Genomic DNA, 56,187 nt, shown 5'->3' with positions numbered 1-56,187 from the left:
GTCGTTGCCCATGAGCGGCTTAAACGACAGCGACGCATTGACCATCGTGTAGCCGTCGGTCGGGGTCTCGAAGCCGGTCACACGGTCCTGATCGAATACATGCTCCACCTCGGCGCGGGCGGAGAAGCGCTCGCCTTGCGCCTCGACCCCGCCCAGCAGGCGGAGCGGCGGAATGCGGGGCGCGGGGCCGCTGCCCTTGATCGTCGCCCGGACATAGTCGGCAAGGCCATCGGCGGCGATCTTCGTCGTGCCGATCGTCGCCAGCGTGACCGAAGCCTCCGCCTCGAACCCATAATAGCGCGCGTCCGCCTGCGCATAGGCATAGCAGGGGAATTCGAGTTCCTCGCCGCCATTCACCGCCTGGCAGACGCTGTCGTCCGCAACGCTTTCGTAGATATAGCCGCTGAACCAGTTGTGATAGGCCGCGAGGCTGAGGCTGTAGCCCGCGCCCGATCCACGCAGCGTGCCTTCCACGCCCCAACTCTTTTCCTTGCCGAAATCGGGATTGCCCAGCTCGAACGCCTGCGTGCCGGCATGATTGCCGCGCGCGAACAATTCCTCGGCCGACGGCGCGCGCTCGCTGCGCGAGAGGTTGAGGCCGATGCGCCAGTCGGGCAGGATCGCCTGGCTGATGCCCAGCGAGCCGGAGACAGCGTCAAAGCTGCGGTTGCGGCCGTCGAAGAAGAGGGCGTCGTCGGCGTCGGCGCTCAGCCTGCTATGCTCGTAGCGCGCCCCGCCCTCGATCCGGGTCGCGCCCAGGTCCAGCGATTGCAGGGTGAAGACGCCGAACTGCTCGGTCTGGTTGCGGGGCAGGAATTTCTCTTCGCCCACCACTTCGAACCGGCGGGTGAAATATTGCACCCCCGACGCCCCGTCCCATCCGCCGCGCTTGGCCTGCACGAACTCCAGCCGGCTTTCCATCGATTGATTGTCGAAGGTCGTGCCGACCTCGCCCGACGGCTCGATCTCCTCATGCTGATAGTCGGCATAACCAGCGCGGAAGCGGATGCTGTCGAGGAAACCGCCATTGACCGCCACCTCGCTGCGCAGGTCCACGCGGGTCTGCTTCATCGCCAGCGTCACATCCTCGTGGCTATGGCCCTCCTCTTCCTCATGACCCTCATGATCCTCATGCTCTTCCGCCACCTCGTATCGCGACGGCACGCCGTAGCGGCTGTCGGTATGGGCGACCGAAACCCCGAGATTACCGCCCGTCCCGATATAGGCGAAGCCGCCTGCGACTTCCCAACTCCGCGCCGCGCTGTTGGGCAGCTTGCCGCGCAGGCTGGCAAGGTCGCGTATCTCCGCCTCGTCGCTCGCCGCCGCCTGCGCGCGCAGCGCCGGGGTGAGGATATAGCTGCCGGTGTCGAGATTGCCGGTCTTGCTGTAGCTGCCGTCGAGATGGACGACGAAATTGTTGGTCAGCGGCACCTCGATCTCGCCCGATCCGCTGCGCTCATTGGCGGCGCTGCCATAAGTGCCGAGCGCGTCGATATGCACCGGCTCGTCGGGCACGCGGCGCGGTATGCGGCTGTCGATCACATTGACCACGCCGCCGATTGCTGACGACCCATAGAGCAGCGCCGAAGGTCCGCGCAAAATCTCGATCCGGTCGGCGGTCAACGGATTGATCGCGACGGCATGATCGACCGAGGTGTTCGACACGTCGAAGCTGCCGATGCCGTCGGTCAGGATGCGCACCCGCTCGCCCTGAAAGCCGCGCAGGATCGGGCGCGAGGCGTTGGGGCCGAAGGAGGTGGCGGAGACGCCCGGCTGCCGCGCCAGCGTCTCGCCGATGCTGGGGCGCAGCTCGCGCGTCAGCTGATCGCCGGACACCACCGTGGTGCCTGACAGGATATCGCCCTGCCGCCGGGGGATGAGGGCGGTGACGACGATGTCGGCGCGCTGGTCATGATAGGCGCTCTGGTCGGCAGCGGCATCGGGCGCCTGGGCGAGAGCGGGCAAAGCGAGGCAGAGCGGCAGGGCGCAGCCGGCGCGGAGCATCATGAGGCGAGACATGGAGGATCAACCCTTTGTGGTTCTGGTCTGGATGAGACCCTGTATCCCGCATGTTACATCATATCAACATCGATTCGCCGCATTTTCGCTGCGGCGCATCAAGGACGTTGCTGTTAGAGGAACAGGAAGTCGGCGAGCGCCTCGACGGCTGCTTTCTCCTTGGCGCGCGGGCCGACCGCCTGCCTCACCTCGATTCCCGGCAGCGGCATATCGAGCGCCAGACGCGCGATGCCGGGCATTCGCCCCAGGTCGCGCGCCAGCGGGCCGAAAGCGGGGAAGCACCCCACGCCCTCGCGCAGCGCCGCGACGATCGCCGCCATGTCGTCGCTTTCCAGCAGCAGCGGCCCCAGCGCCGCCCGCCCGCGCGTCAACGCGGCATCGGTCACCTGCCGCAACCCGCCGCCCGGCTCCAGCGCCAGCGCCGGCGTGATCGCCAGCGTATCGCGGCTCACCGTCTCCGCTCGGCTGAGCGGATGGGCGCTGCCGGCATAGAGGCTCAGCGGTTCCGACCAGCCATAGCGGGAGGGGAGGTCGTCCGGCTCTTCCAGCGCATAGAAATAGACGATGTCGGCCCGCCCCGCCGCCAGCGCGTTCGCAGCGTCTCGCGCTGTGTGGACATGCAGGTCGAGCGTGATCGCAATGTCCTCGTTCGCCGCCTCGAACGCCGCGAGCGCATCCTGCAAATGGCCGAACACCGGCGCCGGCGCGGCGAGCACCAGCGCCGCGCGCGGCAGCTCGGCCGGGCGGAGAGGGGCTGCAGGCGCCGCGTCAACGCTTTCCAGCGCGGGTGAATCCTCCCCCAGCAACGTCATCGCCTGCGCCGTCTTGCGCCCCGCCGCCGTCAACCGCGCCGCGCCCGCCGGATCGTCGAACAGACGATAGCCCAGGCGCATTTCCAGTGCTGCGATCTCGGCCAGCACCTGATCGACCCCGACCCCCAGATCGTCCGCGCACCGCGCCGCGCTGCCCGCCGCCATCATCTGCGCGAAAAGGTCCAACTGGCGCAGGGATGGGCTGTCCATGGGGCATGTGATAGAGGAAAGCAGCGGACGGCGTAAGCGCGTTTCTGCGCCGGGCGCGCGAAGCCGGGTTGACGAACCCTGCCCGGAAATGGCAGGGCGCTGCTCTGCCGAGCGGGTATAGCTCAATGGTAGAGCACTAGCCTTCCAAGCTTGTGATGCGGGTTCGATCCCCGCTACCCGCTCCAGCTTTTTCCTTCCTGACTCCGCCGTTTTTACCGCCATTCGCCAGCCTCGGCGGGGTGATTGCGCGGTGACGATGCGGCCAGCGCGTCCCCACGTCGCCTCACGCAGAGGGTCAGTGCTTGCCGGGCTTGCTCGACGTGCCGGGCGCGGTCGGGTTGACGAGCTGTGCGCCGGTGGGGAGGGCGGTGCCGCCCATGTCGATCTTTTGCGCGGCTGCGTGGGCGGCGCGGACGGGATCGTCGCGTTCCTTGATCGCCGCCTGGGTTTCGGCGTCGAGGTCGTCGTCACCACCTCCGCCGCCGCGGGTCCAGCCCAGGATGATCGACATGCGGCGGTTGCGCGGGTCGTAGGCATCGGCCTTGATGAAGGGCTCGCGGTCGGCGACGCCCTCGATCCGGGCGAAGCGTGCATTGGGGATGCCGGTTTCGGCCAAAGCCTTGCGCGTCGATTCGGCGCGGGCGGAGGAGAGCATCCAGTTGTTCATCGTCCGCCCCGCCGCATAGGGCAGGCCGTCGGTATGGCCGCGCACGATCAGCGGGTTGGGCATGGTCTGGAGCGCCTGCGACACTTCGGCGATCAGCGCGCGCGCCTGCGGCACGAGCTGGTCGGTGCCCGACTGGAACATGGCGAAATCGGCTTCGTCGATGAGGTCGATGCGCAGCCCCTCGCGGGTTTCGGTGAAGCGCACATTCTTGCGCAGCTTCGCCAGCCCCTTCTTGGTCATACGGTCTTCCAGGCCCTTCTTGATCGCCTCGAACCTTTGCCGGTCGACGGCGCGCATCGCCTTGCCGCCCTGCTCCTTCGTGCCGGTGGCGTCGCGCGGAATGGTGATGGAGAGGTTGCCCTGACCGCCGGTGGTGGGATAATTTTCCTTGCCCGTCAGGCTGTCGCCGCCCAGCAGGCCGGTCGATCCGGCCGAGGCCATCTTCAGTTCCACCAGCGTGGGCGTGAAATAGTCGGCAAGCGCCTTGCGTTGCTTCTCGGTGGTCGCGCCCAGCAGCCACATCAGCAGGAAGAAGGCCATCATCGCCGTCACGAAGTCGGCATAGGCGACCTTCCACGCGCCGCCATGATGGCCGCCATGCCCGTCGACGATGATCTTCTTGACGATGATCGGCCTTGGTTCGGGCTCGTTCGCGCCGCGCTTCTTCTCGGCCATGGCTTATTTGTTCCGCATGCCGTCGAACACCTCGGCGAAGCCGGGCTGGTTGGCATGGATCAGGCTGGAGCGAGCGGCCTCGATTACCAAGGGCTGCGGGTGGCCGTGGAGCGAGGCGATGATGATCTGCTTTACCACATGATAGATGGCGCCGTCCTGCTCGATCACCGCGCGGCAGCGATTGGCGAAGGGGTTGACCATGCCATAGGCGAGCAGCACGCCAAGGAAGGTGCCGACCAGCGCCGAGCCGATCATCGCGCCCAGCACCGACGGCGGCTGGTCGATCGAGCCCATGGTCTTGACCACGCCCAGCACCGCCGCGACGATGCCGAGCGCGGGGAGGGCGTCCGCCAGCCCTTGCAGATTGTCGGCGGGCTTCAGAGCTTCGTGATGATGGGTCTTGAGGCTGTTGTCCATCACCTCCTCGACCGCGTGCGGATCGAGCGTGCCGGAGGACACGACGACGAGGCGCAACGTGTCGCTGATGAGATGGATCAGCGTCTTGTCCTTCATCAGCTTGGGATATTCGGCGAAGATGGGGGAGGTGCCCGGATCCTCGATATGCGGCTCCAGCGCGACCGGCCCTTCGACGCGCAACGTCTTCATGAGCTTGCTGACGAGGAAGATGCAGTCGAGGAAATCCTGCTTCTTGTAGGCCGGCCCCTTGAACACTTTGGCAAGGCCGCCGCCCAGGGCTTTGAGGTCTGCGCCCGAATTGCCGATGATGAGCGCGCCGACGGCCGCGCCGCCGATGATGAGCATTTCGTGGGGGAGGGCGTGCAGCACGGGGCCGATGTCGCCGCCGGTGAAGACGAAGCCGCCGAACACCATGCCGAGCAGGACGACCAGGCCGATGATTGGAAACATGCTTATCCCCGAAAATTATGGCCCGAAGGCGCCCCGCATCGTCAACATCGCAGACTATGCCTGTCAGATGGTTAATACGGACCGAGGGGCGCCCGCTTTAGGGCTGCCCGCCCGATTTGCGATCAGCTGATGAGGTCGAACAAGGTCTTCTGGTTGATCCGCGCAAAGGCCGACTGTGCCGCGTCGAGTTGCAGCAGGTTGGATTGCAAGCGCGAGATAACCTCCTGAAGATCGGTGGATTCAAGGTCCGCTCGGCGTTCGGTCAAATCCGTGTCGATTTCGGTCAGCCGATTGCCGATCGTTTCCAGCCGGTCGCCGCGCACACCCTGCCTGGCCTGCTCGACGACGATGTGAGACTGCCCCGCTTTCACCGCATCCACCGAGGCGGCGATGGCGCTGTCGTCCTTCGCCTCGACCGCCGCGATAGTCTGCGCCATGATGGCGTCGAGCGACATCGGCGTGCCATTGACGTCGATGCCCTCCGACACCTCCTGCCGCGTACCCACGACCGCGAGGTTGAGGCCACGGCTGACGGGGACCAGGGTGCTTTGCTGGTCGTCGAACACCGGCGTGCCTTGATAATCCTTCTGGTTCAGCAACTCGTTGATGGTCGTGCGGATCGTCGTCATTTCCTCGACGATCGCGGCGCGGCTGGTGTCGTTGAGCGATCCGTTGCGGGCCGAGGTCGCCAGTTCCTGCGCGCGGGTCAGGAGATTGTCGATTTCCGACAGATTTGCTTCCGCATTGCCGGCGCGGGCGGTGCCGTAGCTGACATTCGCCGCCCATGCCGCCTGCTGCGCCTGGGCGCGGCCGACTTCGGACACCTGCACCCAGGCGAGCACATCGTCCGACGCCCGGTTGAGGGTCACGCCGGTCGAGATCGCCGTCTGACCCTTCATAATGTCCTGCGACAATTTCTGCTGCCGGCGCATTTCGGCGAGCATGATCTTGTGGGTGATGCCTACCATAAGTCAGCCCTTTGCCGGTCACATGATGTTGAGGATCGAATCGATGGTTTCCTTGGCGATCTGAAGCACCTTGGCGCAGCCCGAATAGGCTTGCTGGATGCGGAGCAGATCGGCGGCCTCCATGTCGAGATCGACGCCGCTTACCGCCTCGCGCGCGGCGACCGCCTGGTCGTGGCGGCCGGTGGCGGTGTCATATTCGGCCTTGGTCGAGGCGAGCAGCGAGCCATGGTTGGTGACGAGCGTCGTCCAATTCTGTTCGACGCTGCCATTGCCGCGCAGGACGGACGTGACCTTGAGCAGATTGCCGTTGGCTACGCCGTCGGGCGACTTGACCGCCAGCAGCGTGGGATCGGTGACGAGCGCGGCCATCGTTGCGGCGGTGGTGCCGGACAGGAGATCGCCGCCCGCCGCCCCGCCATCGGTGATGCCCTGCCGATGCCAGGCGTTGACGTCGGTCACGAACTGCGCGGCGAGGGTGTCGAGGTCCACCCGCTGCTTGGCGACAACGTCGGCGGATGCGAACAGCCCGCCAAGCGCGCCGCTGGCGGGGGCGGTCAGCGCGGTCCCATCCGAGGTGGCGAGCGCGAGCGTGCCGTCCGCATTGGCGGTCATGGACAGGGTGGTCGCGTTGTTGCCGCTGACCAGGGTCTGGCCGCTGAAGCTGATCTCGGCGCTGTCATGCGCGCCGAAATTGACGGTGACGTTCAGATTTTCGGACAAATCCTGCAACGCAGCGTCGCGGCTGTCGAGCAGTTGGGCGTAGGCGGAAGTGCCGGGCTGCGCCCGCAGCAGGCTGTTGTTGATGTCGGCGAGCGAGGTCAGCGCGCGGTTGATCGTATCGACCGAGGATTGCGCTTCGGTCGCGATGCCCTTCGACACGTTCTGGAGGTCGGTCGAGGTCTGGTTGAACGCTTGAGCGACGCGGCTGATGCTGTCGAGCGTCGTGACGCGCAGCGAGGTGTTGGTCGGGCTGGCGGCCAGCTTCTCCATATTCTGGTACATGCCCGCCATCAGCTGGCCGATGCCGGTGCCGGTGTCATTCAGCGCATTTTCGGAGTCGGTCAGCCAGCGCAACCGCGCCGCCGCGCTGCCGAGCGCCGTGCCGGTGGCGCGCATCGTCGCGTCGAGATAGGGATCGGTCTCGCGCCCCACGCCGGCGACTTGCGTGCCGCCGAAATTGGCGCGCGACACATAGGTCGCCATGGTCGCGGTCGATGCGCCCGATTCGATCGTGCGGACCGATCGGCGCGCATAGCCTGCCGTCGCGGCGTTCGCGATATTCTCCGAGATGGCGGCCATCGCGGTGCGATAAGCCTTCGTCCCCGAAGCGCCTATGATGAAGAGGTCGCTCATGCGCCTTGCGCCGGATGCGGGCCGTCAGGCGCGGCGGGGGGCGGATCGTCCTTCACCCGGTCGCCAAACTGCCGGATCAGAAGCTCGGCGATGCCCATCGCGCCCTTGCCCGCCATCGCGTCGGCGGTGCGAGCGTCGGCCATGTCCTGAAACTGCTGGGTGGCGCTGGAGTCGGTGATGCCCTCGGCGAGGCTGGCCGAGCGCATCGCGCCGATCATCTGGCGCAGGAACACCGCCTCGAACTGCTGCGCGACTTTCTGAAGCTGCGCCTTTTGCGAGGGGGCAGCCGGGGCGGCGAGGTTTGTCGTTATCTGCATCACAGCACCACCAGTTCGGCCTTCATCGCGCCCGCCTGTTTCAAGGCTTCGAGGATCGCGACCATGTCCGCCGGGGAAGCCCCGATCGCGTTGACCGCTTTCACAATATCGGCCAGCGACGCCCCGCCTTTAAAATTAACCATAGGTTTTTTCTCTTCGTCGACGCTGATGCCGCTCGATTGCTCCAGCGCGGTCTGGCCCTGGCTGAAGGGCGCGGGCTGGACGACGCGGGGGCTTTCGTTGACGCTGACGGTCAGCTTGCCATGGGCGACGGCGGCGGGATGGATGCGCACCGCGCCGTTGATGACGACGGTGCCGGTGCGGGCGTTGACGATGACCTTGGCGGGCGCATCGGCGGGCGAGACCTCGATATTCTCGATCATGCCCATCATCATGATGCGCTCTTCGGCGCCCGGTTGGGCGTCGATCGCGACCGATACGGCGTCGACAGCGCGGGCGCGCCGGTCGCCGAAGGTGCGGTTGATGCCGTCCGCGACCCTGAGCGCGGTGGTAAGGTCGGCTTCGGCAAGGTTGAAGGTCAGCGTCGGCGCGGTGTCGAAGCCGGTGGCGACCGCGCGTTCGACCGTCGCGCCGCCGGGGATGCGCCCGGCCGAGGGGATGTTGACTGACACCTGGCTGCCGTCCGCGCCGGAAACCCCGAGGCCGCCCACCGCGAGGTTGCCCTGCGCCATCGCGTAAATCTCGTTGTCCGCGCCGCGCAACGGGGTCATGATGAGGGTGCCGCCGCGCAGCGACTTGGCCTTGCCCAGCGCAGAGACGGTGACGTCGAGCCGCTGGCCGGGCTTGGAGAAGGCGGGGAGGTCCGCCGTCACCAGCACGGCGGCGGCGTTCTTGAGCGCGGGGTTGACCCCTTGCGGTAACGTGAGACCGAAGCGCGAGACGACGCCCTTCATGCCTTCGGTCGCATATTGGATGCTGTCGTCGCCGGTGCCGGCAAGGCCCACGACGATGCCGTAGCCGGTGAGCTGGTTGGGACGCACGCCCTGGAACGTGCCGAGATCCTTGACGCGTTCGGCATGGGCGGGGGTGGCGAGGGTGAAGAGGGCGGCGAGGATGCCCAACGCCCATCCTCCCCTGCAAGGGGAGGGGGACCGCCGCCGTAGGCGGTGGTGGAGGGGTGTCCCGCTAGCGAGAGGGGGATACCCCTCCGTCTGGCCTGCGGCCAGCCACCTCCCCTTAAAGGGGAGGATGAAGTTGAGGCGGGCGAGGAGGGTCAAGCGGGTCTCCATCAGAAGGGGCTGATCGCGGAGAAGAAGCGCTGGAGCCAGCCTTGGCGGCTGGCGTTGGCGATCTCGCCCTTGCCCTTGTAGATGATCTTGGCGTCGGCGACGCGGGTCGAGGCGATGCGGTTGTCGGGCGCGATATCGGCCTGGCGGACCAGGCCGCTCAGCTGGATGAATTCGTCGCCGCGATTGAGGGTGAGCGCCTTTTCCCCCTTCACCAGCATCGTGCCGTTGGCATAGACCGCCGCGATTGTCACCGTGATTTCCCCGGACAGGGCGTTGGACTGGCTGGCGCCGCCCTTGCCCGTGAAGCTGTTGGTGCCGCCCATGGCGACATCGCTCGCCGAGAAGAGCTTGGACAGGATGCCGGTGCTGGGCGGGGTCAGGCCGATCGAACCATTGCGCGCGGTGTCGGCGCTGGTGGTCTTGGTCGCCTGGGTGCGTTCGACCAGCACGATGGTGATGATATCGCCTACGCTGGTGGCGCGCGCGCCGCTGGTGAGCGGCGTGTAGCCCATCGACGCCTGGAAGATCGAGCCGTTCGCCGGTGGCGCGGCGGGCTGCGCGATGACGGTGGGCGCATAATAGTCGCGCTCGATGTCGCGCTTCTTGCGGCCCGCGTCGGCGGGCGAAGCGACCAGCGCGATCAAGGACGCGGCGACGAGGAGGAAGGAGAGACGCATCGTCAGCCTCAGATATTCTGGTTGACGTACTGGAGCATCTCGTCGGTCGCCTTTATCATCTTGCTGTTGACCTCATAGGCGCGCTGGGTCTCGATCATGTCGACCAGCTCTTCCACGATGTTGACGTTCGAGGTTTCGAGATAGCCAGAGCGGATGACGCCGCGTCCTTCCAGACCCGCGACGCCGACCTGCGGCGTGCCGCTGGCGGCGGTTTCGACCAGCAGGTTGCCGCCGATCGACTGGAGGCCCGATGGGTTCATGAAGCTCGCCAGCTCGATCTGGCCGAGCTGGCTGGGTTCCGCCTCGCCCTGAAGCGTCGCGGAAACAGTGCCGTCATTGCCGATCGCGACCGAGGTCGCGCCCTGCGGCACGGTGATCTGCGGGATGAGGGGCAGGCCGTCCGCGGTGACGACGGTGCCTTCGGCGGTCACGCTGAAATTGCCGGCGCGGGTGTAGGCGATCGAGCCGTCGGGCTTTTGCACCTGAAAATAGCCCGAGCCCTCGATCGCCATGTCGAGCACGTTGCTCGTCTGGTTGAGCGTGCCCTGGGTGTTGATCTTGCTGGTGCCCTGAAGCGCGACGCCCGAGCCGAGGTTCAGGCCGTTGGCGAACTTGTTTTCGCTATCGCTGTTGGCGCCCGCCTGGATTATCTGCTGATAGGCCAGCGTCTCGAAATCGGCGCGGTCCTTCTTGAACCCGGTGGTGTTCACGTTCGCCAGATTGTTGGCGATGACGCGCATCTTGGTGTTCTGCGCGTCGAGGCCGGTGCGGGCGACATGAAGGGCGGCGTTGCTCATCTCTCACTTCTCCGTGCGGCGCGGGCGCGCCTCATGCGTCATTCAAAGCAACTATCGTGCCAAATTAACCATCCAGCCGCATCAGCGACGCGCCGCTGTCGTCAAGCTGTTTGGCGGTGTCGATCATCTTGACCTGGGTTTCCCACGCCCGGCTCGCCTCGATCATGGCGATCAGCGCCTGGGTCGCGTTGACGTTCGATCCTTCGATCGACCCCGAGGTGACGGTCGCCAGCGGATCGCCGGGCAGCGCGCCGCCATTGGCTTCCCGGAACAGGCCGTCATTGCCCTTCATGATGCTGGAGCCGGTGGCGTTGACGAGCTTAAGCTTATCGACCTGCTGCGGGTTGGCGGGGTCGCCGCCCTGCGGCACGCCCCAGATGCTGCCGTCCTGCGCGATGGAGACGCTGTCCATCTGCGGCAGGACGATCGGGCCACCTTCGCCCAGCACGGCAAGGCCGTCGCCGGTGGTGAGGAGGCCGCTGTCGCTGACCTTGAGGTCGCCGCGGCGGGTATAGGCCTCGCTGCCGTCCGCCGCCTGCACCGCAAGCAGCGCGTCGCCGTTCATCGCGACGTCGAGCGGGTTGCCGGTTTCGGTTACCGCGCCCTGCGTCATGTCGGCGGCGATCACCTGCTCCGACGCCTGGGCGCGGGTGTCGAAAGTGTCGCCCTTGATCCAGCGCGTCTCGGCATTGGCGATTTCGGCGCGGAAGCCGACGGTGTTGGCGTTGGCGAGATTGTTCGCGATCGACGCCTGCCGCGCCATCGCGCCGCGCATTGCCGTAAGTGCCGTATTGACGAGCCGGTCCATGGGCTGACCCTTCTACCTTCCCGAAATCAGGTGCGCAGGTTGACGATGGTGGTGGTCAGCGTGTTGGCCGCCTCGATCGCCTTGCTGTTCGCCTGGAAATTGCGCTGGGCGGCGATGAGCGCGACCAGTTCGTCGGTGATGTCGACGTTGGAGCGTTCGAGCGTGCCCGAATTGACCGCGCCGAAGAGGCCCTGGTTGCCGGTGCCCAGGATCGGATTGCCGCTGGCGACGGTGGCCGACCAGTGGGCGTCGCCCTCCTGCCGCAGCCCTTCCTGGCTGTTGAAGGCGGCCATGGCGGCCTGGCCTAGATAGACGGTGCTGCCATCGGCATAGACGGCCGAGATCATGCCTTCCTTCGACACGCCGACGCTGGTGAGCTGTGCGCCGTCGGCCTGGCCCTTGTAGGTGGTCGGGATCTGAAGATCGGTAAGGTCGGCCGGGGTGGCGTTGGCGGGCGCGGTCGAAGTGCCGGTATCTGGATCGACCGCGAAAATCTGGATGCGCGATCCGGTGGTGTCGACCACATAGCGGTCGTCGTCCACGGCGAAAGCGCCGTTGCGGGTGTAGCTGACCGTGCCGTCCTCATTCTTGACGGTGAAGAAGCCTTCGCCGGTGATGGCGAGGTCCAGCGTCTTGTCGGTGGTCTCGATCGTGCCTTGCGTGAACTGCTGCGCCACGCCCTGCACGCGCACGCCCTGGCCGGCGATCTGGTTGGTGCTCTGCATCGGGGCGGCCGCGAAGATGTCGCCGAACTGCGCCTTGCTCTTCTTGAAGGCGGTCGAGTTCACGTTGGCGACATTGTTCGAGATGGTGGCGAGATCGGTCTGCGCGCCCTTGAGGCCGGACAGGGAGATATAGAAGGACATGGCGTTGCTCCGTGGGTGAGAGGGAGTAGGATTACATCAGGCTGATCGCGTCGGACGGGCTGTAGCTGCCGAGCGCGGTGATGAGTTTGGAGGAGGAGCCGTCCGCGGGTGACTGGACGGCGGCGATGGTGGCCCAGGTCGCGACCTTGGTTGGGGTCGCGCCGTTGACTTTGACCTGGAGGGCGGAGGTGGTGACGGTCTTGCCCGTGTCGTCCTTCCCGTCCCAGTAGAAGGTGACGTCGCCGGCCTGCTGCGATCCCATGTCGATGGTCTTGAGCGTCTTGCCGTCGCCGTCGATCAGGTCGATCGACGCGCCGTCGACGGCGGCGGGCAGGGTGACCTGACCCGCGTAGGTGCCGGCGGCGTCCGGCACCGCGACGTTGCTTTCGACCAACATCGACTTGCCGATCCAGCTCGCTGCATCGCCGAGGCGCGTGCCCGACATCTCGTTGGCGAGATTCTTGAGCGTCGCGTTCATTTCGGCGATGCCGCTCGAATTGGTGATGGTCGCCATCTGCGCCACCATGTCGCTGTTCTTGACCGGCTCGAACGGATCCTGAAACTGCATCTGCGCGGTCAGCAGGGTAAGGAAGCTCGACTGGTCGAGCGTGTTGTTGCCGATGCCGACGCTCTTGTTGGCATTATAGACCGAGAGGCCCGCGCCGTCGGTGGCGGTCGTGGTCGTCATTTGCCGATCCTTATGGTTTCCAGCATCAGGGATTTGGCGGTGTTGAGCACCTGGACATTGTTCTGGTACATGCGGGCGGTCTCCACCATGTCGACCAGTTCGGCATTCTCATCGACCGCCGCTTCCCATACGTCGCCGTTCGCATCGGCGAGCGGATGGTTGGGGTCGTGCCGCTTGGTCGGCTGCGCGCTGGTGGCGACGACATTCTTGACCTTGACCGTGGCGACGCCGGGCGTGTCGGTGACGCTTTCGAACACCGGCTTGATCGCGCGATAGGCTTCGCCCGCGCTGCCGGTGACGTTGCCGGCGTTGGCCATGTTGGAGGCGGTGGCGTTGAGGCGCACCAGCTGCGCGCTCATGGCGCGGCCGGCGATGTCGAACAGGTTCATCGGCGGGTTGCCCATGGTCATTCTCCCTTGAGCGCGCGGTTGATGGTGTTGATGCGGCCTTCGAGGAAAGAGAGGGTCGTGCGGTACTTGACCGCATTTTCCGCGAAGAGGGTCTGTTCGGTGCTGAGTTCGACGGTGTTGCCGTCGAGGCTGGGCTGGAGCGGGACGCGATAGCCCATGGCGTCATCGGCCGCCTTCGACAGGTCGGTGCCGTTGCGGGCGGTCGCTTCCTTGAGCGCCGCTTCGAAATCGATGTCGCGCGCCTTGTAGCCCGGCGTCGAGGCGTTCGCGATGTTGGAGGCGAGCAGGGACAGCCGCTGCGACCGGAGCGCCAGCGCCGTGCCATGGATCCCGAACAGATTGTCTTCGACCGACATGCTCAAAATTCGCTCTAAAGTTTCGCTTATCCCCGCCGTTCTGAAGCCTGATGGCGTCCCGTGCGGGTGATCCAGCCTGTAAGCAGCAAGAGCCGTGCCAATTTGCGTGGGTGACGCAGGGGCAAGGTGGAAATCGGCGGAAAAGCGGGCGCTCCGCAGGGGAGGCGGCAAGGGCGGCAAATTTCTGCCGGCCGGCGGCAGGGCGTTGCCGGGCGGCGAGGGATTGATGGGGACAGGCGCAACATGACCGCGATTTTCAGCCATTTGTTCGATCCGCTGACGTTGGCGCTGATGATCGGCGGGGTGGCGCTGGTCGCGCTGTTCCAGAATGGCCTCAACGCCTTCGGTCGCGCCTTTGCCGCACTGGGGCCGCTGCTGACCGCCGATCCGTCGCGCGACCGCGACGCGGCGCGCGCGGCGATGCTGAAGATCGATCAGGTGGCGCAGCTGCGCGGCCTGTCCTGCACCGACCGGGTCAAGACGGCGAGTCCCTTCCTGACCGAAGCGGCGCGCAAGCTCGCCAATTGCGAGCGATCCGACCAGTTCGAGCTGTGGGCGGCGCAGACGCTGGCCGACCGGGCGCAGCGCCATGGCGCGGTCCACAAGCTCTGGCTGTCGGTCGCCGACGCAGCGCCGGCGCTGGGCATGGCGGGGACGATCATCGGCCTTGTCGGTATGTTCGCGGCGATGGACGATCCCGGCGCACTCGGCCCCGCAATGGCGCTGGCGCTGCTTACCACTTTCTATGGCGTGGTCATCGCGAACATGATTGCTGCGCCCATTGCCGCACGGCTTGCCGACCTGTCGGAGCGTGAACTCGCCTGGCAACGGGAGACGGCGAACCGGATGCTGACGATCGCGCGGCGCGAAAATGCGCCGCTGCGCCGGGCGAGCATCCGCGAAGTCGCATGACCACGGCCGCATCCGCTTCCGCCGCGCGGCGCAATCGCTGGGCGGTGAGCTTCGCCGACCTGCTGCTGTTGCTGCTCGGCTTTTTCGTGCTGTTGCAGGCCAGCGGCGGGCGGCGCGATGCGCTGCTCTCGCAGGTGAGCCAGCAGTTCGGCGGGCGACCGATGGCGCAGGGGGTCGAACTGCGCGCCGCCGACTTGTTCGTTCCGGGCGAGGCAATGTTGACCGCCGCGGGTGGCGCGCGGCTGGCGGAGGTCGCGCGGCGGTTCGACAGAGCCGCCGGCATCGAATTGCGGAGCGATGGCACCGATCGGGCGCAGCATCGCTTCGACGAATGGGACTTGGCGGCAGCGCGGCTGGGCGCGGTCGCGCGCGCGCTGCGGGCGGGCGGCATTGCGCAGGACCGGCTGACGATCCGGGGGCTGGATCAGGCCGAAGCAAAGGCGGGGCAGGGGCAGATGATCCATATCGCGCCCGCGCGGGGCAAGGCGCATTAACCGCGATTGGCACGGCTCTTGCTGAATAATCTCGGCAAAGACGTTCTTCCTGTCAGGAGACCTGCCGTGTTCCGCACCCCCTCGATCCTCCTTGCCGCCGCCGCGACGATCGCCGCCACGCCGGGACAGGCGCAGCAGAAGTTCGAGAATCTCGACCGGATCGATAGCCTGGTGGCGATGACCGTTGGGGCCAACCTCGGCGAACCGGGCGGCCCTGCCGCGCCGGTCGATCGCCGCCTGCGCTTGGCCGCCTGTCCCGCGACACCCACGGTCGAAGGACCAGTGTTCGGCGCGGCGATGGTGAAGTGCGACGCGCTGGGCTGGCGGATTCGCGTGCCGCTGGTCGCGGGCGCTGCGGCTGCCGCATCCGGGTCGGTGCCGGGCGCCAGCCGCTTCGTCAGGGCCGCTCCGACCGCGCCCAGGCAAACCGCCGTGCGGAAGGGCGACCCGGTCCAGCTGACCGCCGGCAATGCCGTCTTCAGCGTCTCCCGCATGATGATCGCCGACGAAGATGGCGCGGTTGGGCAGACCATCCGCGTGCGCGAGGACAAGAAAAGCACGCCGATTTTCGCGCAGGTCGTGGAAATGGGGGTTGTGCAGATTCCCGGATTTAAGGATTTTTGAACTTGTCCGTTATAAGCGGTAGGGACGAGTGAAGGATTTACCCCAATGATCAACTCCGTGGGCCAGAGCATCAGCAGCGCGATCGGCGGAACCAGCCTGCGCGAAAGCGGCAAGGCGCGCGCATCCGCGACCGGCGGCTCGGTGAGCATGTCGAGCGCGAGCGGCGCGTCGGCCAGCCCGGCCGCCCGCATGGCGGCCGAAGGCGCGCCGGTTGATCTCGACCGCATCGCCGCGATCAAGTCCGCCATCGCTTCGGGCAATTATCCCGTGGACGCGGACGCGATTGCCGAGCGCATGATTGCGCTCGACCTGCCCGACGGCAGGTAGAAACAAAAAAAGGAGAGGGTGTCATGCCGCTGGGTCTCGCTGCGCTGGACGAACTGTTCGATGCGTTCGAGGATCTGCGCGATGTCCTCGACGGCCATGACGCGCTCGCCATCGAAGCCGCCAGCAACCGCGTGAGCCATGCCGCGTCGGCCGTGCGGGCGATCGGCGCATGGCGCGCCGATCCGCAGGTAGTCGAACGGCTGAGCGCGATGCTCCCGCTGCTGGAAAGCGCGCGCGTGCGCGTCAATCTGCTGGCCGATCATGCGGGCCAGCGCCTCTCCATCCTCGCCGCCCACGGATCGCGCGCCGCGCCGCTGACCTACGGGCGGTGAGTGCTCTTCATCCTCCCCTCGGAGGAAGATCGCAACGGTAAGCCACCCTGCTATTCCTCGTCATTCCCGCGAAAGCGGGAATCCATCTCCCAACCTAACGTCCGGCCGATAGGGCAGGAGATGGATCCCCGCTTTCGCGGGGATGACGATGTAGGTGGGGCGGGCGATCCACGCTTGCGATAAAATTGGCGCTAAACCTTCGCCCATTCCCGTCGTTCTTCGTGTTGCGCGCATTTTCCTGCGGCGGCGTTAACCAAATCTTGGCACAAGCCTTGCTCTAATGTCCGCGCTAGCAATCGGGGATTTTGGCTTTCGTGTCGCTTTTCGCAGACATATCGGCAACGGCGGGATCGGCCGGCAATCGCGTGACCAACGCGATCGCGATGGCGAGCCGGCGGACCGGCGTCGACTTCAGCTATCTGCTGGGGCAGGCGAAGATCGAATCGAGCCTCAATCCCACGGCGCGCGCGACGACATCCTCCGCGACGGGCCTCTATCAGTTCATCGACCAGAGCTGGCTCGCGGTCATCGACAAGCATGGCGGGGAATATGGCCTGGGCTGGGCGGCGGACGCGATCCAGCAGAGCGGCGGGCGCTATTATGTCGCCGATCCTGACCTGCGCCGCCAGATACTCGACCTGCGCAAGCACCCCGAGACCGCATCGGTGATGGCGGCCGCGCACGCCGCCGACAACAAGACCTATCTGGAAGGCCGCCTCGGTCGCGAGGCGGAGCCGGTCGATCTTTATCTAGCCCATTTCCTGGGTGTGGGCGGGGCGAGCAAGTTCCTCTCGTCGCATGATCGCGCGCCTAACGCGACGGCGGCTTCGCTGTTTCCAGCAGCGGCGCGCGCCAATCGCTCGATCTTCTACGACAAGCAGGGCAATGCGCGCAGCTTCGCCGAAATCCGCGACCGCTTCGCTGCCAAGCTGCAAAAGGGATCGGACAGCCTGGGCGGCCCGGTCCAATATGCCGACGCCTCGCTCCCTAATGGCGCGAAGACGGTGCAGCCCGCCGACTATGTTCGGATCGAGACGCAGCGGCTTGAGCAGCAGCCTGACGTGATGGTCAAGCCACAGCCCCAGACCGCCCGCCTCGCCTATCTCATGCTCGCCACCCTCGGAAGGTAACCGGCCGCAATGTCCCCTGCCCAAGTCAAAGCGAAGATCTGGATGAGCGCCGCCAAGGGCGCGGTGCTGCCGTTCGCGACGCTGATGGTCGTGCTGTTCATGATGGTTCCGGTGCCCGCGATCATGCTGGACATCGGCTTCATCACCAACATCATGATTTCGCTCGCGGTGCTGATGGTGGCATTGAACGCCGCCAAGCCGCTCGACTTCTCCAGCTTCCCGACGGTGTTGCTGTTCGCGACGCTGCTGCGCTTGGCGCTCAACGTCGCATCGACCCGCGTCGTGCTGGTGCAGGGGCATGAAGGCGCGGACGCGGCGGGGCAGGTGATCGAGGCGTTCGGCCATTTCCTGATCGGAGGCGACTATGTCGTGGGCATTTTCGTCTTTGCGATCTTGATGATTATCAACCTGGTCGTCATCACCAAGGGCGCGGGCCGCGTGTCCGAAGTGTCCGCGCGTTTCACCCTGGACGCCTTGCCCGGCAAGCAGATGGCGATCGACGCGGACCTGAACGCCGGGCTGCTGACCCCGGAAGAAGCGAAGATCCGTCGGCAGGAAGTCGCGACCGAAGCGGATTTCTACGGCTCCATGGACGGCGCGAGCAAGTTCGTGAAGGGCGATGCGGTCGCCGGTATCCTGATCCTGGTCATCAACATCGTCGGCGGCATCATCCTGGGCGTGGTCAGTCATGGACTGGCGATCGGCGAGGCGGCGCAGACCTATATCATCCTGGCGATCGGCGACGCGCTGGTCGCGCAGATTCCCGCGCTGCTGCTGTCGATCGCCGCCGCCTCCATCGTCACCCGCGTCAAGAGCGAGCAGGATTTGTCGGCGCAAGTCGCGGGCCAGTTCGGCACTGGCCGGGCCTGGGTTCCTGTCGCCGCCATTCTCGGCTTCCTCGGCGTGCTGCCGGGCATGCCGCACATGATTATCCTGCCGGCCGCCGCTGTCGCCGGCGGCATCGCCTGGCAATTGCGCAAGGCGAGCCAGAAAAAGGCGGCCGAGCCTGCGCCGATGCCGCCCGCGCCCAATGCCGCGCTGATCGAATGGGATGATGTGTCGGACGGCGCGATCCTGGGGCTGGAGATCGGCTATGGCCTCATCTCCCTGGTGGACGAGCGCAAGGGCGCGCCGCTGATGGCGCGCATCACCGGCATCCGCCGCCAGCTCTCCAAGGAATTGGGCTTCGTCGTGCCGATGGTGCGGGTGAAGGACAATCTGGCGCTCGAACCCAACCAGTATCGCATCACCATCGCCGGCGTCGTCGTGGGCGAGGACGAAATCTGGCCCGACGACCTGCTCGCGCTCGACAGCGGCGCGCTGGAGGGCACGGTGCAGGGCCGCATCGCCAAGGACCCGACCTTCGGTCTCGACGCCGTCTGGATCACCCAAGCGAAGCGCAGCGAGGCGGTCGTCGCCGGCTATACGGTGGTCGATCCGCCGACGGTGGTTGCGACTCATCTCAACCAGCTGATCGCCATGAACGCGGCCGAGATGTTCGGCCTCGACGAAGCGCGCAAGCTGCTCGACAATCTCAAGGACGCCGCGCCGCAGCTGGTCGACGGCCTCACCCCGGGCCTGCTCAGCCTGACGCAGATCAGCGCGCTCTGCCGCGCGCTCCTGTCCGAAGGCATCGCGCTCAAGGATTTCCGCCGCATCTGCGAGGCGATGGTCGACGCAGCCCGCCCCGACATGACGCACGAGCAACTGGTCGAGGCCGTGCGCCAGCGGATCGGCGCGCTCATCATCCAGGGTCTGGTGCCGGTGAAGATGCCGCTCCCGGTCATCACGCTCGACGGCGATCTGGAGGCGATGCTGGCGCAGGCGATGCGCGTTGCGGGCGACGCCAGGCATCCCATCGAGCCTAGCCTTGCCAACCGCATCGTTGAATCGGTCATTCATGCCGCCCGGCCGCTGCTCGGGCAGGCGCGCAATTTCGCGATCGTCACCTCGCCGGCGGCACGGCGCGCGCTCGCCCGGCTGTTCAAGCCGCACCTGCCGGAAACGCCGGTGCTGTCCTTTCTGGAAATTCCCGACGGTAAGGGAGTGGAAGTAGTTGCCGTGGTAGGCAACGAGCCGCGCCCGACGCCGAGGCACGATCCGTTGCCGCAGCGCGAGCGAGTAGCCTGAGGAGAGGCTGAGCCATGTATATGAACAAGATCGCGGCTGGCGCTCACACCTATGCCCGTCCCGGCGAGCAGAGCCCGGAGCGGCTGGCACGCCAATATATGCCGCTGGTCCGCAAGATCGCCTGGCATGTCCATGGCCGCGTCTCGACCGCGATCGAGGTGGAGGATCTGCTCCAGATCGGCATGGTCGCGCTTGTGGAGGCGGCGAACAGCTTCGAGGATCGCGGTCTGGGCTTCGCAGCCTACGCGCAGTTGCGCGTGCGCGGTGCGATGATCGACCATCTGCGGCGGCAGGCGACTCTGTGCCGGTCGGCTATGGGCAAGCGCAAGGAACTGACGGCGGTGCGCAACCGGCTGGAACAGCAGCTGGGGCGCCTGCCGACCGAAGCGGAGATGTCGCAAGAGATGGGGCTAGAGCCCGCCGCTTACCGTGAAATCGCCGACAGCGTCGAGATGGTCCAGCACAGCAGCATGGACGAGGTCTATTCCGACCAGTCGATGTGGTTCGCCGATGTCGAGGACCGCGCCGACGCGGTGCTGGAACGCGAATCGCTCAAGAAGGCGCTCGCCGCCTGCATCCGCGAACTGCCCGAGCGCGAGGCGCTGGTTCTGCAACTCTATTTCGTCGAGGAACTGAACCTCGAGGAAATCGGCCGGACGCTGGACATCGGCGCGGCGCGCGTGTGCCAGATCAAGAAGGCGGCGCTCGACAAGCTGCGCGGCAAGCTGGCCGATTGGGACGATTGAGCCGCCCGGCAACTGCTAGGGTTTGAAGGGAAGAATGCTTTCCAGCGTCGCCAATGGCGGTGCGCCGGGGACGGTGACGCCGTGGCGCATCAGAAAGACGTGGCGGACGATTTCCGCCTGCTGCTCGATGCCGTAGCGGTCGAGCATCCAGCCCGGTTTGATGCTGTAGCTGTAGCGGCAGAAGGGATGCCGGCGCAGCACCAGGTTGATCCCCCGCTGATGCTGCCAGACATGCACCAGTTCATGGATCAGATGCCCCTGCCAGCCGACCGTCCGGCTGGCGAAGCAATCGCAATAGGAATCGCCCTTTGGATGAAAGTGGATCGCGCCGCGCGGAGCCATGGTCACATGGCGCGGCTGGAACGGCCACCACGCGCGCCGGTGCAGGCGCACCTGGTCCAGGTCGATCGCGTCGCCGAACATGCTGCGGGCAAGCTGGCGCTCGGCTGGCGTGAGCGAACGGCTTTCGGTCGGGCGATCCATCGGCTTGATATGGGCGCGGGACGGCGCTTCGGCCAGTCCCTATCCGCCCGCCCTCACACCAGCCGCGTCAGCCAGTAGAAGAGCGCGCCGACCGTGGCCGACGCCGGGAGGGTGATGACCCAGGCGAGCACAACATTCTGCGCCACGCCCCAACGCACGGCGGACGCGCGCCGCGCCGTGCCCGCGCCGATGATGCTGCCGGTGATGGTATGGGTCGTCGACACCGGGATGCCCATCAACGACGCGCCGAAGATCATGATCGATCCGCCGGCCGAGGCGCTGAAGCCCTGATGCTGCGACAATTTGGTGATGCGCGATCCCATCGTCTCGATGATCTTCCACCCGCCCGACAGGGTGCCGAGGCCGATCGCGGCATAGCAGCTGAACGCCACCCAATGCGGCACCTCGAACGCGCCGTTCAGATAGCCGGTGGAATAGAGCAGCACGGTGATGATCCCCATCGTCTTCTGCGCGTCGTTGAGGCCGTGGCTGAGCGAATAGGCGGCGGACGAGATGAGATGGAGGATGCGGAACGCGCCTTCGGCCGACCGCGACGTGGCGTTGCGGAATATCCAACTGGTGCCCAGCATGATGAGCATCGCCAGGATCATGCCCAGCGTCGGGGAGAGAACGATCGCGATCAGCGTCTTGTTGAGCCCCGACCATTGGACCCCGTTGAATCCGGCATGGGCGGTGCCCGCGCCAATGAGGCCGCCGACCAGCGCGTGGCTGCTGGAGGAGGGGATGCCCTTGATCCAGGTCACGACATTCCAGAACATCGCACCCACCAGCGCCCCGAAGATCACCGCCGGCGTCACTACGTCCCGGTCGATCAGCCCTTGGCCGATCGTTTCCGCGACCTTGTGCAGGCTGGGGAAGGCGATGCTGAGGAAATAGGCGGCGAAGTTGAAGACGGCGGCGAACAGCACCGCCTGCACCGGCGCGAGCAGCCGGGTGGCGACGACGGTCGCGATGGCGTTCGCCGCATCATGCAGGCCGTTCAGAAAGTCGAATGCCAGCGCGACGGCGATCAGGCCGATCAGCAGGGGCAGGGCAAGATCGTGCATCAGGCGTGGTCGATCACGATGCCGTCAATCTCGTTCGCCACATCCTCCAGCGCGTCGACGATGCGTTCGAGATGCTTGTATATTTCCCGCGCGACGATGAACTGGAGCGTATTGTCCGCGCCGTCGCGCTGGAATGCGCGCTTGACCCCGGCGTCGTGGATCTCGTCGGCATGGCCCTCCATGCGGATCAGCCGCTCGGTCAGCTCATGCAGCCGCCCGCCGTTGCGCGCCACGTCACGCAGCAGCGGCATGGCGGTGGCGGTCAGGCGCGCCGCATCGACGATGATCGCCGCCATGTCGCGCATTTCCTGGTCGAACTCGCGCACCTCATAGAGGCTGACCGCCGTCGCCGTCGCCCGCATTTCATCGACCGCATTGTCCATAGCGCTGATGAGGCTGGTGATCGCGCCCCGGTCGAACGGCGTCAGGAAGGTCTTGCGGACGGTCTTGAGCACGTCGCGCGTCACATCGTCGGCGTCATTCTCCCGCTCGGTGACTTCGCGGATATGGTCGGCGGCAGCCGGCCCGCCCTGGAGCAGCCGCGCCAGCGCGTCGGCGGCCGCGACGATGCTGAGCGCATGGGCCTCAAACAGGTCGAAGAAGTTGCCGGTGCGGGGCAGCAGCCGTTGGAACCAGGCGAACATGGCACTTATCCTCGATTTTCGCGCGACGGTCTGAAGCATTCCCGTGCGGCGCGCGGCGGCATTGAATTCGGCATGATCGAACGATCGGATGAGTTCGCGCAGGTCGGGTTCGTCCACCGCTTCGGCGGCCTCGGTCAGCGAGAACCAGCGCCGCTCGCGCTCATTCTGTTCCTTCCAAGCGCCATGTTCCTGCGTCACCGCGAGCGGAAACACATCCACATCCACCATCAGCGACGCGCCGTTGCTGCGCCGCTTGCGGTAGCGATAGGAGCCGATCGGCGTCGGGCATATCGCGCCCTCCACCCCGGCCTCCTCCATCGCCTCACGGGCGGCCGCGCTGTGCGGCGGCAGGCCGACCGGGATATTGCCCTTGGGGACGACCCAGCGGCCGGTGCCGCGCGACGTGACCAGCATCACCATGACCGGCGCGTCGATCGCCGACCCTTCGGTGCGATAGGGAATGGCGGCTATCTGGCGCATCGCGTGGCTCCGCGGTCAATCGTCGGCATGCGGCGCGACCAGGTCGCTGAAGTTAAGCGTGAGCTGGATCGTCAGCGCATGGTCCATCTGGGCCGAAGAGCCGCCGCGCGCCAAGCGATATTGGTTGAGATAGCCCATATCCGCGCTGATCGCCCGGCCGAGCGGGACAGTCACCCCGATGATGTTGCGCATCCGCTCATAGCCGCTGCGCTGGCCCCAGTGCGTGCTGTTGGGCAGGAAGAAGCTCTCATGGCTGGCGAACAGGCCGAACCCCTTGCGCTCGCCGATCGGCAGATTGTAGCGCAGCAGCGGACGGATGCGGATGCCGACGCCCGACTGTTGCGTATGGAAGCGCTCATCGACCCGGAAGCGGGTGAAGACGCGGCCGAAGGTCGCGACGATCTGCTGGCGAATCCGATCCTCGTCGTCGGCGGTGTTGCGGTTGTGGAAGCCGACGCGCCGATAGCCGAAACCCAGTTCCACATTGTCCGCCACGCGATAACCGAGCACCGCGCCAAATTCGGTCTGGAACAATCCGCCCGGTCGATCGCCGAAGCGCGCGATCTGCTCCAGCGTGATCCGCGCCTTCTTCGTCAGCTTCACATTGGTGTTGAGTTGCAGCCAAAGCTGCTCGTCCTGCTGCTGCGCCAAAGCCGGCTGGGCGGCGCACAAGCCTACCGCCGCCGGGAACAGCCCGAACGGATGGCGGAGTCGGGGGAGGAGGGAGCGGCGCATGGCGCGCCCCCATAAGGGGCTGACACGAAATTGTCACAAATATTTCACCGATAAGGCCACGGCGTTGACGCGCCAACTTACATGGCCGATACGCGGCCAACATGGATCAATGTACAAGTTGCTGCCAGCGTGGGCAGCGGCGCGCCGGCTACAGACCTGATAGAAGAGGCGTCCATGGCTCAACCGCTTGCTTTTTTGCGCCTCACGAAAAGTGGCAGCGCCACGCCGCGTCGCGCGCCGGCCCAGCCGGTGGATGGCGCGATGCCACTGCCCCGCATCGCCTTTCTGTTCAACGCGCAGTCCCATCATATCCTACACGGCGCTACAACGGCGCAGGCGCTCGCTGAGGGATGGCGCGCGCAGGTCGACATACTTTCGCCTTCCTCCGCCCATCTCGATTTTGCGCGCGGCTTGGCGGGCGGGGAGGAGCTGCGTTTCAGGCAGGTGGGCGTGCCGATGCTCAATCGTCTGGCGGCGCGGCAGGCAAGCGCCGTTCCACCTAAATTGCTGACCTTGCTCGCCGTCAGCCGCCAGCTCGACCGGTATGACGCTATCGCGCTGCCGGAACGCACCTCGACGATCATCCGCGCGTTGGGCGTGCGCCGACCCAGGCTCATCCATATCGATCATGGCGCGGGTGACCGCGCCGCCGGCTTCGACCCGCGCATCGCTCGGTTCGACTTCGCGCTGCTCGCCGGGCGCAAGCAGGAGCGCCGGATGCTGGAAGAGGGGCTGATCCGCCCCGGCGCCTATCGCATCATCGGCTATCCCAAGTTCGACGCGGCCGACCGGCTGCGCGACGCGGCCTGGTATCCGTTCGCCGAGCGTCGCCCGACGATCCTCTACAATCCGCATTTCTCCGAAAAGCTCGGCAGCTGGGGCAGGGACGGCCCGGCGATCGTCGGCCGCATTGCGGCGACCGACCGCTATAACCTGATCGTCGCACCCCATATCCGCCTGTGCGATCGGCGATCGACCCGCGCGGCGGTGGAGCGGCAGCTCGCGCCTTATGCCGGCCTGCCGCACGTCCATGTCGATCTGGGTAGCAGGCGGCTGGTCGACATGAGCTACACCAGCATGGCGGACATTTATATCGGTGATGTCAGCAGCCAGATTTACGAATTTCTGCGGCGGTCCCGGCCGGCGCTGTTCGTGAACAGCCATGGGGTCGAATGGCGCGACGATCCCAATTATGCGCACTGGCATCTTGGCCCGGTCGCCCGGACCGTGGACGAGTTGATGCAGCGACTCGAGCGAGTTGATAGCGATCATGCCGCCTATGCCGACGCGCAGCGGCAGGCCTTTGCCGATACGTTCGATCTGGGGGCTGGCGACAGTTCCGGGCGCGCCGCAGCCGCGATCGCCGACTTTCTGGAATTGGCGCGGCGCTGAACCTCTTAGCCACCCGGCCCTTATCGCTGTTCGGGCATCGGCGCAGCCGGTCACGCGCGCGCCGAAGGGAAATCCGCGCAGCAAATTAAAATATCCTATATGTTTCGCCCTCGACCCTGTAAGCCAGCATCATCATGTCTGAACTGCACAGCTTCGTTCCATCCGGCACCGGCGCCGCCGCGCGGCCGACATCCGGCCCCACTCTGGTCGAGCGCGCCTATCAGCATCTCCTCTCCATGCTGATGACTGTCCAGATCGCGCCGGGCGAGCGCATTCCGATCGACACCGTAGCGCGCCAGCTTGGCATATCGCAGACGCCGATCCGCGAGGCGCTGAGCCAGTTGGAAGCGGAGAAGCTGGTCTACAAGACCACCAATGTCGGCTACCGCGCGAGCCCGCAGATGACGCCCGAGGAGGTGCACGACCTTTACACGCTTCGCCTTCTGATCGAACCCTACGCAGCGGCGCAGGCGGCCAAGCATATGGACGACGAGGCGCTTGCCATTCTCCAGTCGATCCAGGCGGACATGGACGCCGTGGTCGAGCGCGACGAGCGCGCTTTTGCCCGCATCGCCGAAGCAGACGCTCAGCTTCACCGGCTGATCGCCAAGGGTAGCGGCAACCGCCTGATCGAGGAGACGATCGAGCGGCTGCATTCGCATCTCCAGATTTTCCGGTCGCTCTACCAGAATAGCGCGCAGCCCGACGCGCCCGAGACGGCGGCGCGCGAGCATCAGCAGATTATCGCCGCGCTGCTAGCGCATGATCCGGTCGCTGCCGAAGAATCGGTGCGTGAGCATCTCACCCGCTCACAACGCCGCATGGATCGCGCCAGCGCGCAGCTGCGGTAAATTTCCGCGCTCCAGCCACCGGTCGTCGGCCTGCCCGAAATGCCTTGACGGCATTTGTAGGAGCAATTACCACTATCTCACCAGATCATATATGATATGAAACGGTCTGGAGAGGATGGTCAATGCGTTCGATGCGAAAAGCCGGTTTGTTAAGCCTGTCGGTCGCGCTGGTGGCGGGTCTGCCCGGCGCGGCTCTTGCTGAGACGGTAGTGCTGCGCGACGTCACCCTGATCGACGGCACCGGCAAGGCGCCGGCTCCGCGTCAGGCGGTCGTCATCACCGATGGCCGCATCCGCTGGGTCGGCCCGTCCGCGCGCGTCAGGATTCCGGCCGGCGCGATGGTCGAGCGGCTAAAGGGCAAATATCTGATGCCCGGCCTCATCGACAGCCATGTCCATCTGGGCCTGGTCGACGGCATCACCCAGAACCTCAAATATCAGACACCCGACAATATCGAGAGCCAGCTTCGGACCTACGCAGCCTATGGCGTGACGACGGTGCAGACGCTGGGGACCGAGCAGGATTTGATCTTCCCGATCCAGCGCCGCCGCAACGAACGCAGCGCAACGACGCGCGTCTATACGGTGGGGCAGGGGGTCGTCTTCAAAGGCAGCTATGGCGGCGTTCCGGGGCTTGACCAGCAGGTCGCTACGCCCGAAGAAGCGCGCGCGATGGTCGATCGGCAGGCGGCTAAGGGCGCGGACCTCATCAAGCTCTGGGTCGATGACGAATTCGGGATGCTGGACGAGCGGATGCCTCCGCGCATCAGCGAGGCGGTGATCGACGAAGCGCGCAAGGACGGCAAGAAGACCGTCGCGCACATCTTCTATTATGACAATGCCGCCGAACTGACGCGCGAGGGCGTGGACGCCTTCGCCCATTCGGTGCGCGACCGCGCCGTGGACGACACGCTGCTGGGCGCGATGAAGGCCAAGGGCGTGTGGCAGATGGCCGCCACGCTCAGCCGCGAAGCGTCCTTCACCTATGCGACCTTGCCCTTCCTCGACGACCCCTTCTTTGCGCGCGGCGTGACGCCAGCCGTGCTGACGGAGCTGAAGAGCCCCGAGCGCGCGGCGAAGCTGGCGGCCGCGCCCAACTTCCCCAAATATGCGCCGACCCTGCAATATGCGCTCGATAATTTCGGGCGCGAGGCGAAGGCCGGCATCCGCTATGGCATGGGCACCGACAGCGGGCCGACGGCGCGCTTCCCCGGCTATTTCGCCCATTGGGAACTGGAACTGATGGTGAAGGCCGGGGTCACGCCGATGCAGGCGCTGACCGCCGCGACGAGCGCCAACGCCGAGTTCATGGGCGCGAAGGACATCGGCACGATCGCGCCCGGCAAATGGGCGGACCTGGTGGTGCTGGACCGTGATCCCACCGCCGACATCCGCAACACCCGCGCCATCCACGCCGTCTATATCAGCGGAACCAAGGTGCCGACCATCTGGCAGACCTGCGCCGGCCGCGCCGCCGACGCGTGCGGGACAGGTAAGTGAGCAGCGATACGACGGCCATCGACCAGACGGAGAGCGGCGTCGCCGTGCAGCGCCCGACGCGCGCGCGCCATGTCGTGCTGTGGCTGACGGTGCTCGCCTATCTCATCACCTATATGGACCGCGTCGTCATCGCGACGGCCGCGCCGGTGATCGAGAAGGAATATGGCTTCACCCCTGTCACGATGGGCTGGATCTTCGCCTCCTTCTCGATCGCCTATGCGCTGTTCCAGATACCGGGCGGATGGCTCGGCGACCGCTTCGGCCCGCGCCGGGCGCTGACTGGGGTGGTGCTCTGGTGGTCGACCTTCACGGCGGCCACGGCGCTGACCTGGTCGGCCGGGTCGATGATGGTGTGCCGCTTCCTGTTCGGCATGGGGGAAGCGGGCGCTTTCCCGATCGCCACTCGGTCCTTGTCTCGCTGGATGCTGCCGTCCGAACGCGGCTGGGCGCAGGGCGTCACCCATGCGGGCGCGCGGCTGGGCGGGGCGGTGACGCCGGTGTTCGTCGCGCTGCTGATCGTGCAGTTCGGCTGGCGGATGCCCTTCCTCGCCTTCGCGCTGATCGGCATCGGCTGGGCGGCGCTGTGGTTTTGGTATTATCGCGACACGCCCCGCGAACATGCTTCGGTCAACGCGGCGGAGCTGGAGATGATCGAGGGCGCGCTGGGCGCGGGTCGTGCGCGGGTCAGCGTGCCATGGCGGCATCTGCTCAGCAACAGCCAGCTCTGGCTGCTGTCGGCGATGTACTTCTGCTACGCCTATTGCATCAACATCTTCCTGACCTGGTTCCCCAAATATCTGCACGACGCGCGCGGGTTCGACATCGCGCTGATGGGCCTGTTCGCCAGTATGCCGCTGATGGCCGGAGTCATCGGCGACCTGCTGGGCGGATGGTTCTCCGATGTGCTGGTCAAGCGCGGCGCGGGGCTGAAGATGGCGCGGCGCAGCGTTGCGATCGTCGGCTTTCTGGTGGCGGCGGTGATGATCCCGCTGGCGGCGGCGGCAGAGGGCCATGTCGCGAGCATCGCCTTCTTCTGCGTCGCTCTGTTCGGGCTTGAGCTGACGGTCGGCGTGTCCTGGGCGGTGACGCTGGATATTGGCGGCGAATATGCCGGGTCGGTTTCAGCGGTGATGAACACGCTGGGCAATAGCGGCGCGGCGGTGGCTGCCGCCGTCACCGGCTATATCGTCAGCATGAGCGGCTGGTTTTCCGCTTTCGCCGTGCTGTCGGTGCTCTGCCTGATCGCGGCCGCTTTGTTCCTGCGGATCGACGCTTCGCGCAAGCTGCGGGACGGACAGGAGGCTTCGGCATGAGCGAAAAGCCCGCCACCGACCGCCGCACGCTGCTGAAGCTCGCCGGGTTCGGCGTCGGAATGGCGGCGACGCCCTTCGCCGCCGCGCAGGAAAGCCATGGCGGCCACGCCATGCCCGCCCCCGCCGCAGCCTCGACGGCAGGCGCAGCGCCATCGCCCGGCTATATCTTCCTCAATCCTGACGAAGCCGCCTTTGTCGAGGCCTTCGTCGACACGCTGATCCCGCAGGACGAGTTCACGCCCAAGGGCACGGACTTGGGCGTCGCCATCTTCGTCGATCGCCAGCTGTACAGCGGCTGGGGCAATGGCGATCGCATGTATCTGCAAGGCCCGTTTCAGGAGGGCACGCCCGAACAGGGCTATCAGCTCAAATTCACGCCCAACCAGCTTGTCCGCATTGGCATTGCCGACGTGAACGATCAGGTCCGCGCCGCCCATGGCGGCAACACGTTCGATACGCTGGAGGAAGGCGACCGGATCACGCTCGTCACCGCCCTCGAACAGGCGAAGGTAGAGCTTCCTTCGGTGCCGACTCGGGCCTTCTTCAACACCCTGTTCCAGCTCGTGATGGATGGTTTCTTCGCCGACCCCATTTATGGCGGCAATCGGGGCAAGGCGTCGTGGAAGATGATCGGCTATCCGGGCGTCGGCGAAATGTATGCCGACAAGATCGCCGAATGGCGCAATCGTCCCTACCGGGTCGATGAGCCGCTTTCGATCCAGGATATGATGTGATGGCGGCGATGAAACTGCCTGCCGTCGATGTCGTCATCGTCGGGTCCGGCTGGACCGGTGGGATCGTGGCGAAGGAACTCGCGCCCACCGGCCTCAAGGTCGTGATGTTCGAGCGCGGCCGGCCGCAGGACACGGTGCCCGACTTCGCGGGGCCGCAGGCGCATGACTCGCTTAAATATAGCCGCCGCCTGCATATGGTGCAGGATCTGTCGCAGGAAACCATCACCTTCCGCAACAGCATGGACCAGGTCGCTCTGCCGATCCGCCAGCATGGCTTCTACTGGCCCGGCACCAATGTCGGCGGGTCGGGCGCGCACTGGTCGGGCCTTACCTGGCGCTGGTCGGAGTGGGAGCACAAGATGCGCTCCGGGACGATCGCCAAATATGGCGCGGGCATCATCCCGGAGGACATGAACCTTCAGGACTGGCCGATTTCCTACGACGAACTCGAACCCTATTATGACAGGTTCGAGAAGGTGTGCGGCATTTCGGGTAAGGCCGGCAATATCCGCGGTCGCAAGCAGCCAGGCGGGAATCCGTTCGAGGCGCCGCGCCGCAACGAATATCCGCTGCCGCCGATGACCCCCTCGCACGTTATGACCCTGTTCGACAAGGCGACGGCGAACCTTGGCTATCATCCCTTTCCGATCCCGACTGCCAATTGTTCGGGCGACTATGTGAACCCGGACGGCATCGCGCTCGGCCAATGCCATTATTGCGGCCATTGCACCGCCTTCGGCTGCGAGGCGAACGCGAAGGCCAGCCCGCATTTCCTGATGCTGCCGCTGGCGCGCAACAATCCCAATTTCCAGCTTCGCACCAATGCGACCGTGGTGAAGATCAACCTCGATTCGGATGGCAAGCGGGCCACCGGCGTCACCTATGTCGACGCGCGCGGGCGGGAGATCGAGCAGCCCGCCGACCTCGTCGTGCTGGGCGCGTTCGTTACCGGCAACGTCCATCTGATGCTGCATTCGGGCATCGACAAGCCCTATGATCCCAAGACCAATAGCGGGGTCATCGGCCGCAACTATGCCTTTCAGGGCGGCGGCGGAGCGCGGATGCTGCTGGACAAGGACACCTATACCAACCCGTTCATGGGATCGGGCGCGCTCGGTAGCTGGATCGATGACGTCAACGGCGACAATTACGACTTCGCCAAGGCGGGCTATATCGGTGGCGGGGGCATCAGCATCGGCAGCAATAGCGGCGATCCGCTGACCTACCACCCGACCATGCCGGGCCAGCCGCGCTGGGGCAAGGGGTGGAAGAAGGCGATGGTGGACGCCTACCACCATGTCGCCGGCATCAGCCATCAGGGCGCGGTGATGAGCTACCGCCAGAATTATTTCGACCTCGACCCCACCTATCGCGATGCGTTCGGCCGGCCGCTGCTGCGCTTGACCTTCGACTGGCAGCCCAACGAGCAGAAGCTGATGACCGCGCACAGCGCGATCTGCCAGCGGATCGCCGAGGAGATTACCGGGCGCAAGGAAGGCGGGGCAGGAATGCCGCGCAGCTTCGGCCGGTTCAACAGCGGCTTCTATCAGACGACGCATAATACCGGCGGCGTGGTGTTCGGCGACGATCCCAAGACCAGCGCGCTCAACAAATATTGCCAATCCTGGGACGTGCCCAACCTGTTCGTGCTCGGCTCCTGCGTCTTTCCGCAAAATGCGGGGCGCAACCCGACCGGACCGGTCGGTGCGCTCGCCTTCTGGGCGGCCGACGCGATCACCAAGAAATATCTGAAGCGCCCCGGCGCACTGGTTTGAGAATGAGGCGCGCCGCCGCGCCTGAGATGGAGATGCAAGACGTGAAATATTGGATGTTTGCCGCCGGGATCGGCGCGGTCGCCATGGCGGGGTCCGCCATCGCCGCCATGCCCAAGGGCAACCCCGCCAAGGGGCAGCAGGTCTTCGCCCGCTGCGCCGCCTGCCACAAGGTCGGGCCGAACGCCGCCCGCTCGATCGGACCGGCGCTGAACGGGGTCGTGGGTCGCGCGGCGGGCAGCGACGCGGGCTTTCGCTATTCGCCGGCGATGAAGGCGTCGGGCATCAAATGGGATGAGGCCAATCTGGACAGCTTCCTTCAGGGGCCAGCCAAGAAGGTGCCCGGCACCAAGATGATCTTCCCCGGCATGACGGCGGCGCAGGACCGCGCCGACGTGATCGCTTATCTCAAGCAATATGACGCGAAGGGCGGCAAGAAATGAGCGACCTTCCCTTCGCCTTCGGCGCGCTGCGCCTGCCGCGCTCGGTCCTGTTCGGGCGGGGGCAGCGCTATGCGCTGGGCGCGGCCGCCAGCAAGCTCGGCAAGCGCGCGCTCCTCTGCACCGACGAGCGCCAGGGCGCGCAGCCGGAATTCCACGCCATGGTCGCCGATCTGCGCGCCCATGGGATGGACGTGCATGTGTTCGACCGCACCATACCCGACCTGCCGATCGGCCCGATCGAGGCGTGTGTCGAGGAAGTGCGGGGCTTCGCGCCCGATGTCGTCATCGGAATCGGCGGGGGCAGTTCGATGGACATGGCGAAGGTCGTGGCGGTGCTGCTGACCCATGGCGGCGACCTGCGCTCCTATTATGGCGAGTTCGCTGTGCCCGGCCCGGTCATGCCGCTGATCGCCATGCCGACCACCGCCGGCACCGGATCGGAAGTGACCCCAGTGGCGGTCGTGTCCGACGATGAGCGCGGCGCGAAGGTCGGCATCGCCAGCCCGCACCTCGTGCCGCTGGTCGCGATCTGCGACCCGGACCTGACCGTCACCTGCCCGCCCAGCCTGACCGCCTGTTCGGGCGCGGACGCGCTGACCCATGCGGTCGAAGCATATACGACGCTGGCGCGCCCGGCCGACCCGATGCTGACGCAGGAACATGTGTTTGTCGGCAAGAATCTGCTGTCGGATCATTTCGCCCGGCTCGCGGTCGCCAACATCTTCCTCTATCTGGAACGCGCCTATCGCGACGGCAGCGATATCGAGGCGCGCGAGGGGCTGATGCTTGCGTCGCTGGCGGCGGGCTGCGCTTTCGGCACCGCCGGCACGGCGGCGGCGCACGCCATCCAGTATCCGGTCGGCAACCTGACCCACACCGCCCATGGCGACGGCGTGGCGACGCTGCTGCCCTTCGTGATGCAATATAATCAGCCCTATTGCACGCCGGCCTTCGCCGAACTGGCGCGCACCATCGGCCTGCCCGATGCGCCGCCGGAGCAGATGTCGCAGGGCTTCATTGATGCGGTCGCCGACCTGCTCGGCCGGGTCAACATCCCGCGCACCCTGGCGGCGCTGGGCCTTCAGGCCGAACAGCAGGATTTCGTCGCGGAGAATGCGCTGAACGCCGCCCGCCTGGTCAAGAACAACCCCCGTCCCCTCGATCTGGTGGCGATGCAGCACATCACCCGCGCGGCCTTTTCCGGCGAGCGCGCGGCGCTGCGGACTGCCTGATTTTCTCGCACAAGGTTCCCATGACGCACAGCTATACCTGCACCACGACCGACGGCCATAACGGCCCCTTCGCCATCCCGACCGACCTGCTGATCGGCGACGCTTGGACGGCGGCGGCAAGCGGCAAGCGGATCGACATAATGAACCCGGCGACGGAAACGGTGCTGACATCGGTCGCGGACGCGAGCGCGGCCGAGGGCATTGCCGCGGTCGATGCCGCTGCCGCCGCCGCGCCGGGCTGGGCCGCGACCCCCCCGCGCAAGCGGGCCGACATATTGCTCGCCTGCTTCCATGCGATGATGGCGGAACAGGAATGGCTGGCGCAGCTCATCACGCTGGAAAATGGCAAGTCGCTGGCCGACGCGCGGGGTGAGGTGGCCTATGCCGCCGAATTCTTCCGCTGGTATGCCGAGGAAGCCGTCCGCATCAACGGAGAACTGTCCCTTTCACCGTCTGGCGCGAACCGGATCATGGTGCAATATCAGCCCATCGGCATCGCCCTGCTGATTACCCCCTGGAACTTCCCGGCGGCAATGGCGACGCGCAAGATCGCCCCCGCGCTGGCGGCGGGCTGCACCTGCATCCTGAAACCCGCCGAGGAGACGCCCCTGACGGCGCTCGCCGTGGCGGAGATCATGCGCCGCGCAGGCGTGCCGGCGGGCGTCGTCAATGTCGTCAACACCAGCGATCCGGGGCCGCTGTGCGGCGACATCCTGCACGACCCGCGCGTGCGCAAGCTGTCCTTCACCGGCTCCACCGAGGTCGGCCGCATCCTGCTGCGCCAGGCGGCCGATCAGGTCATCAGCTCGTCGATGGAACTGGGCGGCAACGCGCCTTTCCTGATCCTGGACGACGCCGATCTGGACGAGGCGATCGAAGGCGCTCTGGTCGCCAAGATGCGCAATGCCGGCGAAGCCTGCACAGCGGCGAACCGCTTCTACGTCCAACGCGGCATTCATGACGCCTTCGTCGCCAAGCTGGTCGATCGGATGGGCGCAATGCGGATGGGGCCGGGCCTCGACAGCGCGACCCAGTGCGGCGCGATGATCAACCGCGCTGCCATCGACAAGATCGAGCATCTGGTCGCCGATGCGGTCGGCCGCGGGGCGGAGGTGAAGCTCGGCGGCACGACGCCGGAAGGGGCGGGCTATTTCTATCCGCCATCGGTGATCGCCAATGTGCAGCTCAATTCGGAAATCCTGAGCACCGAAGTGTTCGGCCCGGTCGCGGCGGTGATCCCCTTCGATGATCCCGAAGACGCGATCGCGCTCGCCAATGCCACCGAATATGGGCTCGCTGCCTATGTCTATACCGAGAATCTGAAGCGCGGGCTTCAGATGGCGGAGAAGATCGAGGCGGGCATGGTCGCGATCAACCGGGGTCTTGTCTCCGATGCGGCCGCGCCCTTCGGCGGGGTCAAGCAGAGCGGGCTCGGGCGTGAGGGCGCGCATCACGGCCTGCTGGAATATTGCGAGGCCAAATATATCGCGGTCAGCTGGTGACACGACCGACCATAGAGGCGCAACAGAGCTGGGAGAGGGCCGGAAGCGCGATGCAGAAGTTAAGCCGACGCACATTGTTGAGCGGAACGGCCGCCGCCGCCGCCGTCATCGGGGTCAATCCGGTGCGGCGGGCGGTGGCGCAGGATGAGCTGCCCGGCGGACCCGACACCGAATGGCGCCATTATGCGGCCGACCAGGCCAATACGCGCTATTCACCGCTGGAACAGATCAATGCCGATAATTTCGGCGACCTCCAGATGGCGTGGAGCTTCAAGACCGATATTTTGGGCGCGCGCAAGGAATATCAGTTCGAGCCGACCCCGCTGCTCATCAAGGGGCGGCTGTTCCTGACGGCGGGATCGCGGCGCGACTGCGTCTGCATCGACGCGGCGACCGGCGAACTGCTCTGGATGTTCCGCAAGGATGAAGGGCAGCGGGCGCTCAATTCCCCGCGCCAGCTGTCGGGCCATGGCTGCTCCTACTGGACCGACGGCAAGGCCGAGCGCATCTTGTTCGTGACCATCGGCTATCAGCTTGTGTCGCTCGACGCCGACACGGGCCTGCCCGATCCGGCTTTCGGGGTGAATGGCGTGGTCGACCTCAAGCAGGATTTCGATCAGGAACTCGATCCCGAAACCGCCGATGTCGGGCTGCACGCCACGCCGCTGATCGCGCGCGACACGGTGGTGGTGGGCGCGGCCCATTCAGCGGGCGACGTGCCGGCGGTGCGGAAGAATGTGAAGGGCTATGTCCGTGGCTTCGACGTGCGGACCGGCAAGCGCAAATGGATTTTCCACACCATCCCGAAAAAGGGCGAGTATGGCTATGACAGCTGGCTGAACAAGGATGCCGACGAAGCCGGCAATGCCGGCGTCTGGGCGGAAATGTCCGCCGACGAGGAACTAGGCCTCGTCTATGTCCCGGTCGAGCTGCCGACCGGCGACGAGATGGGCATGTTCCGGCGCGGCAACGCGCTGTTCGGCGAATCCCTCGTCGCGCTCGATATCGAGACCGGGCAGCGGCGCTGGCATTATCAATTGGTCCACCATGGCCTTTGGGATCGAGACATTCCCTGTGCGCCGATCCTGTGCGACATCCCGGTCGATGGCCGCACGGTCAAGGCGCTGGCGCAGCCGACCAAGCAATGCTTCCTCTTCGTGCTCGACCGCACCACCGGCCAGCCCATCTGGCCGATCGTCGAACGGCCGGTCGAGAAGGGCGACGTGCCGGGCGAATGGTATGCCAAGACCCAGCCCTTCCCGACCAAGCCGCCCGCCTATGACGTGCAGGGGATCGGCATCGATGACCTGATCGACTTCACGCCCGAATTGCGCGCCAAGGCGGTGGAGATGGTGAAGCAATATAAGATCGGGCCGCTCTACACCCCGCCGACGGTCAGCAAGCCGGGCCGCTGGGGCACAATCTCCGTGCCGGGCATTCAGGGCGGGACCAACTGGCCGGGCGGCTGTTACGATCCCGAAAGCCATACCGTCTTCGTCTATTCCAAGACCCAGCCGTCGGTCATCGGCATCATCCCCAACGACGACACGAGCGTGTCGGAATTTCCCCAGGTCCACGGCATTGCTGGGGCAGACGTAAAGCCCCAGACGGCGATGGGCGCGCCCGGATCGGGCGAGCCGCGTCGTCCGCCCGCAATGCGGCCGGGCTCCGGGCCGCCGCCGGGCTTCCTGGTGATGGACGGCCTGCCCTTGCTCAAGCCGCCCTATGGCCGCATCACTGCGATCGACCTCAGCAAGGGCGACCTCAAATGGCAGGTCGCGCATGGCGAGACGCCTGATAACGTCCGCAACCATCCCGCGCTCAGGGGGCTGAAAATCCCGCGCACCGGGCGCGCCGGCAATCTCGGGCCGCTGTGCACCAAAACGCTGGTGATCTGTGGCGAGGCGGGCTTCTACACCAACGAATATGGCATACGCGGCGCGATGCTGCGCGCCTATGACAAGGGGACCGGCGAGGAGAGGGGCGCTGTCTACATGCCAGCGCCGCAGAGCGGATCGCCGATGACCTATATGCTCAATAACCGCCAATATATCGTCGTGGCGGTGGGCGGCGGCAATTACAGCGCGGAGCTGATCGCGTTCCGCCTTCCGGGAGTGGCGTGATGCGGCGGATGTCTGGATGGATCGCGGGCGCGGCGCTGCTTGGCGCCGGCGGCGCGGTGGTGACCCGCGCACAGGCGCCCGATCGCCATGTGTGGACCGGCGTCTATACCAAGGAGCAGGCGGAGCGGGGCAAGACCGCCTATGCGGAAAACTGCGCCGCGTGCCATGGCGAGACGCTGGCCGGTATCGACGTCGCGCCGGCTTTGGTCGGGCCGACCTTCCTCAACAACTGGAACAATACGTCGGCCGGCGACCTGTTCGCGCGCATCCAGATGACGATGCCCCTGAATGCGCCGGGAAGCCTGGGCGGGCGGAAAGTGGCCGATATCGAAGCCTTCATGTTCGAGGCGAACGGATTTCCGGCGGGCGACCTGCCATTGCCGCCCAACGCCGCGCTGATGCCCAATGTCCGCATCGTGGCGCAGAAGCCAGAGCCCGCGAAGGCCGACGGGCCATGCAAATGTAATTGATGGAGCGGAGCCGGAGGCCGCTTCAACGAAACTGCATCAACTGGAACCGATAGCTTGTTGTTCCCCGGCGAAGGCCGGGGCCCAGTCCCGAGCGTGGAACTGGGCCCCGGCCTTCGCCGGGGAACGCGACAACGTAATGTCGGAGCGCCTTCAGCTTCAGCGCCCGGTCCACTCCGGCACCTTCTTGGTGCGCGCGAGGAAGTCGGCAACGCCCTGCCGAAAATCGGCGCTGCCATAGACCTCACCAATCAGATCCTCGACATCGGGCAGCGCGCCGAAGGTCATGCGGCGCAGCATCTCCTTGGTCGCGCGCGTGGTGAGCGGGGCGTTCTCCGCCGCGCGCACCGCCAGCGCCTCGGCCTCCGCGTCCAGCGCCTCGCGCTCGACGATGCGGAGCAGGAAGCCGCTGGCGCACAGTTCCTCCGCCGTCAGCATCTCGCCCAGCAATACCATGCGCTTGGCTCGCTGCACGCCGACCGCCCCGCCGATCCGCGCCAGGCTGGCGGCGGACAGGCAATTGCCGATGGTGCGACCGATCGGCGACCCGAAGCGCGCGTCGCGCGTGGCGATGCGGAAATCGCAGGCCGACGAGATATTGATGCCGCCGCCCACGGCCCAGCCCTCCACCACCGCGATGGTCGTGCAGGGGATGGCGTCGACCGCGCCCATGCATTCGTCGATGTCGCGCTCATAATCGACGCCCTGCTGGCCGGTCTCATAATCGGCGAATTTGGAGATGTCGGTGCCGGAGATGAACGCCTTGCCGCCGACGCCGCGAAACACCGCGACGCGGATCGACGGATCGGCGGCGATGTCCCGCGCGGCGTCGCGCAGGTCGTGCCACATCGCGCTGGTCAACGCATTATGCGCGGCGGGGTTGGAGAAGCGGATATGCGCCTGGTTGCCGCGCTTCTCGTAGATCAGCCGAGCCTCGCTCATTGCGCGGCTTCCTGCGGCGCGGCGAGCAGGCCCTTGTCGATCAGTTCCTGCCGGATCAGATCGCTATGTTCGTTCAGCAGGGGCGGGGGCAGACGGACTTCCTGCGGGGTGCCGCGCATCTTGACCGGGAAGCCGAGCGCCTTGAACTCGCCCTCCACCGGATGCGGCACCATCTGCACCATGTCGCGCGCGACCGCCTGCTCGCTCGTCACCGCCTCGCCATAATCGAGGATCGGGGCGGCGGGGACGCCGGCCGCCAGCAGCGCGTCGATCCATTCTTCGCGGGTGCGGGTCAGGAAAGTTGGCGCGAGTTCCTCGATCAGGGCGATGCGATTGGTCACGCGCGCGGCGTTGGTGGAATACCGCGGATCGTCCTGAAGCTCAGTGCGGCCGAGCACCTGGATGAAAGTGAGCCACAACCCCTGATTGGCCGCGCCGATGACGAACCAGCCGTCCGACGCCTGCACCGCCTGATAGGGGGCGGACATACGGTTGGCCGAGCCGATCGGGGTGGGCGACTTGCCGGTGCCCCAAAGTTCGGTCGTTTCCCAGATCGACAGGCCCAGCGCGGCCTCCAGTAGCGAGGCGTCGATATACTGCCCCTGGCCGCTTTTTTCCCGCCCGATCACGGCGGACAGGATCGCATAGGCCGAGAAGAGGCCGGCGCCGAGGTCCGCGACCGCGATGCTGTTCTTCGCCGGCTCCATGCCGGGGAAGCCGTTGGAACTCAGGATGCCCGACATCGCTTGCGCGATCAGGTCGAAGCCGGGGCGCTGCGCCCAGGGGCCGGTCTGGCCGAAGCCCGAAATGCTGGCATAGACGAGGCGCGGGTTGATCTTCGCCAACGTATCATAGTCGATGCCGAGGCGCGCGGCGACGCCGGGGCGGGCATTTTCGACCAGCACGTCGGCGCTTTTCACCAGCGCATACAGCACTTCGCGGTCGGCATCGTCCTTGAGGTTCAGCGCAATGCTCCGCTTGTTGCGGTTGAGCGCGAGGAAGCCTGGGCTGTCCTCTCCCTTGAGGCGGAAGCCCATCGAATGGCGGGTCGAATCGCCCGTTTTGGGCGGCTCGATCTTGATGACGTCCGCGCCCATGTCGCCCAGCAACATGCAGCAGAAGGGGCCTGCCATCACCTGCGAAATGTCGAGAACCCTGATGCCGGCCAGGGGCAGATTAGCCATATTCCATCTCCCTTGAGCGCCGACATAGGCGACGCCAAAAATCCTTCAGATCATATTGTATATGATTTCACCCTTTGCTAGCATTGCTCCTACAAAAGAACAACCGGGCTTGTCGATGAAGGTCGGACCCGCATTTTACCGGAGAGGCATGTCGTTGCAATTTTCCTCCCTCTTCCGCCGGTCGACCGCACTGGCATCGCTCCTGTCGCTGACGGTCGCGCCGATCGCGGGCGCGGCGCCCTCGGCCGAATCGGACTGGGCCAGCTATGGCCGCGATCCCGGCGGCGCGCGCCATTCGCCGCTTAAGCAGATCACGCCGGTCAATGTCGGCACGCTGCGCCAGGCCTGGGTCTATCATATGCGCCCGCCGGGCGTCACCGCCGATACAGGGCCGATGCCCGACGGGATGCGCGCCAAGTTCGCCACCGGCTTCTCGGCGTCGGAGGCGACGCCGCTGGTGGTCGATGGGGTCATGTATCTCTCCACCCCCTATAATCGCGTCGTCGCGCTCGATGCCGCGACCGGGCAGGAGCGCTGGGCCTACACGCTCGCCAACAAGGATCAGGCGCCGACCCGCGGCGTCGCTTATTGGCCCGGGGTCAAGGGGAAGGGCGCGCGCATCTTCTTCGGCACGCGGTCGGGCAAGCTGATCGCGCTCGATGCCGCGACGGGCCAGCTCGCCACCGAGTTCGGCGAAGCGGGCATGGTCAATATGAAGACGCCGGAGGTCATGAACGGCCTGCGCGCCGCGCCGCTCGGCATGAGCAGCCCGCCGGCCATCTACAAGAATCTCGTCATCACCGGATCGCGGGTGCAGGAAATGCCGGTCAAGGGCGCGGCGGGCGACGTGCGCGCCTGGGACGCGCGGACCGGCAAGCTGGTCTGGACCTTCCACACCATCCCGCGCGAAGGCGAGCCGGGGGCGGAGACTTGGGAGCCGGGCAGCGCAAAGAGCCGGTCGGGCACCAATGTCTGGACCTTCGTCCAGGTCGATGAGAAGCGTGGCATCGCCTATCTGCCGATCGGCGCGCCGACCTTCGACCGCTGGGGCGCGGATCGCAAGGGCGCCAACCTCTATTCCAATTCGGTCGTCGCGGTGGATGCGGCGACGGGCAAATATCTCTGGCATTTCCAGACCGTCCATCACGACATCTGGGATCTCGACCTGCCGACTTTGACGCTGATCGACATCAAGCGCGGCGGGCGGACGACGCCGGCGCTGGTGGCGATGAACAAGACCGCGATCATGTTCATCCTCGACCGGGTGACCGGCAAGCCGCTGTTCGAGGTCAAGGAAGTGCCGGTGCCGACCGAGACCGACGTGCCGGGCGAGCAGCCATGGCCGACCCAGCCGATGCCGGTCGCGCCGCCGCCGCTGACGCGGCTTGCCTACACCGAAAAGGACATACTCGACATCACGCCCGAGCTGAAGGAACGGTGCGAGGCGCTGGTCAAGAAGCTCAACGTCACGCCCAGCAAGCCCTTCCAGCCGCTGAGGGCCGACAGCGCGATCAATTTCTTCCCCGGCAGCCTGGGCGGCGCGGACTGGGGCGGGGGCGCGTTCGACCCCAGTCTCAATCTCTACGTCATCAACTTGAACGAACTGGCGAGCCCGCAGCAGCTGGAGCAGCAGCCCGACGGCAGCTGGGGGATGAAGGGCGGCTATGCCTATTTCGCGGACATGGAGACGGGCTTCCCCTGCCACAAGCCGCCATGGGGCGAGCTGGTCGCGGTGGATGTGGTGAAGGGCACTGTCGCCTGGCGGCGGCCGCTGGGCGACACGGGGCACCCGCTGCTCAAGGATGCCGGCATCACCAGCGCCGGCGGGCCGTTCACGACCGCGGGCGGGCTGACCTTCATCGGCGCGACCAAAGACCAGCGTTTTCGCGCCTTCGACACCAGGACGGGCAAGCTGCTGTGGACGGCGGAACTGCCCGGTTCCAGCTATGGCACGCCCATGACCTATGCCATGGGGAAACGGCAGATGGTCGCGGTGGTCGCCACCGGGGGCTTCGCTTTCTCGCCCGCCACCAGCGATGCGGTGGTGGCCTATGCCCTGCCCTGAGGAATGACCATGCATAAGTTCGGACGGATCATCATGGCGCTCGCTTTGCCCCTCGGCGCGGCGGGCGCATGGGCGCAGCAGACGCCGGCCCCCACCGCTGCCGCCGCGCCGCCGCCGGGACCGGGGCTGGACCTCATCAACGAGCGGTGCGGTTTCTGCCACACCACCGCGCAGGTCTTCCAGAAGCGGCGGAGCGAGGCGGACTGGGCGGCGACGGTGCAGGGCATGGCCGATCGCGGCGCGGAAGTCTCGCCCGACGAGATCAAGACGATCACCGCCTATCTGGCGGCGCACTATGCGGCTGCGCCGGGGGCTGCGGCCGCTGCGCCGCCGCCTGCGGGCGGGCGCTGAGAGGATGGCGTCCAGGGGAAGTCAGCATTTTCATAACGCTACAGCTTGTTCCCCGGCGCAGTTGATGGGAGGCGCGTGACTCCCATCAAGGGGCCAGTTCGGAGCGTGGGACTGGACCTGGCCTTCGCTGGGGAACGCGAGTCTTTCTTATACAGCGTTACGAGCGCATCTGGCGTAGTGCCGCACGCCTGTCCTCATTTTGCGTTGGCGTAGAGGGGCAGCATCCCCTTCACCTTGGTGCGCAGGCGATAGATGCTGCTGCTGCCGGCGATATAGACGGTGCGGCCGTCTTCCGCGAAGGCGAGGTTGGCGGCGACTTCGGGCAGTTTGATCTGGCCGAGTATCTTGCCCTTTGGCGTCACGATGCGGATGCCCCCGGGGCCGGTCATCCAGATATTACCGGCGCTGTCGACCTTCAGCCCGTCCGGCCCTTCGCCCGGTTCGGCAAAGCGGATCAGGATGCGGGGTGCGGAGAGCGCGCCGTCGGGCGCGACGTCATAGGCGCGGATATATTTGTCCGGGCCGTAATTGCCGACATAGAGCGTCCTGAAATCGGGCGAGAAGCCGATGCCGTTGGGCAGGGTCATGTCGGTGATGACGGCGGTGAGCTTGCCATCGGCATAGCGGAACACGCCGTTGAAGGGCAGTTCCTTCGCCGGATCCTTGTCCATGCCGTTGATGAGGCCGAAGGGCGGATCGGTGAACCAGAGCGCGCCACCCTTGTCATAGACGAGGTCGTTGGGGCTGTTGAGGCGCTTGCCCTGATAGTCGGTGATGAAGGGCTGGGGCTTGCCATCCTTGCCGATCTTGGCGATGCGGCGGCCGCTCATCTGGGCCATCAGGACAGTGCCGTCGGGGGCAGGCGCCATGCCGTTGGAGCCGATCGGCTTGCCGAGCGGGGCACCGGGGAGGCCGCCGGAATTGGCGACCAGTTCTTCGATCATCCCGTCCGGCGAGACGGCGCGCATCTTGTCGCCGGTCACGTCTGAGAACCAGAGCCGCCCCTCGCGCCACATCGGGCCTTCGGTGAAGCCGAAGCCGGTCGCGACCCGCTCGATCGGCGTGCCGGGCGCGATGATCGCGTCGAGCGCCGGGTCGATCCGTTCGATCGACGGGGCGGCTACCGGGGCGGGGGGCTGGGCCGCCAGCGGGGCTGCGGTGAGGAGCGTCGCGGCGAGCAGGGCGGCGCGAAGGGGGAAGGGCATGGGGTGTCAGTCTCCTAGGGGGAAAGGGGGTGTCAGCGGGCGGGGCGCATCCGCGCTTCGGTCTCGGCCCGGTAGCGGGCCTTGGCGGCGAGGTCGCGGGCGACGCCGATGACCATGAGTTCGAGGGGCGCGTCGCCGGTCTGGCGGATGGCGCGGGCTTCGCCGAGATCGACCGGCACGGCGTCGCCTTCCTTGATCGCGGCGCGCTCCTGCCCGATCGTCGCTTCGCCCGCGCCGCCGATGACATAATAGACTTCGCTCATGTCGGGCTGGGTCCGGTTGCCGAGGGTCGATCCGGGCGGCAGCAGGATATGATCGACATAGGCCCAGGGGGTCGAGAAGATGGTGGGGCCGAGCGCGCGGCGGTAAAGCGCGCCGGCGCTGGCGTCCGGGAGCGCAGGGCCGGCGGGCTTCAGCAGGCTGCGGTCGAGCCGCATGGTGACGAATTGGGGGATGGGATCGAGCGCGACGCCGGTGCGCGGGTCGCCCAGATCGACATTGTCGTAGCTCTTGGTCATGCCGACATTGATGTTGAGCCATTGCAGCGGCTTGTCGGTCGGGTTGTAGATGGCGTGGGCGTGCCCCTTGCGATCGGGGACGCCAGCAGGGCCGGCGATGCGCGAGGTACGGCCATCGATGGTGAATTCCGCCTCGCCATCCAGGATCACGAACATCTCCTCGCAATCGTCGTGGAAATGCTGGCCGATGCCGCTCTTTGGCGCGATCACGCCGCGATGGATGAAGATGAGGTTGGTGCTGAGTGCATCCATCCCCAGCAACGGGCCGAAGCGCATCGATCCCGCGCCGCCATGGACCGCCGTCAGGTCGCGCATTTTGGCCGGGTCGGTATGGCCGATCCGGTCGGCCACGGGAGGCGCGGACGGGGGTGCTGCATGGGCTAAAGCGAACAGCGAGTGGAACAGCTGAATCGCCATAATCGCCCGTCCCAACCGCATCGATCATCCCCTCGTTTCTTGTCTGTTTACACGGACTAATATCCGTCGTAGAAAAATCATATACTATATTGTCCGGCGCGCAAGCCGGCGTGGAGGGATGAGTGATGACGGCAGTTGCGCGATCCAGGGTTAGGCTGGGGCTGATCTTCCTGCTGTTCGTCATCAGCGCGATCGCCTTCCTTGACCGCACCAACATCTCGGTGGCGGGCGTCGAGATGCGCAAGGAATATGGCATCGACCAGGTCCAGCTCGGCTGGGTCTTCAGCGCCTTCCTGATCGGCTATGCGCTGTTCCAGGTGCCGGCCGGATGGCTTGCCGCGCGCTACGGCCCGCGCCTTGTATTGACCGGCGCTTTGGTCTGGTGGGGGCTGTTCACCGCCGCGACCGCGCTCATCCATCCGCAGGCGAGCGGCGGGCTGCTGCTATTGGCGCTGACCCGCTTCGCGCTCGGCATCGGCGAATCGGTCGTCTATCCGTGCGGCAACCAGTTTCTGTCGCGCTGGATCCCGGCGCAGGAGCGCGGCAAGGCCAATGGCTGGATCTTTGCGGGCGTGGGTGCGGGATCGGGCATCACCCCGCCGCTGATTACCGCGATCATCCTATGGGGCGGCTGGCGTGCATCCTTCTATGTCTGTGCGGTTATCGGTCTTGTCGCCGCCGCCATCTGGTTCCTCCTGGCGCGCGACCGGCCGCAGGATCATCCGGCGGTCAATGCCGGCGAACTGGCGCATATCGAAGCGGGACTGCCGCCGGCAAAGGCCGTATCGAACGCCCCGATCCCGTGGGGCGCGATCTTTTCCAGCCGCAATGTCTGGGGCCTGTTCGTCAGCTATTTCGCGTTCGGCTATGTCATCTGGATCTTCTTCAGCTGGTTCTTCATCTACCTCGCCGAAGCGCGGCAGCTGGACGTCAAATCGAGCGCCGTCTTCTCGATGCTGCCCTTTCTCTGCATGACCTTCGGCTGTTTGCTGGGCGGGGTCATCAACGATCGGGTGTCGGCGCGCTACGGCCTTTATTGGGGCCGATCGGGGCTGGGCGTGGTGTCCTTCATCCTGACCGGCATTTTCCTGGCCAGCGGATCGATGGTCGACAATGCGCCGCTCGCGGTGCTGATCCTGGCGGGCGGCGCGGGCGCGATCTATCTGTCGCAAAGCAGCTTCTGGTCGGTGACGGCCGACATCGCCGGGCCGCATAGCGGGGTCGTGTCGGGCTTCATGAACATGGGATGCCAGATCGGCGGCGCGCTGACCTCCACGCTGACGCCGATGATCGCGGCGCAGTTCGGCTGGACCGCCGCCTTCATCGCCGGGTCAGCGGTGGTGCTGGCCGGCGTGCTCGCCTGGGTGATCGTCGATCCCAACCGGCTGCTGGAGCAGCCCGCGCCTGTCGATGGCGATGTGCCGGGCACGGCGGTAGCGGTGTGAAACCGCTCAAGATTTGTTAGAGTAGAAAATCCGCAGGAGAGAGACATGACCCCCGCCAAAGCTGCCTTGTTGTTGTGCGCGCCCGTTCTGCTGGCGCTGGGCGGCGCGGCGCAGACTCAGCCGGCCGCTGCGCCGCCCAAAGGCCCGCCGCCCGCACGCCCGCTGATGGAGACGGGCTGGTCGCCCAAGCGGACCCCGGTGCGCGCCTATGACGCGCCCAACAAGCCGCACTGGAAGCTGGCCGACATCCTGGCACGGCATAAGGGGCAGAAAAATTGGGTCCACCCGATCGTCCGCAACCGCGACCTGGAAGCGGACTGGCATCAGATGGCGGCGGGCGGCAAGACCGAGCCGCTGATGTATCCCGACAATGCCACCGCGCTGATCGTGTGGGGCGGGCAGTTGCGCGTCAGCATCAAGGGGCAGGAGCCGTTCGTCGCGGTAAAGGGCGGGGAGGTGCATATCCCCTTTCGCCTGCCATTTACGCTGGAGAGCGTCGGGCCGGAGCCAGCGCTGTGGCTCGAAGTGCATGGCGCGGGCGACCTGCCGCTCTATCCGACCGCAACCATGTCGCAGAAACCCAAGGACGTGGCTGGCTTCACCTATGTGAAGGCGGCGCTGATGGGTGGGGACGGGGTCTATCGTCCCGAGGATCGGCCCTATCTCGATTATTACAAGGATGTGGTGAATGGCGGCCAGCGCGCGGGGGCGTTTATCGCGGGCGACCATCTGTTCGTGAACAATATCCGTGGGCCAGGCACGCCGACCCCGCCCGCCAGCAACCTGGGCCATTTCCATTTCGGCTATGACGAATTCTGGTTCGTGATGGAGGGGAAGATCGATTACCAGATCGAGGGCGTGCCCTTCTTCACCGCCGAGCCGGGTGACGTGGTGACGGCCGCGCAGGGGCGATGGCACCGGGCGAGCTTCGGCGGGACGCCGGGCGTGATGGCGACGCGAGTGGCGATCAATCCCTACCCGCGCGGGCTGCACAGTTTCGAGGCGCATTGAGGTGAAGGTGCCCCGCTAACCTATGCGGGGCGTCGGTAAAGCCGGTGAGCATCCGAGCGCATTGACGCGCAGGGCGGCGAACGCGGAGCAGGGGCCTGGCGTTGGGCGCAGCGTGACAATCGTCAGGAGGATGTGCCATGAAAATGCTTGCCGGGCTGCTGCTCGCCGGATCGCTTAGCGCGGTTTCGCTTCCCGCCGGGGGCCAGACCCCGCCGCCGCCACCGCCGGCAGAGGCGAAAACCACCGCCTCGGCCTATGTGAAGGCCGCCGGGATGAGCGATCTTTACGAGATCGATTCGAGCAAGATCGCGGTTCAGAAGTCGAAGTCGCCCGCTGTTCGCAGGCTGGCTGAGATGCTGATCCGGCATCATCAGCAGACTACGGCGGCGACGGTCAAAGCGGCCGGAAAAGCCGGCCTGACCCCGCCGCCGCCAGCGCTGGACGCAGGGCACAGCGCCTCGATCGCGGAGCTGCAGAGCGCGTCGGCCGCCGATTTCAACCGGCTCTATCTGGCGCAGCAGGTGCCGGCGCATCAGGCGGCGCTCGACCTGCATCGCAGCTATTCGGCCAATGGCGACCAGGCGCCGCTGCGCATGTCGGCCAAGGCCGCGTTGCCGATCGTCGAGCAGCATCTGAAGGCCGCGCAGGCGCTGCAATCAGGCGATCATGGCGCGCATACGGGCATGTGAGCCGGCGTAATGAACCCCCTGCCTAACCCAGGTTGGCGACCGGCGGGGACCGCAGCCGCCGGGCGGGCGTTCATGGGGGCAAAGGAGTGTCCGCATGAACGACCGCAACGCCTTCCTGCAAGGGCAGGGATCGCCGATCAAGGATGATGCGCCGCCGCCGACCCAGGGCTGGCGCGGCGAGGCGGTCGCGACCGAGCCAGCGGATGGAGGTGAGGCGCAGCGCCAGCCTTTGCCCGGCAGCGACGCCGAGGTCGAATATGCGTCCGGCGTCGCCTTTGCCGAGGCGCAGGGGCTGGGCAGCGCAGAGCGGGATTCGGAGGCTGAACCCGCTTCGCCTTCGGTGAAGAAGGCGGGGCATGGCGACGGCGTGCAGAATCTGGTCGATGGCGGCGAGACGCCGGGCGGGCAGAGCGCTGGCGCGGCCTATCCCAATCCCTATGACGGCAAGAAGGGTGACGGTCAGTTCGGCACCTTCATGGGCCATGGCGGGCAGAGCGAGATCGCCTATCACGGCCCCGGTCATCTTGGCGAACGCACCGTCGATGATGATGAGAACCGCAATGGGGTGACCGAAAGCGATCGCTGACAGGTCAAGCCGCTTTTGACCGGCAAGTGGTGCGCGGCGATTGACTTGACCTGTTCAAGGCGTGGTCGTGGCGACGCCGATTTTCGGATTGTGCCGCGCCCGTGAGATGATGCCGCTCTGTTTCCAGGGTGTTTCGCAATTGCAGGATATGAGCGGCGCATTAACCGTCTATTTTACTGTTGTAAAATTACAACTATCTGAATTTATGGGCTAATTTTGATAACCTGCATCAGTTTACCCGGTCCCGCTGGCGGAGCAGTCTGTCCCTATCCGCGGTTTCTTCGCGGTCGCACGGGTTGCAAACGGGCCTTGCCGGCCCATCCAGAAAAGGGACTGGACCTTGAAAAAAACGAAGATCAGCGCGCGTCTGCGCGCGGGCGTGGCGCCTGTCATCCTGGGCGCCATGATGGCGCATGGCGCGGCCTACGCGCAGGATCAGGCGCCACAGGCAGCCGATGCCGAAGAAGGCGACACGATCGTCGTCACCGGATCGATCCTGCGCCAGACGGCGCGCGAGACGGCCTCGCCCGTCACCGTGCTGTCGGCCGAAAGCCTCCAGCAGCGCGGCCTCAACACCGCGTCCGAAGCGCTCCAGCGGTTGAGCGCCAACGGCGCGGGCACCATTTCCAGCGGCTGGAATACCGGCAGCAACTTCGCGGCGGGCGCGAACGCGCCGGCGCTGCGCGGCCTGACCGTGCAGAACACGCTGTCGATCGTCGACGGAATGCGGCTTGCCCCCTATCCGCTGGCGGACGACGGGCAGCGCAACTTCGTCGACCTGAACAGCATCCCCAATGCGATCATCGAGCGGATCGAAGTGCTGCGCGACGGTGCGTCGTCCACCTATGGCGCGGATGCGATCGCGGGCGTCATCAACGTCATCACGAAAAAGGAAATCCGGGGCATTCACGCGAATGCGTCGGCCGGCATTTCCGATCGCGGCGACGCGGGCGAGCGCCGCATCGACCTGACCGTGGGCTATGGCGACCTCGCCGACCAGGGGTTCAACGTCTATCTGTCGGGCGAATATCAGAAGTCGGACGCGCTCTATGCGCGCGAGCGGGGCTATCCCTATAACTCGACCGATCTGCAAGGCATCTGCAACGAGTCCGGCAGCTGCATGGCGAACCACAACTGGAACGGCTACACGGCCGAATCGGGCACCTTCAACGGGCTGTTCTCCATTCCGGGCATCGGGCTGGTGCGGCCGGTTGCGACCGGCTCCAATGTCGGTTCAGGCCGTTTCTCCTATCTCAACCCGTCGCTGGGCTGCGGTGACTATCCGCTCAATCCCAATATCGGCACGTCGCCTTCGGCGCCGGCGCAGGGGGTGTGCGAGGTCGATTATCAGAACGACTATCAGATGCTCCAGCCGCGTATCGAGCGCTATGGCCTCACGGGCCGCATCACCGCCACCCTGGGCGACAATGCCCAATTCTACGCGATGGGCACCTATTATCAGACCAACACGCTGGCGACCCTGACGCCGCTGGGCTTCAACGGCACGCCGGCCGCTTCGCCGAGCGGTCTGACGCCGGCTGCCTATAATGTGCTGCTGCCGGTCTATACCTGCGCTTCGGGGCAGGGGACGTTCGATGCGCTCAATACTGGCTGCACCGCAGCCAATGGCGTGCTCAACCCCAACAACCCCTATGCAGCCGCGGGGCAGCGCGCGCAGGTGCTGATCCGCTCGCCCTATGCCCGCACCGACGAGACCCGCACCCGCGCCTTGCGTGCGGTCGCCGGGATCGACGGCAGCTTCGCCGACGACTGGCGCTATGGCGTCAATTTCACCGCGTCCGAGGTGCGGCTGAAGCGGTTCCAGGACAATTATATCATCCCGCAGCGGGTGATGGACGTGGCCGCGACCGGGGCGTTCAACTTCCTCGATCCGATGTCCAATTCGCAGGAGGTCTGGGACTATATCGCGCCGCAGAGCGTGACCACCTCCAAGTCGAAGCTGTGGCAGGTGCAGGGCACGCTGGCGAAGGACTTGTTCCAGCTGCCCGGCGGTCCTTTCCAGGCGGCGGTCGGCATCGCATACCGCAAGGAGTCGATCGACTCGCCGTCGGCCAACCCGGCGAACGACGAAAATCCCTATGATCGCTATTATTCGATCAACGCGGTGGGCGCGGAAGGCTCGCGCAACGTCAAGTCGGCTTTCTTCGAGCTTCAGGCCCCGGTTCTGGACCAGCTGGAGCTGACGGCGTCGGGTCGGTACGACAAATATTCGACGGGCCAAGAGAATTTCTCGCCCAAGATCGGGGTCAAGTTCACGCCGATCCCCGAACTGGTCGTGCGCGGCACCTTCTCGAAGGGCTTCCGCATTCCGAGCTTCAACGAAGCCTTCGGGTTGCCGACGACGGGCTATGTCACGCGGCGCATCAATTGCGAAACCTACGCGGCGTTCTGCGCCGCGCATGGCGGACCCAATGCGCCCTATGTCACGGGCGACTACAGCGTCGGCCTGACCCAGACGGGCAACGCGCAGCTGGACCCGGAAAAGTCGACGTCGTTCACGGCCGGCTTCGTGTTCGAGCCGATCCGCAACGTGTCGTTCAACGTCGATTTCTGGCACATCAAGATCAAGGATCTGATCGTCGGCATCACCGATACGTCGCCCTATGAAAACGCCTATTATCTCAACAATGGCGTGGTCGACATTCCGGGCGCGACGGTCGTGGCGGGCACGCCGAGCAACGACAATCCGGGCGCGCTGCCGCTGCTGGGCTTCATCCAGACATCCTACCAGAACGCCAATTCGCAGACGGTGAGCGGCATCGATTTCGGCATCAACGCCAATTATGCGCTGTCGCCCGACGTCAACTGGACCAGCGCGCTGGATGCGTCCTACCTGCTGAAATACAAGCTGAACGATGGCGGCAGCAAGCTGCGCTATGACGGCACGCTCAGCCCCTGCAACATCACCAGCTGCTCGGGCGCGCCCAAGCTGCGGGCGAACTGGCAGAATACGCTGACCTACAAGGACACGTCGGTCACCGTCACCGCTTATTATACCAAGGGGGTGGACACCGCGCAGATCGACTATGGCATGACCAAGGGCGATTGCGTCGGCAATGTCGAGGACGGCCTCATTTCCTATGAGGATGGCACGCCGGTCCAGTGCAGGACCAAGGATATCTGGAACGTCGATCTGACGATCAACCAGAAGATCAACGACCATTTCACCCTTTATGCGAACGTTCTCAACGTGTTCGATATCAAGGCGCCGGTGGACGTGAACGCGGCCTATGGCATCTTCAACTACAACCCTGCCTTTGCCGGTCCGAACATCATCGGCCGCTTCATGCGGGTGGGGGCCAAGATCGACTTCTAAACGCACGGCATAATGATGAAGGGCGGCCCTCCCTTGCGGGGTCGCCCTTCCCCTTAACTGGCGGTGGTGCGCGCCAGGTCCAGCCGACACTGGACCTGCCACGCGCCGCCGCCAATTTTCTATCGATCGCTTCCTCTTGCCAGCCGTGCCGCCGCCGCTACGATAGCGCTAACAAGATGGGAGAGACGATGCGTATCATCCTTTACGCCGCGGCTGCGGTCGCCAGCATCAACGCGGCTTCGGCGCAGCCGGCTAACGATATACGCCTCGCCAGCCCCGATCAGCGCAACCGCATCGACCTGAGCGTTGCCGAGGGCAAGCTGCGCTACACTGTCTGGCGCGACGGGCGGGCGGTGCTGTCGCCTTCGCCGATCGGCATGTTCACCAGCCAGGGGCCGCTGGGCGGGGCCGATCTGGAGGTCGTCGGTGCCGACCGCGCCAGAGTGAACGACGTCTATCGTCCGGTCGTCGGCAAGGCGGCGGAGGCGCACGACCGCTACGAGCAGGTGACGCTGCACCTCAAGCGCCGCACCGATGGGGTGGCGTTCGATCTGGTCGCGCGCGCCTATGCCGACGGGGTCGCCTACCGCTTCGTCGTGCCGCCGCAGGATCGGTTCAAGGCGATCGATATTTATTGGGAAACGACGGGCTTCTATTTTCCGGCGGACTATGACTGTTGGGGGGCGAATGCGGGCGTCCATGCCAACAGCCATGAGTTCGAATATGATCCGGTCAAGGCGTCGCGGATGCGCAGCTTCCACCTCTATGACGCGCCTTTGCTGTGCAGCACAGGAAAAGGCGGGGCGACCTTCGCGCTCGCCGAAGCCGACAAGCGCGATTATGCGGGGGCCTATTTCCGGCGGCGGGGCGATGGGGGGCTGGGCGTCAATATCAGCCTGACGACGCGCACCGACAATGCGCAGGACAGCGCGGGCTTCAAGACGGCGGTGCGCGCGTCGTTCAGCGAAGGGCCGCTGGTGACGCCCTGGCGCGTGGTGATGCTGGGCGACACACCGGGCGACCTCATACCCTCGCACCTTATCAGCCTGCTCGCCGAGCCGTCCAAGATCGCCGACACAAGCTGGATCAGGCCGGGCAAGGCGGCGTGGGACTGGTGGAACGGCTGGGCGGTCGATGTGCCGCAACCGGGCGTCAATACCGCCACCTACAAGGCCTATATCGATTTCGCGCAGAAGATGGGGCTGGACTATGTCCTGATCGACGAGGGCTGGTACAAGGGCAGCAGCGAAGCGCCGACGCCCGCCGACGTGACCGTGCCGATCCCGGCGGTCGATCTGCCCGGCCTTGTCCGCTACGCGCAGGAGCGGGGGGTGGGCATCTGGGTCTGGCTGCAATGGAAGCAGCTGGAGCGGCAGATGGACGATGCGCTTGCCCTCTACGAAGCCTGGGGAATCAGGGGGATCAAGGTCGATTTCATGGACCGCAACGACCAGGAGATGGTTGGTTTCTACCACCGCATCCTGTCGACCGCGGCGAAGCATCGGCTGATGGTGGACCTGCACGGCGCTTACCCGCCCGATGGGCTGGCGCGGACATGGCCCAATTATATGACGCAGGAAGGGGTGCTGGGCGCGGAATATAACAAGTTCGGGACGCGCATTACCGCGACGCACAATGTCACCCTGCCTTTCACGCGCGGGCTGCTGGGGCCGATGGACTATACGCCGGGTGGCTTCCATGCGGTTGCGCCGGCGGAATTTGCGGGCAGGGTGCGGTTGAAGCGGCCCTTCGTCCAGACGACGCGGGGGCAGGCGCTCGCCATGTATGTCGTCTATGACAGCCCCTTCGTCATGCTGGCGGACAGCCCGGATTCCTATATCGGCGCGGATGGCGCGCTGACGCCGGGGGCGGATTTCCTGAAAGAGGTGCCGGCGAGTTGGGACGAAACCCGTTTTCTGGGCGGCGCGATCGGCGAGCATGTGGTGATCGCGCGGCGCAAGGGGGCGAGCTGGTATATCGGCGCGATGACCAATGAAAGCGGGCGGACGGTTCGCGTGCCGCTCGATGCGCTTGGAGCGGGAAAGCGCTGGCGCGCGCGGGTCTGGCAGGACGGGGCGGACATGAACAGCCTGCGCGTCGGGACGGTCGAGGCGCGCGGATCGCTGGCGCTGACGCTTGCGCCTTCGGGCGGGGCAGTCGCGGTGCTGACGGCGATCGAATAGCGGATTATCGCAAGATCGATAAAGATATATCTTATCTCTTGACGAGCGACATTTTTAAGATATATCTAGACGCATCATGAAACAGACAGGACTTATCCAGATGATGCGCCATCACCGCGCTTTTCACGGCCGCCACGGCCATTTCGCTTTCCCCCATGGCTTCGGATCGGGACCGATGGGCGACGACGGTTTCGGCCGGCATGGAACTCGGGGCGGCGGCCGGGGCGGGTCTGGCGGCGGACGCCGCCGCCTGTTCGACAATGACGCGCTGCGGCTCATCCTGCTGAAGCTGATCGCCGACGAGCCGCGCCACGGCTATGAGCTGATCCGCGCGATCGAGGCGCTATCGGGCGAGACCTATGCGCCGAGCCCCGGCGTCGTCTACCCGACCCTCACCCTGCTGGCGGACATGGAGCTGATCGCCGAGCAGACGCCAACCGACACGGGCTCGGGCAGCCGCAAACGCTTCGCCATCACCGACGCGGGCTTGGCGCAGCTTGCAGAGCGCCAGGCGGAGCTGGAGGCGGCGCTCGGCCGGCTCGCGGCGCTGGCGGAGAAGGCGGAGCGGATGGATGGCGGCCCGGTGCGCCGGGCGATGCACAATCTGCGCTTCGCGCTCCAGAACCGGCTGGAGAAGGAAGGGGCGGACGAACAGACTTTGTTCGATGTCGCTGCCCTGATCGACGAAGCCGCCACCAAGATCGAAAGGCTGTAACCCATGACCGTCACCGCAACCGTCCCCACCGCCAACGCCAGCCGCTATCTCCAGCAACTTTCAAAGCATTGGAGTCACAAGTTCGAGGTCCGCTTCGACGCGGAAAAGAGCGAGATCGCCTTTCCGATGGGAACACTCCGCATGGAAGCCGCGCCCGAGGCGCTGGTCGTGACGCTGGAGCCGACGCCGGAGGCCGATGTCGCCCGGTTCCAGCAGGTGGTCGCGGACCATCTCGACCGCTTCGCCTTCAAGGAAGCGCCGCTGGCGTTTGATTGGAAGTAGCAATGCCGTCCACCCGTTCGCCCTGAGCCTGTCGAAGGGCGCGCGCGTGCTTCGACAGGCTCAGCACGAACGGGGGTGGGATGAACTCGTTGTCGCTCAAATCTCGTCGATCATCTCGGCCAGCACCGCCAGGCAATCCTTGGCGAGTTGGATCGAGCGGGCGGGGGACCAGCCATAGTCGGCGTCGGGCAGGTCGTCATTGTCCTTGAACGGCATTTCCAGCGTCATCGCCACCGCGCCGAAGCGTTCGGCGAGCTGGTTGGTCGACATGGAGAGGTTGGCCTTGCCCGCCGGGGTGGTCGGATAGCCTAGTCGCGTCTGGAAATCGGGCGTCCGCGCAGCCAGCGTGTCGCGATAGCGGGCATAAAGCCGTGCCTGTTTTTCGGTGAGCGACGGGATGCCCTCGAACCCGGCAAGGAACACGGCGGGGATCGCTTCGTCGCCATGCACGTCCATGGCGAAATCGACACCGGTAGCGTCCATCGCCTTGCGGACCAGCAGCACTTCGGGACTGCGCTCAGGCGTCGGATCATGCCATTCGCGGTTGAGGTTCACGCCCGCTGCGTTGGTGCGGAGGTGACCGCGCCGGCTGCCGTCGGGATTCATGTTCGGAACGACATGGATGGTGGCTTTCTGCCGCAGCAGCCGGGCGACGGCGTCCTCTTCGTCGCACAGGCGCTCCAGCGCGCCTTCCATCCACCATTGCGCCATCGTCTCGCCCGGATGCTGGCGGGCGTAGAGCCACACTTGCTTGGGGCCATCGCCGATTGTCAGCAGGTCGAGCGGCTGGCCGTCGAGGGTCAGGCCGAGTTCGCGGTGGGCGACGCCCGGCTGCGTCGCGGCCCAGGCGATCAGATCGTGATGCCGCTCCATCGAATAGGGCGCGAAATAGGCGACCCAGGCGACATTGCTGTCGGGCGCGATGCGGATGGTCAGCGTGCCGTCGGCATAGCCGGTGTCGGCGAGGAACCAGTTCTCCCGATCCTCGCTGACCCGCGCGCGATAGTTTTTCCAGCCGTCGGGGTAAGCCGCCCCCGCACAATTGACGATCGCCAGCTCGACGTCCCGGCCCGCCGCATTGGCGACGCGGAAATGGAACCATTGGTAGAAATCGCTCTGATGATCGGTGACGATCTCCAGTTCCGCGCGGACACCGCCGTCCGCGCTGTCGGTAATGGAAAGGACGCGGATATTGCCGCCGTCAAAGCCGCTCGAAATGGAAATGCTCATTTGACGATCATAGTGCGCCCCGACTCGCCCGGATAGCCCTGGATCAAAGCGGCGGCGAGTTTCTGCGCGGCCATGGCGGGCTGGGCGGCGGACGTGCCCTGCTTCGCTTCGGTCGTGGCACGGCCTTCCCAGACGGTCGCCGAATCGGCGCGGCGGCGCAGCTGGACCTGCAACTCGGTCGTCACGATGTCCTTGGGCTTGCCCGACAGGTTGATGCCGATGCCGAGGCCGAGACCGGAGTAGCCGCCGCTGCCGATGCCGCCGCCGACGCCGACGCTCACGGGGCGGCCGCTGCGGTCGACGCCCGACGGGCGGAAACCGCGCCGGAAGCTGACCAGTGCGACATAGTCGCTTGGGCTCCCGGCGGCGACGGGCGTGAAGCCGATCTGCCGCCATTGCTGGGCGACCGCGTCGGCATAGGTGCGGAATTCCAGGCTGATGTCGGGATTGCCCGGCATTTCCTCGACCGCGATGGTGCCGGATCGGGCGGGATTGCCGACATGGAACCGCGTAACTTCGGTCGGCGGCGCTGTGGTCGTGCAGGCGGCAAGCGGGAAGGCAAGGGCGGCGGCGAGGATCAGGCGCTTCGACATGGTTTCTCTCCAGCGGGCATGGGCCTTGTGTAACGGCGCGGCCGGCATAATCCCGCACAACGCGCAAAGCCATGGACTGGCTGCACCGGCGATGAACGGCGGCGAAATGCGGCCGGTCGCCCTTGACTTTGGCCTGCCCCGCCCATAGGGGCTGCGCTTCGATTTTCCGACGACACCTGATTCATCAAAGGCCGATAGCCATGAAGATCCGCAACTCGCTCAAGTCGCTCAAGGGCCGCCACCGGGACAACCGCGTGATCCG

General features: G+C 65.8%; 55 protein-coding genes and 1 tRNA gene (1 of these 56 only partly in view). 31 read left to right on the top strand and 25 right to left on the bottom strand.

Features of this window, described 5'->3' with window-relative positions:
• Positions 1–2,019 carry the 5' portion of a TonB-dependent receptor gene (locus V2B31_RS10190; RefSeq protein WP_328278100.1) on the bottom strand. Its footprint begins 129 nt before the window's first position, so the window shows 2,019 of its 2,148 coding nt (coding positions 1–2,019); the start codon lies at positions 2,017–2,019; the stop codon falls past the left edge of the window.
• 113 nt (positions 2,020–2,132) lie between these two features.
• Positions 2,133–3,041, bottom strand: coding sequence for a LysR family transcriptional regulator (locus tag V2B31_RS10185; protein WP_328278098.1), 909 nt, complete (start codon positions 3,039–3,041; stop codon positions 2,133–2,135).
• A gap of 111 nt (positions 3,042–3,152) precedes the next feature.
• On the opposite strand from V2B31_RS10185, the gene V2B31_RS10180 reads away from it, so the two are divergent.
• A tRNA-Gly gene (locus V2B31_RS10180) sits at positions 3,153–3,226 on the top strand.
• Positions 3,227–3,336: 110 nt separating this feature from the next.
• Here the strand turns inward: V2B31_RS10180 and V2B31_RS10175 are convergent.
• The 13 genes from V2B31_RS10175 to flgB all read right to left on the bottom strand — a co-directional run bounded on the left by V2B31_RS10175 (position 3,337) and on the right by flgB (position 13,740).
• Positions 3,337–4,383 (bottom strand): flagellar motor protein MotB, encoded by a 1,047-nt coding sequence (locus V2B31_RS10175; RefSeq protein WP_328278096.1) that lies wholly within the window; start codon positions 4,381–4,383, stop codon positions 3,337–3,339.
• Positions 4,384–4,386: 3 nt separating this feature from the next.
• On the bottom strand, positions 4,387–5,250 hold the full coding sequence (gene motA, locus V2B31_RS10170; RefSeq protein ID WP_328278094.1) for a flagellar motor stator protein MotA: 864 nt from the start codon (positions 5,248–5,250) through the stop codon (positions 4,387–4,389).
• Positions 5,251–5,372: 122 nt separating this feature from the next.
• Complete coding sequence (locus V2B31_RS10165) at positions 5,373–6,218, bottom strand: flagellin (protein ID WP_328278092.1); 846 nt, start codon at positions 6,216–6,218, stop codon at positions 5,373–5,375.
• An 18-nt stretch (positions 6,219–6,236) separates the two neighbouring features.
• Positions 6,237–7,571: a flagellar hook-associated protein FlgK gene (gene flgK / locus V2B31_RS10160; protein ID WP_328278090.1), complete on the bottom strand. Its 1,335-nt coding sequence runs from the start codon at positions 7,569–7,571 to the stop codon at positions 6,237–6,239.
• Positions 7,568–7,888 carry a rod-binding protein gene (locus V2B31_RS10155; protein ID WP_328278088.1) on the bottom strand — a complete coding sequence of 107 codons (321 nt, stop codon included), beginning with the start codon at positions 7,886–7,888 and terminating at the stop codon, positions 7,568–7,570. The genes flgK and V2B31_RS10155 overlap by 4 nt, the downstream gene beginning before the upstream one ends.
• The gene (locus tag V2B31_RS10150) at positions 7,888–8,970 is read right to left on the bottom strand and encodes a flagellar basal body P-ring protein FlgI (protein ID WP_328278086.1); all 1,083 of its coding nucleotides are present in this window, start codon (positions 8,968–8,970) and stop codon (positions 7,888–7,890) included. The genes V2B31_RS10155 and V2B31_RS10150 overlap by 1 nt, the downstream gene beginning before the upstream one ends.
• Before the next feature lie 167 nt (positions 8,971–9,137).
• A complete protein-coding gene (locus V2B31_RS10145) occupies positions 9,138–9,815 on the bottom strand; it encodes a flagellar basal body L-ring protein FlgH (protein WP_328278084.1) in 678 nt (225 codons plus the stop codon).
• Positions 9,816–9,823: 8 nt separating this feature from the next.
• Positions 9,824–10,612 (bottom strand): flagellar basal-body rod protein FlgG, encoded by a 789-nt coding sequence (gene flgG, locus V2B31_RS10140; protein ID WP_328278082.1) that lies wholly within the window; start codon positions 10,610–10,612, stop codon positions 9,824–9,826.
• Between the two features lie 64 nt (positions 10,613–10,676).
• Positions 10,677–11,420 (bottom strand): flagellar basal body rod protein FlgF, encoded by a 744-nt coding sequence (locus V2B31_RS10135; RefSeq protein WP_328278080.1) that lies wholly within the window; start codon positions 11,418–11,420, stop codon positions 10,677–10,679.
• 26 nt (positions 11,421–11,446) lie between these two features.
• Positions 11,447–12,286 carry a flagellar hook-basal body complex protein gene (locus tag V2B31_RS10130; protein WP_328278078.1) on the bottom strand — a complete coding sequence of 280 codons (840 nt, stop codon included), beginning with the start codon at positions 12,284–12,286 and terminating at the stop codon, positions 11,447–11,449.
• Positions 12,287–12,317: 31 nt separating this feature from the next.
• Positions 12,318–12,974, bottom strand: coding sequence for a flagellar hook assembly protein FlgD (locus V2B31_RS10125; protein ID WP_328278076.1), 657 nt, complete (start codon positions 12,972–12,974; stop codon positions 12,318–12,320).
• The gene (flgC, locus tag V2B31_RS10120; protein WP_422248130.1) at positions 12,971–13,363 is read right to left on the bottom strand and encodes a flagellar basal body rod protein FlgC; all 393 of its coding nucleotides are present in this window, start codon (positions 13,361–13,363) and stop codon (positions 12,971–12,973) included. Before flgC ends, V2B31_RS10125 begins: the two co-directional genes overlap by 4 nt.
• Positions 13,364–13,380: 17 nt before the next feature.
• Positions 13,381–13,740, bottom strand: coding sequence for a flagellar basal body rod protein FlgB (gene flgB, locus V2B31_RS10115; protein WP_328278072.1), 360 nt, complete (start codon positions 13,738–13,740; stop codon positions 13,381–13,383).
• A 243-nt stretch (positions 13,741–13,983) separates the two neighbouring features.
• Here flgB and V2B31_RS10110 point away from each other — a divergent pair, with 243 nt between their 5' ends.
• From V2B31_RS10110 to V2B31_RS10075, 8 genes are all read left to right on the top strand, one after another.
• Positions 13,984–14,652 (top strand): MotA/TolQ/ExbB proton channel family protein, encoded by a 669-nt coding sequence (locus tag V2B31_RS10110; protein ID WP_328278070.1) that lies wholly within the window; start codon positions 13,984–13,986, stop codon positions 14,650–14,652.
• The gene (locus tag V2B31_RS10105) at positions 14,649–15,146 is read left to right on the top strand and encodes a flagellar motor protein MotB (protein ID WP_328278068.1); all 498 of its coding nucleotides are present in this window, start codon (positions 14,649–14,651) and stop codon (positions 15,144–15,146) included. The genes V2B31_RS10110 and V2B31_RS10105 overlap by 4 nt, the downstream gene beginning before the upstream one ends.
• Before the next feature lie 66 nt (positions 15,147–15,212).
• A complete protein-coding gene (locus V2B31_RS10100) occupies positions 15,213–15,770 on the top strand; it encodes a flagella basal body P-ring formation protein FlgA (protein ID WP_328278065.1) in 558 nt (185 codons plus the stop codon).
• Between the two features lie 45 nt (positions 15,771–15,815).
• The gene (flgM, locus tag V2B31_RS10095) at positions 15,816–16,097 is read left to right on the top strand and encodes a flagellar biosynthesis anti-sigma factor FlgM (RefSeq protein ID WP_328278063.1); all 282 of its coding nucleotides are present in this window, start codon (positions 15,816–15,818) and stop codon (positions 16,095–16,097) included.
• Positions 16,098–16,120: 23 nt separating this feature from the next.
• A complete protein-coding gene (locus V2B31_RS10090; protein ID WP_328278061.1) occupies positions 16,121–16,429 on the top strand; it encodes a hypothetical protein in 309 nt (102 codons plus the stop codon).
• Positions 16,430–16,743: 314 nt separating this feature from the next.
• Complete coding sequence (locus tag V2B31_RS10085; protein WP_328278059.1) at positions 16,744–17,559, top strand: lytic transglycosylase domain-containing protein; 816 nt, start codon at positions 16,744–16,746, stop codon at positions 17,557–17,559.
• A 9-nt stretch (positions 17,560–17,568) separates the two neighbouring features.
• Positions 17,569–19,689, top strand: a complete 2,121-nt coding sequence (gene flhA / locus V2B31_RS10080; protein WP_328278057.1) for a flagellar biosynthesis protein FlhA — start codon at positions 17,569–17,571, stop codon at positions 19,687–19,689.
• A gap of 14 nt (positions 19,690–19,703) precedes the next feature.
• The gene (locus tag V2B31_RS10075) at positions 19,704–20,435 is read left to right on the top strand and encodes a sigma-70 family RNA polymerase sigma factor (protein ID WP_328278055.1); all 732 of its coding nucleotides are present in this window, start codon (positions 19,704–19,706) and stop codon (positions 20,433–20,435) included.
• Between the two features lie 15 nt (positions 20,436–20,450).
• Here the strand turns inward: V2B31_RS10075 and V2B31_RS10070 are convergent, their stop codons facing one another.
• The 4 genes from V2B31_RS10070 to V2B31_RS10055 are packed head-to-tail and all read right to left on the bottom strand — an operon-like array spanning position 20,451 to position 23,844.
• On the bottom strand, positions 20,451–20,918 hold the full coding sequence (locus tag V2B31_RS10070) for a vgr related protein (RefSeq protein ID WP_328278053.1): 468 nt from the start codon (positions 20,916–20,918) through the stop codon (positions 20,451–20,453).
• Between the two features lie 53 nt (positions 20,919–20,971).
• A complete protein-coding gene (locus V2B31_RS10065) occupies positions 20,972–21,985 on the bottom strand; it encodes an inorganic phosphate transporter (protein ID WP_328278051.1) in 1,014 nt (337 codons plus the stop codon).
• On the bottom strand, positions 21,985–23,109 hold the full coding sequence (locus tag V2B31_RS10060; protein WP_328278050.1) for a DUF47 family protein: 1,125 nt from the start codon (positions 23,107–23,109) through the stop codon (positions 21,985–21,987). The genes V2B31_RS10065 and V2B31_RS10060 overlap by 1 nt, the downstream gene beginning before the upstream one ends.
• Positions 23,110–23,124: 15 nt before the next feature.
• Positions 23,125–23,844, bottom strand: a complete 720-nt coding sequence (locus V2B31_RS10055; RefSeq protein WP_328278048.1) for a DUF2490 domain-containing protein — start codon at positions 23,842–23,844, stop codon at positions 23,125–23,127.
• A gap of 174 nt (positions 23,845–24,018) precedes the next feature.
• On the opposite strand from V2B31_RS10055, the gene V2B31_RS10050 reads away from it, so the two are divergent.
• From V2B31_RS10050 to V2B31_RS10000, 11 genes are all read left to right on the top strand, one after another.
• On the top strand, positions 24,019–25,236 hold the full coding sequence (locus V2B31_RS10050) for a CDP-glycerol glycerophosphotransferase family protein (RefSeq protein ID WP_328278046.1): 1,218 nt from the start codon (positions 24,019–24,021) through the stop codon (positions 25,234–25,236).
• Between the two features lie 134 nt (positions 25,237–25,370).
• Positions 25,371–26,087: a GntR family transcriptional regulator gene (locus tag V2B31_RS10045; protein ID WP_328278044.1), complete on the top strand. Its 717-nt coding sequence runs from the start codon at positions 25,371–25,373 to the stop codon at positions 26,085–26,087.
• 122 nt (positions 26,088–26,209) lie between these two features.
• A complete protein-coding gene (locus V2B31_RS10040; protein ID WP_328278042.1) occupies positions 26,210–27,586 on the top strand; it encodes an amidohydrolase family protein in 1,377 nt (458 codons plus the stop codon).
• Complete coding sequence (locus V2B31_RS10035) at positions 27,583–28,899, top strand: MFS transporter (protein ID WP_328278039.1); 1,317 nt, start codon at positions 27,583–27,585, stop codon at positions 28,897–28,899. Before V2B31_RS10040 ends, V2B31_RS10035 begins: the two co-directional genes overlap by 4 nt.
• On the top strand, positions 28,896–29,633 hold the full coding sequence (locus V2B31_RS10030) for a gluconate 2-dehydrogenase subunit 3 family protein (RefSeq protein WP_328278036.1): 738 nt from the start codon (positions 28,896–28,898) through the stop codon (positions 29,631–29,633). Before V2B31_RS10035 ends, V2B31_RS10030 begins: the two co-directional genes overlap by 4 nt.
• Positions 29,633–31,408, top strand: coding sequence for a GMC family oxidoreductase (locus tag V2B31_RS10025; protein WP_328278032.1), 1,776 nt, complete (start codon positions 29,633–29,635; stop codon positions 31,406–31,408). Before V2B31_RS10030 ends, V2B31_RS10025 begins: the two co-directional genes overlap by 1 nt.
• A gap of 41 nt (positions 31,409–31,449) precedes the next feature.
• Entirely contained in the window at positions 31,450–31,848 is a 399-nt protein-coding gene (locus tag V2B31_RS10020) for a c-type cytochrome (RefSeq protein WP_328278029.1), read from the top strand.
• Positions 31,845–33,080, top strand: coding sequence for an iron-containing alcohol dehydrogenase (locus V2B31_RS10015; RefSeq protein ID WP_328278028.1), 1,236 nt, complete (start codon positions 31,845–31,847; stop codon positions 33,078–33,080). Before V2B31_RS10020 ends, V2B31_RS10015 begins: the two co-directional genes overlap by 4 nt.
• 20 nt (positions 33,081–33,100) lie before the next feature.
• Positions 33,101–34,582, top strand: coding sequence for an NAD-dependent succinate-semialdehyde dehydrogenase (locus tag V2B31_RS10010; RefSeq protein ID WP_328278026.1), 1,482 nt, complete (start codon positions 33,101–33,103; stop codon positions 34,580–34,582).
• A complete protein-coding gene (locus V2B31_RS10005; protein WP_328278024.1) occupies positions 34,579–36,705 on the top strand; it encodes an outer membrane protein assembly factor BamB family protein in 2,127 nt (708 codons plus the stop codon). The genes V2B31_RS10010 and V2B31_RS10005 overlap by 4 nt, the downstream gene beginning before the upstream one ends.
• A complete protein-coding gene (locus V2B31_RS10000; RefSeq protein WP_328278022.1) occupies positions 36,705–37,175 on the top strand; it encodes a c-type cytochrome in 471 nt (156 codons plus the stop codon). The genes V2B31_RS10005 and V2B31_RS10000 overlap by 1 nt, the downstream gene beginning before the upstream one ends.
• Before the next feature lie 156 nt (positions 37,176–37,331).
• Here the strand turns inward: V2B31_RS10000 and V2B31_RS09995 are convergent, their stop codons facing one another.
• Entirely contained in the window at positions 37,332–38,114 is a 783-nt protein-coding gene (locus V2B31_RS09995; RefSeq protein WP_328278020.1) for an enoyl-CoA hydratase, read from the bottom strand.
• Complete coding sequence (locus V2B31_RS09990; RefSeq protein WP_328278018.1) at positions 38,111–39,298, bottom strand: CaiB/BaiF CoA transferase family protein; 1,188 nt, start codon at positions 39,296–39,298, stop codon at positions 38,111–38,113. The genes V2B31_RS09995 and V2B31_RS09990 overlap by 4 nt, the downstream gene beginning before the upstream one ends.
• 148 nt (positions 39,299–39,446) lie before the next feature.
• Between V2B31_RS09990 and V2B31_RS09985 the strand changes: the two genes are divergently transcribed.
• Positions 39,447–41,363 (top strand): pyrroloquinoline quinone-dependent dehydrogenase, encoded by a 1,917-nt coding sequence (locus V2B31_RS09985; RefSeq protein WP_328278015.1) that lies wholly within the window; start codon positions 39,447–39,449, stop codon positions 41,361–41,363.
• Between the two features lie 9 nt (positions 41,364–41,372).
• Positions 41,373–41,714 (top strand): hypothetical protein, encoded by a 342-nt coding sequence (locus V2B31_RS09980; RefSeq protein ID WP_328278013.1) that lies wholly within the window; start codon positions 41,373–41,375, stop codon positions 41,712–41,714.
• Between the two features lie 194 nt (positions 41,715–41,908).
• Here the strand turns inward: V2B31_RS09980 and V2B31_RS09975 are convergent, their stop codons facing one another.
• Positions 41,909–42,919: an SMP-30/gluconolactonase/LRE family protein gene (locus V2B31_RS09975; RefSeq protein ID WP_328278011.1), complete on the bottom strand. Its 1,011-nt coding sequence runs from the start codon at positions 42,917–42,919 to the stop codon at positions 41,909–41,911.
• 32 nt (positions 42,920–42,951) lie between these two features.
• Positions 42,952–43,854: a cupin domain-containing protein gene (locus tag V2B31_RS09970; RefSeq protein WP_328278009.1), complete on the bottom strand. Its 903-nt coding sequence runs from the start codon at positions 43,852–43,854 to the stop codon at positions 42,952–42,954.
• Between the two features lie 125 nt (positions 43,855–43,979).
• On the opposite strand from V2B31_RS09970, the gene V2B31_RS09965 reads away from it, so the two are divergent.
• The 9 genes from V2B31_RS09965 (at position 43,980) to V2B31_RS09925 (ending at position 54,102) form a co-directional block, all read left to right on the top strand.
• A complete protein-coding gene (locus tag V2B31_RS09965) occupies positions 43,980–45,299 on the top strand; it encodes an MFS transporter (protein ID WP_328278007.1) in 1,320 nt (439 codons plus the stop codon).
• Positions 45,300–45,344: 45 nt separating this feature from the next.
• Positions 45,345–46,310, top strand: coding sequence for a cupin domain-containing protein (locus V2B31_RS09960; protein ID WP_328278005.1), 966 nt, complete (start codon positions 45,345–45,347; stop codon positions 46,308–46,310).
• A 137-nt stretch (positions 46,311–46,447) separates the two neighbouring features.
• Complete coding sequence (locus tag V2B31_RS09955; RefSeq protein WP_328278003.1) at positions 46,448–46,999, top strand: DUF4142 domain-containing protein; 552 nt, start codon at positions 46,448–46,450, stop codon at positions 46,997–46,999.
• Positions 47,000–47,093: 94 nt separating this feature from the next.
• On the top strand, positions 47,094–47,585 hold the full coding sequence (locus V2B31_RS09950) for a hypothetical protein (RefSeq protein ID WP_328278001.1): 492 nt from the start codon (positions 47,094–47,096) through the stop codon (positions 47,583–47,585).
• 67 nt (positions 47,586–47,652) lie between these two features.
• Complete coding sequence (locus tag V2B31_RS09945) at positions 47,653–47,799, top strand: hypothetical protein (RefSeq protein ID WP_328277998.1); 147 nt, start codon at positions 47,653–47,655, stop codon at positions 47,797–47,799.
• Between the two features lie 126 nt (positions 47,800–47,925).
• On the top strand, positions 47,926–50,922 hold the full coding sequence (locus V2B31_RS09940; RefSeq protein ID WP_328277996.1) for a TonB-dependent receptor plug domain-containing protein: 2,997 nt from the start codon (positions 47,926–47,928) through the stop codon (positions 50,920–50,922).
• 188 nt (positions 50,923–51,110) lie between these two features.
• The gene (locus V2B31_RS09935; protein WP_328277994.1) at positions 51,111–53,105 is read left to right on the top strand and encodes a glycoside hydrolase family 97 protein; all 1,995 of its coding nucleotides are present in this window, start codon (positions 51,111–51,113) and stop codon (positions 53,103–53,105) included.
• Positions 53,106–53,181: 76 nt separating this feature from the next.
• Entirely contained in the window at positions 53,182–53,820 is a 639-nt protein-coding gene (locus tag V2B31_RS09930; RefSeq protein ID WP_328277992.1) for a PadR family transcriptional regulator, read from the top strand.
• A gap of 3 nt (positions 53,821–53,823) precedes the next feature.
• On the top strand, positions 53,824–54,102 hold the full coding sequence (locus V2B31_RS09925) for a DUF2218 domain-containing protein (protein WP_328277990.1): 279 nt from the start codon (positions 53,824–53,826) through the stop codon (positions 54,100–54,102).
• 96 nt (positions 54,103–54,198) lie between these two features.
• On the opposite strand, the gene V2B31_RS09920 is transcribed toward V2B31_RS09925, so the two are convergent.
• On the bottom strand, positions 54,199–55,332 hold the full coding sequence (locus V2B31_RS09920; protein WP_328277988.1) for a M14 family metallopeptidase: 1,134 nt from the start codon (positions 55,330–55,332) through the stop codon (positions 54,199–54,201).
• The gene (locus V2B31_RS09915; RefSeq protein ID WP_328277986.1) at positions 55,329–55,925 is read right to left on the bottom strand and encodes a hypothetical protein; all 597 of its coding nucleotides are present in this window, start codon (positions 55,923–55,925) and stop codon (positions 55,329–55,331) included. Before V2B31_RS09915 ends, V2B31_RS09920 begins: the two co-directional genes overlap by 4 nt.
• Between the last annotated feature and the right edge of the window lie 262 nt (positions 55,926–56,187).

Source organism: Sphingobium sp. (assembly GCF_036170395.1).
GTDB lineage: Bacteria > Pseudomonadota > Alphaproteobacteria > Sphingomonadales > Sphingomonadaceae > Sphingobium.
Note: the sequence above shows the minus strand (reverse complement) of the source record. Positions and strands in the feature narration are given on the sequence as shown.

Excerpts from the sequence above, each read along its gene's own strand:
- V2B31_RS10130 (WP_328278078.1), bottom strand. The coding sequence starts at position 12,286 with ATGTCCTTCTATATCTCCCTGTCCGGCCTCAAGGGCGCGCAGACCGAT.
- V2B31_RS10060 (WP_328278050.1), bottom strand. The coding sequence starts at position 23,109 with ATGCGCCAGATAGCCGCCATTCCCTATCGCACCGAAGGGTCGGCGATC.
- motA (WP_328278094.1), bottom strand. The coding sequence starts at position 5,250 with ATGTTTCCAATCATCGGCCTGGTCGTCCTGCTCGGCATGGTGTTCGGC.
- V2B31_RS10055 (WP_328278048.1), bottom strand. The coding sequence starts at position 23,844 with ATGCGCCGCTCCCTCCTCCCCCGACTCCGCCATCCGTTCGGGCTGTTC.
- V2B31_RS10000 (WP_328278022.1), top strand. The coding sequence starts at position 36,705 with ATGCGGCGGATGTCTGGATGGATCGCGGGCGCGGCGCTGCTTGGCGCC.
- flgM (WP_328278063.1), top strand. The coding sequence starts at position 15,816 with ATGATCAACTCCGTGGGCCAGAGCATCAGCAGCGCGATCGGCGGAACC.
- V2B31_RS09930 (WP_328277992.1), top strand. The coding sequence starts at position 53,182 with ATGAAACAGACAGGACTTATCCAGATGATGCGCCATCACCGCGCTTTT.
- V2B31_RS10025 (WP_328278032.1), top strand. The coding sequence starts at position 29,633 with ATGGCGGCGATGAAACTGCCTGCCGTCGATGTCGTCATCGTCGGGTCC.
- V2B31_RS10110 (WP_328278070.1), top strand. The coding sequence starts at position 13,984 with ATGACCGCGATTTTCAGCCATTTGTTCGATCCGCTGACGTTGGCGCTG.
- V2B31_RS10045 (WP_328278044.1), top strand. The coding sequence starts at position 25,371 with ATGTCTGAACTGCACAGCTTCGTTCCATCCGGCACCGGCGCCGCCGCG.
- V2B31_RS09985 (WP_328278015.1), top strand. The coding sequence starts at position 39,447 with ATGTCGTTGCAATTTTCCTCCCTCTTCCGCCGGTCGACCGCACTGGCA.
- V2B31_RS10015 (WP_328278028.1), top strand. The coding sequence starts at position 31,845 with ATGAGCGACCTTCCCTTCGCCTTCGGCGCGCTGCGCCTGCCGCGCTCG.
- V2B31_RS09995 (WP_328278020.1), bottom strand. The coding sequence starts at position 38,114 with ATGAGCGAGGCTCGGCTGATCTACGAGAAGCGCGGCAACCAGGCGCAT.
- V2B31_RS09960 (WP_328278005.1), top strand. The coding sequence starts at position 45,345 with ATGACCCCCGCCAAAGCTGCCTTGTTGTTGTGCGCGCCCGTTCTGCTG.
- V2B31_RS10075 (WP_328278055.1), top strand. The coding sequence starts at position 19,704 with ATGTATATGAACAAGATCGCGGCTGGCGCTCACACCTATGCCCGTCCC.
- V2B31_RS10175 (WP_328278096.1), bottom strand. The coding sequence starts at position 4,383 with ATGGCCGAGAAGAAGCGCGGCGCGAACGAGCCCGAACCAAGGCCGATC.
- V2B31_RS10155 (WP_328278088.1), bottom strand. The coding sequence starts at position 7,888 with ATGCAGATAACGACAAACCTCGCCGCCCCGGCTGCCCCCTCGCAAAAG.
- V2B31_RS10105 (WP_328278068.1), top strand. The coding sequence starts at position 14,649 with ATGACCACGGCCGCATCCGCTTCCGCCGCGCGGCGCAATCGCTGGGCG.
- flgC (WP_422248130.1), bottom strand. The coding sequence starts at position 13,363 with ATGAACCTGTTCGACATCGCCGGCCGCGCCATGAGCGCGCAGCTGGTG.
- flhA (WP_328278057.1), top strand. The coding sequence starts at position 17,569 with ATGTCCCCTGCCCAAGTCAAAGCGAAGATCTGGATGAGCGCCGCCAAG.
- V2B31_RS10165 (WP_328278092.1), bottom strand. The coding sequence starts at position 6,218 with ATGGTAGGCATCACCCACAAGATCATGCTCGCCGAAATGCGCCGGCAG.
- V2B31_RS09965 (WP_328278007.1), top strand. The coding sequence starts at position 43,980 with ATGACGGCAGTTGCGCGATCCAGGGTTAGGCTGGGGCTGATCTTCCTG.
- V2B31_RS09920 (WP_328277988.1), bottom strand. The coding sequence starts at position 55,332 with ATGAGCATTTCCATTTCGAGCGGCTTTGACGGCGGCAATATCCGCGTC.
- V2B31_RS09935 (WP_328277994.1), top strand. The coding sequence starts at position 51,111 with ATGCGTATCATCCTTTACGCCGCGGCTGCGGTCGCCAGCATCAACGCG.
- V2B31_RS09925 (WP_328277990.1), top strand. The coding sequence starts at position 53,824 with ATGACCGTCACCGCAACCGTCCCCACCGCCAACGCCAGCCGCTATCTC.
- V2B31_RS09980 (WP_328278013.1), top strand. The coding sequence starts at position 41,373 with ATGCATAAGTTCGGACGGATCATCATGGCGCTCGCTTTGCCCCTCGGC.
- V2B31_RS10030 (WP_328278036.1), top strand. The coding sequence starts at position 28,896 with ATGAGCGAAAAGCCCGCCACCGACCGCCGCACGCTGCTGAAGCTCGCC.
- V2B31_RS10050 (WP_328278046.1), top strand. The coding sequence starts at position 24,019 with ATGGCTCAACCGCTTGCTTTTTTGCGCCTCACGAAAAGTGGCAGCGCC.
- V2B31_RS09915 (WP_328277986.1), bottom strand. The coding sequence starts at position 55,925 with ATGTCGAAGCGCCTGATCCTCGCCGCCGCCCTTGCCTTCCCGCTTGCC.
- V2B31_RS10040 (WP_328278042.1), top strand. The coding sequence starts at position 26,210 with ATGCGTTCGATGCGAAAAGCCGGTTTGTTAAGCCTGTCGGTCGCGCTG.
- V2B31_RS10070 (WP_328278053.1), bottom strand. The coding sequence starts at position 20,918 with ATGGATCGCCCGACCGAAAGCCGTTCGCTCACGCCAGCCGAGCGCCAG.
- V2B31_RS10125 (WP_328278076.1), bottom strand. The coding sequence starts at position 12,974 with ATGACGACCACGACCGCCACCGACGGCGCGGGCCTCTCGGTCTATAAT.
- V2B31_RS10065 (WP_328278051.1), bottom strand. The coding sequence starts at position 21,985 with ATGCACGATCTTGCCCTGCCCCTGCTGATCGGCCTGATCGCCGTCGCG.
- V2B31_RS10145 (WP_328278084.1), bottom strand. The coding sequence starts at position 9,815 with ATGCGTCTCTCCTTCCTCCTCGTCGCCGCGTCCTTGATCGCGCTGGTC.
- V2B31_RS09950 (WP_328278001.1), top strand. The coding sequence starts at position 47,094 with ATGAACGACCGCAACGCCTTCCTGCAAGGGCAGGGATCGCCGATCAAG.
- V2B31_RS10090 (WP_328278061.1), top strand. The coding sequence starts at position 16,121 with ATGCCGCTGGGTCTCGCTGCGCTGGACGAACTGTTCGATGCGTTCGAG.
- flgG (WP_328278082.1), bottom strand. The coding sequence starts at position 10,612 with ATGAGCAACGCCGCCCTTCATGTCGCCCGCACCGGCCTCGACGCGCAG.
- V2B31_RS10135 (WP_328278080.1), bottom strand. The coding sequence starts at position 11,420 with ATGGACCGGCTCGTCAATACGGCACTTACGGCAATGCGCGGCGCGATG.
- V2B31_RS09990 (WP_328278018.1), bottom strand. The coding sequence starts at position 39,298 with ATGGCTAATCTGCCCCTGGCCGGCATCAGGGTTCTCGACATTTCGCAG.
- V2B31_RS09975 (WP_328278011.1), bottom strand. The coding sequence starts at position 42,919 with ATGCCCTTCCCCCTTCGCGCCGCCCTGCTCGCCGCGACGCTCCTCACC.
- flgK (WP_328278090.1), bottom strand. The coding sequence starts at position 7,571 with ATGAGCGACCTCTTCATCATAGGCGCTTCGGGGACGAAGGCTTATCGC.
- flgB (WP_328278072.1), bottom strand. The coding sequence starts at position 13,740 with ATGTCGGTCGAAGACAATCTGTTCGGGATCCATGGCACGGCGCTGGCG.
- V2B31_RS09970 (WP_328278009.1), bottom strand. The coding sequence starts at position 43,854 with ATGGCGATTCAGCTGTTCCACTCGCTGTTCGCTTTAGCCCATGCAGCA.
- V2B31_RS09955 (WP_328278003.1), top strand. The coding sequence starts at position 46,448 with ATGAAAATGCTTGCCGGGCTGCTGCTCGCCGGATCGCTTAGCGCGGTT.
- V2B31_RS10010 (WP_328278026.1), top strand. The coding sequence starts at position 33,101 with ATGACGCACAGCTATACCTGCACCACGACCGACGGCCATAACGGCCCC.
- V2B31_RS10185 (WP_328278098.1), bottom strand. The coding sequence starts at position 3,041 with ATGGACAGCCCATCCCTGCGCCAGTTGGACCTTTTCGCGCAGATGATG.